Origin of the sequence: Pseudarthrobacter sp. NIBRBAC000502771 (genome assembly GCF_006517215.1) — a bacterium.
Classification (GTDB): Bacteria; Actinomycetota; Actinomycetes; order Actinomycetales; family Micrococcaceae; genus Arthrobacter; species Arthrobacter niigatensis.
Genome location: NZ_CP041187.1, coordinates 456278 through 508677, shown reverse-complemented (window position 1 = coordinate 508677; position 52400 = coordinate 456278). Strand labels below are relative to the sequence as shown.

General features: G+C 65.0%; 70 protein-coding genes, 1 tRNA gene, 1 pseudogene and 1 riboswitch (2 of these 73 running past the window's edge). Of the genes and pseudogenes, 11 read left to right on the top strand and 61 right to left on the bottom strand.

Annotation, left to right across the window (positions count from 1 at the left end; all coding sequences use genetic code 11):
- The 3 genes from NIBR502771_RS02405 to NIBR502771_RS02395 all read left to right on the top strand — a co-directional run.
- Nucleotides 1-240, top strand: the 3' portion of a protein-coding gene (locus NIBR502771_RS02405; protein WP_210411303.1) for a TrmH family RNA methyltransferase. It extends 417 nt beyond the left edge of the window; only the last 240 of its 657 coding nucleotides appear in the window; its start codon lies off the left edge, out of view; it ends in the stop codon at nt 238-240.
- Between the two features lie 122 nt (nt 241-362).
- Complete coding sequence (fbaA, locus tag NIBR502771_RS02400; RefSeq protein WP_141158310.1) at nt 363-1382, top strand: class II fructose-bisphosphate aldolase; 1020 nt, start codon at nt 363-365, stop codon at nt 1380-1382.
- A complete protein-coding gene (locus NIBR502771_RS02395; protein WP_141158309.1) occupies nt 1383-1805 on the top strand; it encodes a DUF3151 domain-containing protein in 423 nt (140 codons plus the stop codon).
- Between the two features lie 74 nt (nt 1806-1879).
- Here NIBR502771_RS02395 and NIBR502771_RS02390 read toward each other — a convergent pair whose 3' ends face one another.
- Complete coding sequence (locus NIBR502771_RS02390) at nt 1880-2509, bottom strand: uracil-DNA glycosylase (RefSeq protein WP_141158308.1); 630 nt, start codon at nt 2507-2509, stop codon at nt 1880-1882.
- A gap of 200 nt (nt 2510-2709) precedes the next feature.
- Entirely contained in the window at nt 2710-3918 is a 1209-nt protein-coding gene (locus NIBR502771_RS02385) for a cobalamin-independent methionine synthase II family protein (protein WP_141158307.1), read from the bottom strand.
- Nucleotides 3919-3931: 13 nt separating this feature from the next.
- A riboswitch (SAM riboswitch) is annotated at nt 3932-4037 on the bottom strand.
- 228 nt (nt 4038-4265) lie between these two features.
- On the opposite strand from NIBR502771_RS02385, the gene NIBR502771_RS02380 reads away from it, so the two are divergent.
- The 5 genes from NIBR502771_RS02380 to NIBR502771_RS02360 all read left to right on the top strand — a co-directional run bounded on the left by NIBR502771_RS02380 (nt 4266) and on the right by NIBR502771_RS02360 (nt 9207).
- Nucleotides 4266-5330, top strand: a complete 1065-nt coding sequence (locus NIBR502771_RS02380) for a M14 family zinc carboxypeptidase (RefSeq protein ID WP_141158306.1) — start codon at nt 4266-4268, stop codon at nt 5328-5330.
- A 235-nt stretch (nt 5331-5565) separates the two neighbouring features.
- On the top strand, nt 5566-6855 hold the full coding sequence (locus tag NIBR502771_RS02375; protein ID WP_141158305.1) for an adenylosuccinate synthase: 1290 nt from the start codon (nt 5566-5568) through the stop codon (nt 6853-6855).
- A gap of 221 nt (nt 6856-7076) precedes the next feature.
- The gene (locus tag NIBR502771_RS02370; protein ID WP_141158304.1) at nt 7077-7448 is read left to right on the top strand and encodes a DUF1508 domain-containing protein; all 372 of its coding nucleotides are present in this window, start codon (nt 7077-7079) and stop codon (nt 7446-7448) included.
- Nucleotides 7449-7723: 275 nt separating this feature from the next.
- Nucleotides 7724-8275: an RNA polymerase sigma factor gene (locus NIBR502771_RS02365; RefSeq protein ID WP_141158303.1), complete on the top strand. Its 552-nt coding sequence runs from the start codon at nt 7724-7726 to the stop codon at nt 8273-8275.
- Entirely contained in the window at nt 8272-9207 is a 936-nt protein-coding gene (locus NIBR502771_RS02360; protein ID WP_141158302.1) for a hypothetical protein, read from the top strand. Before NIBR502771_RS02365 ends, NIBR502771_RS02360 begins: the two co-directional genes overlap by 4 nt.
- 60 nt (nt 9208-9267) lie before the next feature.
- Here NIBR502771_RS02360 and NIBR502771_RS02355 read toward each other — a convergent pair whose 3' ends face one another.
- The 4 genes from NIBR502771_RS02355 to acs are packed head-to-tail and all read right to left on the bottom strand — an operon-like array spanning nt 9268 to nt 14253.
- Entirely contained in the window at nt 9268-9762 is a 495-nt protein-coding gene (locus tag NIBR502771_RS02355; protein WP_141158301.1) for a CoA-binding protein, read from the bottom strand.
- Nucleotides 9759-11111, bottom strand: coding sequence for an O-acetylhomoserine aminocarboxypropyltransferase/cysteine synthase family protein (locus tag NIBR502771_RS02350; RefSeq protein ID WP_141158300.1), 1353 nt, complete (start codon nt 11109-11111; stop codon nt 9759-9761). Before NIBR502771_RS02350 ends, NIBR502771_RS02355 begins: the two co-directional genes overlap by 4 nt.
- On the bottom strand, nt 11111-12304 hold the full coding sequence (gene sfnG, locus NIBR502771_RS02345; protein ID WP_141158299.1) for a dimethylsulfone monooxygenase SfnG: 1194 nt from the start codon (nt 12302-12304) through the stop codon (nt 11111-11113). The genes NIBR502771_RS02350 and sfnG overlap by 1 nt, the downstream gene beginning before the upstream one ends.
- Complete coding sequence (gene acs, locus NIBR502771_RS02340) at nt 12301-14253, bottom strand: acetate--CoA ligase (RefSeq protein ID WP_141158298.1); 1953 nt, start codon at nt 14251-14253, stop codon at nt 12301-12303. Before acs ends, sfnG begins: the two co-directional genes overlap by 4 nt.
- Nucleotides 14254-14570: 317 nt before the next feature.
- Here acs and NIBR502771_RS02335 point away from each other — a divergent pair, with 317 nt between their 5' ends.
- Nucleotides 14571-14996, top strand: a complete 426-nt coding sequence (locus NIBR502771_RS02335; protein ID WP_141158297.1) for a CoA-binding protein — start codon at nt 14571-14573, stop codon at nt 14994-14996.
- Here the strand turns inward: NIBR502771_RS02335 and NIBR502771_RS02330 are convergent.
- Nucleotides 14993-16033 (bottom strand): isopenicillin N synthase family oxygenase, encoded by a 1041-nt coding sequence (locus NIBR502771_RS02330; protein ID WP_141158296.1) that lies wholly within the window; start codon nt 16031-16033, stop codon nt 14993-14995. The two genes, NIBR502771_RS02335 and NIBR502771_RS02330, sit on opposite strands and share 4 nt — an antisense overlap.
- Nucleotides 16034-16078: 45 nt before the next feature.
- Here NIBR502771_RS02330 and NIBR502771_RS02325 point away from each other — a divergent pair.
- Nucleotides 16079-16357 (top strand): annotated as a pseudogene (locus tag NIBR502771_RS02325) (MmcQ/YjbR family DNA-binding protein); the annotation flags it as partial.
- A gap of 194 nt (nt 16358-16551) precedes the next feature.
- Here NIBR502771_RS02325 and NIBR502771_RS02320 read toward each other — a convergent pair.
- Entirely contained in the window at nt 16552-16869 is a 318-nt protein-coding gene (locus tag NIBR502771_RS02320) for a hypothetical protein (RefSeq protein WP_141158295.1), read from the bottom strand.
- 102 nt (nt 16870-16971) lie between these two features.
- On the opposite strand from NIBR502771_RS02320, the gene NIBR502771_RS02315 reads away from it, so the two are divergent.
- Nucleotides 16972-17235, top strand: a complete 264-nt coding sequence (locus tag NIBR502771_RS02315) for a hypothetical protein (protein ID WP_141158294.1) — start codon at nt 16972-16974, stop codon at nt 17233-17235.
- On the opposite strand, the gene NIBR502771_RS02310 is transcribed toward NIBR502771_RS02315, so the two are convergent.
- From NIBR502771_RS02310 to NIBR502771_RS20630, 53 genes are all read right to left on the bottom strand, one after another.
- Nucleotides 17188-18603, bottom strand: coding sequence for a hypothetical protein (locus tag NIBR502771_RS02310; RefSeq protein ID WP_141158293.1), 1416 nt, complete (start codon nt 18601-18603; stop codon nt 17188-17190). The two genes, NIBR502771_RS02315 and NIBR502771_RS02310, sit on opposite strands and share 48 nt — an antisense overlap.
- A gap of 109 nt (nt 18604-18712) precedes the next feature.
- On the bottom strand, nt 18713-20290 hold the full coding sequence (locus NIBR502771_RS02305; protein ID WP_141158292.1) for a sialidase family protein: 1578 nt from the start codon (nt 20288-20290) through the stop codon (nt 18713-18715).
- 8 nt (nt 20291-20298) lie between these two features.
- A complete protein-coding gene (locus NIBR502771_RS02300) occupies nt 20299-20805 on the bottom strand; it encodes a hypothetical protein (RefSeq protein ID WP_141158291.1) in 507 nt (168 codons plus the stop codon).
- Between the two features lie 15 nt (nt 20806-20820).
- Nucleotides 20821-21207, bottom strand: a complete 387-nt coding sequence (locus tag NIBR502771_RS02295) for a hypothetical protein (RefSeq protein WP_141158290.1) — start codon at nt 21205-21207, stop codon at nt 20821-20823.
- Between the two features lie 8 nt (nt 21208-21215).
- Nucleotides 21216-22235, bottom strand: a complete 1020-nt coding sequence (locus NIBR502771_RS02290; RefSeq protein ID WP_141158289.1) for a hypothetical protein — start codon at nt 22233-22235, stop codon at nt 21216-21218.
- A complete protein-coding gene (locus NIBR502771_RS02285; protein WP_141158288.1) occupies nt 22228-22617 on the bottom strand; it encodes a hypothetical protein in 390 nt (129 codons plus the stop codon). The genes NIBR502771_RS02290 and NIBR502771_RS02285 overlap by 8 nt, the downstream gene beginning before the upstream one ends.
- Complete coding sequence (locus NIBR502771_RS02280; RefSeq protein WP_168225712.1) at nt 22617-23252, bottom strand: hypothetical protein; 636 nt, start codon at nt 23250-23252, stop codon at nt 22617-22619. The genes NIBR502771_RS02285 and NIBR502771_RS02280 overlap by 1 nt, the downstream gene beginning before the upstream one ends.
- The gene (locus tag NIBR502771_RS02275) at nt 23252-24214 is read right to left on the bottom strand and encodes a hypothetical protein (protein ID WP_141158286.1); all 963 of its coding nucleotides are present in this window, start codon (nt 24212-24214) and stop codon (nt 23252-23254) included. The genes NIBR502771_RS02280 and NIBR502771_RS02275 overlap by 1 nt, the downstream gene beginning before the upstream one ends.
- A complete protein-coding gene (locus NIBR502771_RS02270; protein ID WP_141158285.1) occupies nt 24211-25371 on the bottom strand; it encodes a hypothetical protein in 1161 nt (386 codons plus the stop codon). Before NIBR502771_RS02270 ends, NIBR502771_RS02275 begins: the two co-directional genes overlap by 4 nt.
- A gap of 9 nt (nt 25372-25380) precedes the next feature.
- Entirely contained in the window at nt 25381-26235 is an 855-nt protein-coding gene (locus NIBR502771_RS02265) for a hypothetical protein (RefSeq protein ID WP_141158284.1), read from the bottom strand.
- Nucleotides 26232-28889, bottom strand: a complete 2658-nt coding sequence (locus NIBR502771_RS02260; protein WP_141158283.1) for a hypothetical protein — start codon at nt 28887-28889, stop codon at nt 26232-26234. Before NIBR502771_RS02260 ends, NIBR502771_RS02265 begins: the two co-directional genes overlap by 4 nt.
- A 161-nt stretch (nt 28890-29050) precedes the next feature.
- On the bottom strand, nt 29051-29506 hold the full coding sequence (locus tag NIBR502771_RS02255) for a hypothetical protein (protein WP_141158282.1): 456 nt from the start codon (nt 29504-29506) through the stop codon (nt 29051-29053).
- 83 nt (nt 29507-29589) lie between these two features.
- Nucleotides 29590-30291, bottom strand: a complete 702-nt coding sequence (locus tag NIBR502771_RS02250; protein ID WP_141158281.1) for a phage tail tube protein — start codon at nt 30289-30291, stop codon at nt 29590-29592.
- 95 nt (nt 30292-30386) lie between these two features.
- On the bottom strand, nt 30387-30608 hold the full coding sequence (locus tag NIBR502771_RS02245; RefSeq protein WP_141158280.1) for a hypothetical protein: 222 nt from the start codon (nt 30606-30608) through the stop codon (nt 30387-30389).
- 10 nt (nt 30609-30618) lie between these two features.
- Nucleotides 30619-31092, bottom strand: coding sequence for a minor capsid protein (locus NIBR502771_RS02240; protein ID WP_141158279.1), 474 nt, complete (start codon nt 31090-31092; stop codon nt 30619-30621).
- 19 nt (nt 31093-31111) lie between these two features.
- Entirely contained in the window at nt 31112-31447 is a 336-nt protein-coding gene (locus NIBR502771_RS02235) for an HK97 gp10 family phage protein (protein WP_141158278.1), read from the bottom strand.
- A gap of 244 nt (nt 31448-31691) precedes the next feature.
- On the bottom strand, nt 31692-32009 hold the full coding sequence (locus NIBR502771_RS02230; protein WP_141158277.1) for a hypothetical protein: 318 nt from the start codon (nt 32007-32009) through the stop codon (nt 31692-31694).
- Nucleotides 32006-32458 carry a hypothetical protein gene (locus NIBR502771_RS02225; protein ID WP_141158276.1) on the bottom strand — a complete coding sequence of 151 codons (453 nt, stop codon included), beginning with the start codon at nt 32456-32458 and terminating at the stop codon, nt 32006-32008. Before NIBR502771_RS02225 ends, NIBR502771_RS02230 begins: the two co-directional genes overlap by 4 nt.
- Nucleotides 32459-32516: 58 nt before the next feature.
- Nucleotides 32517-32891: a hypothetical protein gene (locus tag NIBR502771_RS02220; RefSeq protein ID WP_210411301.1), complete on the bottom strand. Its 375-nt coding sequence runs from the start codon at nt 32889-32891 to the stop codon at nt 32517-32519.
- Entirely contained in the window at nt 32888-33250 is a 363-nt protein-coding gene (locus NIBR502771_RS02215) for a hypothetical protein (protein WP_141158275.1), read from the bottom strand. Before NIBR502771_RS02215 ends, NIBR502771_RS02220 begins: the two co-directional genes overlap by 4 nt.
- An 18-nt stretch (nt 33251-33268) precedes the next feature.
- Nucleotides 33269-34117: a P22 coat protein - protein 5 domain protein gene (locus NIBR502771_RS02210; protein ID WP_141158274.1), complete on the bottom strand. Its 849-nt coding sequence runs from the start codon at nt 34115-34117 to the stop codon at nt 33269-33271.
- Between the two features lie 27 nt (nt 34118-34144).
- Nucleotides 34145-34801 (bottom strand): hypothetical protein, encoded by a 657-nt coding sequence (locus tag NIBR502771_RS02205; protein ID WP_141158273.1) that lies wholly within the window; start codon nt 34799-34801, stop codon nt 34145-34147.
- On the bottom strand, nt 34798-35304 hold the full coding sequence (locus tag NIBR502771_RS02200; RefSeq protein WP_141158272.1) for a hypothetical protein: 507 nt from the start codon (nt 35302-35304) through the stop codon (nt 34798-34800). Before NIBR502771_RS02200 ends, NIBR502771_RS02205 begins: the two co-directional genes overlap by 4 nt.
- Nucleotides 35304-35603, bottom strand: coding sequence for a DUF6527 family protein (locus NIBR502771_RS02195; protein ID WP_141158271.1), 300 nt, complete (start codon nt 35601-35603; stop codon nt 35304-35306). Before NIBR502771_RS02195 ends, NIBR502771_RS02200 begins: the two co-directional genes overlap by 1 nt.
- 9 nt (nt 35604-35612) lie before the next feature.
- On the bottom strand, nt 35613-36731 hold the full coding sequence (locus NIBR502771_RS02190; RefSeq protein ID WP_141158270.1) for a phage minor capsid protein: 1119 nt from the start codon (nt 36729-36731) through the stop codon (nt 35613-35615).
- A gap of 19 nt (nt 36732-36750) precedes the next feature.
- On the bottom strand, nt 36751-38418 hold the full coding sequence (locus tag NIBR502771_RS02185) for a phage portal protein (protein ID WP_141158269.1): 1668 nt from the start codon (nt 38416-38418) through the stop codon (nt 36751-36753).
- A 16-nt stretch (nt 38419-38434) separates the two neighbouring features.
- The gene (locus NIBR502771_RS02180; protein ID WP_141158268.1) at nt 38435-38695 is read right to left on the bottom strand and encodes a DUF6275 family protein; all 261 of its coding nucleotides are present in this window, start codon (nt 38693-38695) and stop codon (nt 38435-38437) included.
- Nucleotides 38696-38721: 26 nt separating this feature from the next.
- Nucleotides 38722-39990 carry a PBSX family phage terminase large subunit gene (locus tag NIBR502771_RS02175; RefSeq protein ID WP_141158267.1) on the bottom strand — a complete coding sequence of 423 codons (1269 nt, stop codon included), beginning with the start codon at nt 39988-39990 and terminating at the stop codon, nt 38722-38724.
- Nucleotides 39987-40487, bottom strand: a complete 501-nt coding sequence (locus NIBR502771_RS02170) for a hypothetical protein (protein ID WP_141158266.1) — start codon at nt 40485-40487, stop codon at nt 39987-39989. The genes NIBR502771_RS02175 and NIBR502771_RS02170 overlap by 4 nt, the downstream gene beginning before the upstream one ends.
- A gap of 278 nt (nt 40488-40765) precedes the next feature.
- Nucleotides 40766-40837, bottom strand: a tRNA-Asn gene (locus NIBR502771_RS02165).
- Nucleotides 40838-41164: 327 nt separating this feature from the next.
- Nucleotides 41165-41962, bottom strand: coding sequence for a hypothetical protein (locus tag NIBR502771_RS02160; protein ID WP_141158265.1), 798 nt, complete (start codon nt 41960-41962; stop codon nt 41165-41167).
- Between the two features lie 118 nt (nt 41963-42080).
- Nucleotides 42081-42224 carry a hypothetical protein gene (locus NIBR502771_RS20645; RefSeq protein ID WP_168225711.1) on the bottom strand — a complete coding sequence of 48 codons (144 nt, stop codon included), beginning with the start codon at nt 42222-42224 and terminating at the stop codon, nt 42081-42083.
- Nucleotides 42225-42285: 61 nt separating this feature from the next.
- Nucleotides 42286-42651: a hypothetical protein gene (locus NIBR502771_RS02155; RefSeq protein WP_141158264.1), complete on the bottom strand. Its 366-nt coding sequence runs from the start codon at nt 42649-42651 to the stop codon at nt 42286-42288.
- Nucleotides 42648-42893, bottom strand: a complete 246-nt coding sequence (locus tag NIBR502771_RS02150; protein WP_141158263.1) for a hypothetical protein — start codon at nt 42891-42893, stop codon at nt 42648-42650. The genes NIBR502771_RS02155 and NIBR502771_RS02150 overlap by 4 nt, the downstream gene beginning before the upstream one ends.
- A complete protein-coding gene (locus NIBR502771_RS02145) occupies nt 42886-43197 on the bottom strand; it encodes a hypothetical protein (protein ID WP_141158262.1) in 312 nt (103 codons plus the stop codon). The genes NIBR502771_RS02150 and NIBR502771_RS02145 overlap by 8 nt, the downstream gene beginning before the upstream one ends.
- Nucleotides 43194-43697 (bottom strand): hypothetical protein, encoded by a 504-nt coding sequence (locus NIBR502771_RS02140; protein ID WP_210411299.1) that lies wholly within the window; start codon nt 43695-43697, stop codon nt 43194-43196. The genes NIBR502771_RS02145 and NIBR502771_RS02140 overlap by 4 nt, the downstream gene beginning before the upstream one ends.
- The gene (locus tag NIBR502771_RS20640; protein WP_168225710.1) at nt 43694-43867 is read right to left on the bottom strand and encodes a hypothetical protein; all 174 of its coding nucleotides are present in this window, start codon (nt 43865-43867) and stop codon (nt 43694-43696) included. Before NIBR502771_RS20640 ends, NIBR502771_RS02140 begins: the two co-directional genes overlap by 4 nt.
- A complete protein-coding gene (locus NIBR502771_RS21095; RefSeq protein ID WP_256371466.1) occupies nt 43860-43988 on the bottom strand; it encodes a hypothetical protein in 129 nt (42 codons plus the stop codon). Before NIBR502771_RS21095 ends, NIBR502771_RS20640 begins: the two co-directional genes overlap by 8 nt.
- Nucleotides 43985-44164, bottom strand: coding sequence for a hypothetical protein (locus NIBR502771_RS02135; protein ID WP_141158261.1), 180 nt, complete (start codon nt 44162-44164; stop codon nt 43985-43987). Before NIBR502771_RS02135 ends, NIBR502771_RS21095 begins: the two co-directional genes overlap by 4 nt.
- A 117-nt stretch (nt 44165-44281) precedes the next feature.
- Entirely contained in the window at nt 44282-44644 is a 363-nt protein-coding gene (locus NIBR502771_RS02130) for a hypothetical protein (RefSeq protein WP_141158260.1), read from the bottom strand.
- Nucleotides 44644-45981 (bottom strand): replicative DNA helicase, encoded by a 1338-nt coding sequence (locus NIBR502771_RS02125; RefSeq protein WP_141158259.1) that lies wholly within the window; start codon nt 45979-45981, stop codon nt 44644-44646. Before NIBR502771_RS02125 ends, NIBR502771_RS02130 begins: the two co-directional genes overlap by 1 nt.
- Nucleotides 45978-46706 carry a hypothetical protein gene (locus tag NIBR502771_RS02120; protein WP_141158258.1) on the bottom strand — a complete coding sequence of 243 codons (729 nt, stop codon included), beginning with the start codon at nt 46704-46706 and terminating at the stop codon, nt 45978-45980. Before NIBR502771_RS02120 ends, NIBR502771_RS02125 begins: the two co-directional genes overlap by 4 nt.
- Complete coding sequence (locus tag NIBR502771_RS02115; RefSeq protein WP_141158257.1) at nt 46706-47161, bottom strand: hypothetical protein; 456 nt, start codon at nt 47159-47161, stop codon at nt 46706-46708. The genes NIBR502771_RS02120 and NIBR502771_RS02115 overlap by 1 nt, the downstream gene beginning before the upstream one ends.
- 178 nt (nt 47162-47339) lie before the next feature.
- The gene (locus tag NIBR502771_RS02110) at nt 47340-47699 is read right to left on the bottom strand and encodes a hypothetical protein (protein WP_141158256.1); all 360 of its coding nucleotides are present in this window, start codon (nt 47697-47699) and stop codon (nt 47340-47342) included.
- Nucleotides 47699-47917, bottom strand: coding sequence for a helix-turn-helix domain-containing protein (locus NIBR502771_RS02105; RefSeq protein ID WP_141158255.1), 219 nt, complete (start codon nt 47915-47917; stop codon nt 47699-47701). The genes NIBR502771_RS02110 and NIBR502771_RS02105 overlap by 1 nt, the downstream gene beginning before the upstream one ends.
- Nucleotides 47914-48834 carry a hypothetical protein gene (locus NIBR502771_RS02100; RefSeq protein ID WP_141158254.1) on the bottom strand — a complete coding sequence of 307 codons (921 nt, stop codon included), beginning with the start codon at nt 48832-48834 and terminating at the stop codon, nt 47914-47916. The genes NIBR502771_RS02105 and NIBR502771_RS02100 overlap by 4 nt, the downstream gene beginning before the upstream one ends.
- The gene (locus NIBR502771_RS02095) at nt 48831-49073 is read right to left on the bottom strand and encodes a hypothetical protein (protein WP_141158253.1); all 243 of its coding nucleotides are present in this window, start codon (nt 49071-49073) and stop codon (nt 48831-48833) included. The genes NIBR502771_RS02100 and NIBR502771_RS02095 overlap by 4 nt, the downstream gene beginning before the upstream one ends.
- 258 nt (nt 49074-49331) lie before the next feature.
- Nucleotides 49332-49793 (bottom strand): single-stranded DNA-binding protein, encoded by a 462-nt coding sequence (locus tag NIBR502771_RS02090; RefSeq protein WP_141158252.1) that lies wholly within the window; start codon nt 49791-49793, stop codon nt 49332-49334.
- A gap of 155 nt (nt 49794-49948) precedes the next feature.
- On the bottom strand, nt 49949-50290 hold the full coding sequence (locus NIBR502771_RS02085; protein WP_141158251.1) for a hypothetical protein: 342 nt from the start codon (nt 50288-50290) through the stop codon (nt 49949-49951).
- Complete coding sequence (locus NIBR502771_RS02080) at nt 50287-51087, bottom strand: recombinase RecT (protein WP_141158250.1); 801 nt, start codon at nt 51085-51087, stop codon at nt 50287-50289. The genes NIBR502771_RS02085 and NIBR502771_RS02080 overlap by 4 nt, the downstream gene beginning before the upstream one ends.
- Nucleotides 51080-52021, bottom strand: a complete 942-nt coding sequence (locus NIBR502771_RS02075; protein WP_141158249.1) for a YqaJ viral recombinase family protein — start codon at nt 52019-52021, stop codon at nt 51080-51082. Before NIBR502771_RS02075 ends, NIBR502771_RS02080 begins: the two co-directional genes overlap by 8 nt.
- Nucleotides 52018-52191, bottom strand: coding sequence for a hypothetical protein (locus NIBR502771_RS20635; protein WP_168225709.1), 174 nt, complete (start codon nt 52189-52191; stop codon nt 52018-52020). The genes NIBR502771_RS02075 and NIBR502771_RS20635 overlap by 4 nt, the downstream gene beginning before the upstream one ends.
- Before the next feature lie 103 nt (nt 52192-52294).
- Nucleotides 52295-52400 carry the 3' portion of a hypothetical protein gene (locus NIBR502771_RS20630; protein WP_168225708.1) on the bottom strand. It continues 38 nt past the right edge of the window, so the window shows 106 of its 144 coding nt (coding positions 39-144); its start codon lies off the right edge, out of view — the gene reads right to left on this strand; its stop codon occupies nt 52295-52297.

The window sequence follows — 52400 nt, the reverse complement described above, 5'->3', positions numbered from 1 at the left end:
ATCATCGGCATCGACATTTTCCCGGACTCTGTGCCCCTGGAGACCTACGAGCTGCCGCGCGACTGCGTGCTGGTGTTCGGGCAGGAGGGCCCGGGCCTGACCCCGGAAGTCCATCAGGCCGCTGCCGCCACCCTTTCCATCGAGCAGTTCGGCTCCACCCGTTCGATCAACGCCGCGTCCGCCGCGGCCATCGCCATGCACGCCTGGATCCGCCGGCACGTCTTCAACCAGCACGTGTGAGTATTACCAACCCGTGACCCGAAACACCCGGGCCGCGGGGGAATGGCTAGGATGGTGCCAAGCCGTAAGCGGTCTACTTGAGGGTCATCCACCCACAGACGAAACTCAGCAGAGGAGCCAGCATGCCCATTGCAACCCCAGAGATCTACGCCGAGATGATCGACCGCGCGAAGGCGGGCGGATTTGCCTTCCCCGCCGTCAACGTCACGTCCTCGCAGACGCTGAACGCAGCGCTCCGCGGCTTCGCCGAGGCAGAGTCCGACGGCATCGTGCAGGTTTCCACCGGCGGTGCCGCCTACTGGTCCGGCGCCTCCACCAAGGACATGGTGGCCGGTTCCCTGGGCTTCGCTGCCTTCGCCCGCGAAGTGGCCAAGAACTACGGTGTGAACATCGCCCTGCACACGGACCACTGCCCAAAAGACAAGCTGGACGGCTTTGTCCTGCCGCTGCTGGAAGCCTCCGAGGCTGAGGTCAAGGCCGGCCGGAACCCGCTGTTCAACTCCCACATGTGGGACGGTTCCGCCGAGACCCTGCAGGAGAACCTGAAGATCGCCCGCGACCTGCTGGCCCGCACCGCCGCAGCCAAGATGATCCTCGAGGTGGAGATCGGCACCGTCGGCGGCGAGGAAGACGGCGTGGAGAACGCCATCAACGACAAGCTCTACACCACGGTCGAGGACGCCCTCGCCACCATCGACGCCCTGGGCGCCGGTGAAAACGGCCGCTACATCACCGCCCTGACCTTCGGCAACGTGCACGGCGTCTACAAGCCCGGCGGCGTCAAGCTGCGCCCGGAGATCCTCAAGGACATCCAGGCCCAGGTGGGTGCCAAGATCGGCAAGGACAATCCGTTCGACCTCGTGTTCCACGGCGGCTCCGGCTCCTCCGACCAGGAAATCGCCGACGCCGTTTCCTACGGCGTGATCAAGATGAACATCGACACCGACACCCAGTACGCCTACACGCGTCCGGTAGCGGACCACATGTTCAAGAACTACGACGGCGTCCTGAAGGTCGACGGCGAAGTGGGCAACAAGAAGACCTACGACCCCCGCGTCTGGGGCGCCTCCGCCGAAGCCGGCCTGGCAGCCCGCGTGGTGGAAGCCACCAAGCAGCTCGGTTCGGCCGGAAAGACCTTCTAGATGTCGGACGAGTTCCGCCGCAACCTGATGGGGCCGGAGCCCACGCTCCTGCCTGCCGAAACCGAGGTGAACGGGCAGCTGGAGGCCGGGCACGAGGCCCTGGACCTGGTGGAAAGGCACCCCACGTCCTCACTCTTGTGGGCGATCCTGGCTGAGGAAGCGTGGGCCGAGGGGCGCACCATCGACTCCTACGCCTACGCCCGGGTGGGCTACCACCGCGGACTGGACGCGCTTCGCCGCAACGGGTGGCGCGGCGTAGGCCCCATCCCGTGGGAGCACGAGCCGAACCGTGGATTCCTGCGTGCCCTCTACTCCCTGGGCCGGGCGTCCTCCGCCATCGGCGAGGCCGACGAGCCGGAGCGGATCGAAAAGTTCCTCAACGACTCGGACCCCACAGCGAAGGCAGCCATCGAGGCGAAGTAGCAAGCTTGGATTAAAGCGCGACGACGGGTGGTTACCTTTCCTGGAAAGGTAACCACCCGTCGTCGTTCGTTCGTTTATGGCTTGGCGATGCCTGTGCGGGCCATGGCATCGGCGTAGGCCGCGCGCATGTCCTCGAGGTATTCCTCCTGGCGCGCCGGGGAACCGGCGAAGGCGCGGCCGCTCAGCGACCGGACCTTGTAGGTCTTCAGGCCGCGGCGCCAGAGCAGGGGCACCTCCGTCTTCAGCAGGAGGTTGGCCAGGCGGTTGGCTTCAGTGCCGTGCGCAACGATCACGGAGGCGCGGGGGACCAGGGCGAGGAACTTCAGCAGCGGCTTCAGGCCGGCCTGGATCTGGTCCGGAGTGAACTTGCCGTTGACTTCGCCGGGGACGTGCCAGGGGTGGACGTTCCACGGCATCACGAACTCGGGGCGCAACCCCAGCTTCCACTGGAGCCCCAGCATTCGGGTCGCGGCGTCCTGGTCCCCGGCAGTGATGAACCCGGACGGGTCCGCCTCGCCGATGTTGGAGAACAGGCTGATGATGCGGCATTCCTCAACGTCGTGCATCGGGTCCACATAGGGCACCACGGTTCCGGGCTTGGCCTCCTGCAGGGAATCACACAGTTCATTGACGGCGGCAACGCTGGGTTCGTAGCGGCGGCTCATGAGCTGTTCGTGGAATGTTTCTGGGGCCAGGGCTGTCATGAAGTGCTGGTTCTCCTGCGGGGATTGATATTGCTTCCACCGGTGAAAATGGGCGCGCGGCGGCGCGGATCATCAACGGCGGTTAGTTGGGGTGGGCCGATTCCTGGTCGGCCTCTGCCAGTTTACCAAGCCCGGGGAAACGAAACGCCGGCCGCCCCTTCCGGTGATGGAAGGCACAGCCGGCGCAGCGGTACGACGGACTACCAGAGGCGGCTGGTGGCGCGGCGAGCACCCTCGCCGAGGGCCTCCAGCTTGGCGAAGGCGATCTGTGGGTGCACCCTGCCGCCCAGGCCGCAGTCGGTGGAGGCAATGACATTTTCGCGGCCCACGACGTCGGCAAAGCGGACAATGCGGTCAGCCACCAGGTCGGGGTGTTCCACCACGTTGGTGGCATGCGACACGACGCCCGGGATGATGACCTTGCCCTCGGGGAGCTTGGTGTCCTCCCATACACGCCATTCGTGTTCGTGGCGGACGTTGGCTGCCTCGAAGGAGTATGCGCCCGCGTTGACCTGCAGCACCGAGCCGATGATGTCGGCGAAAGGGATGTCCGTGGTGTGCGGGCCGTGCCAGGAACCCCAGCAGACATGCAGCCGGATCTGTTCCTGGGGCAGGTCCCGGAGGGCCCAGTTGGTGGCCTCGACGCGCAGCTGGATGAACTTCAGGTAGTCCTCCAGGCTGGGCTCGGGATTGATCTGGTCCCAGCTCTCGGCCAGGGACGGATCGTCGAGCTGCACGGTGAGGCCGGCGTCGACGATGGCCTTGTATTCCTCCCGCATGGCATCGGCACAGGCGTAGACAAGTTCCTCATCGGACTTGTAGTACTCGTTTGCCACGCGGGCGCACGAGCCGGGAGAGAGGGATGCCACGAAGCCGTCCGACAACCCGGCGGCGGCGAGGCCGGTCTTCAGGTTCTTGATGTCCGATGCCACCAGGTCCTGGCCCGTGTAGGTCAGGGGTCCGGCGATCTTGGGCTGGGTCACGCTCTTGCGGTGGGACAGGATGCCCGAGGACGGGTCGTTGTAGGCCTCGTTGAACGCCTGCCGGTCGCGCCTGTCGGGGAAGGAGGTCAGGACAATGTTGCCGGGGGAGGAGCGGTGCACCTGGGCATCGGCCCAGCGGTCCACATTGGTTGGCTCCAGGCCGCCCAGCCGTGCGAAGGAGTAGTTCCACCAGGCGCCATAGTCCACGGAGTTGGCCATCGTGTGCCCGTATTCGCCGTCGTTGGGAATGTCGATCCCGAGGTCCTTCTGGCGCCGGACCACGTCCACCACGGAGGTTTCCAGGAGGTCCAGGAATTCAGGGGTGACGCCGTCGGTTTCCTTGGCGGCATTGGCCGCGATGAGTTCCGGGGTGCGGGGCAACGATCCGGCGTGGGTGACGCGGATGTGGTCGGTGTTCAGGGGCATGCTGGAATCTTCCTTTCCATCGGTCCTGGCAGTAGCACCTTCGGTCCGGCAGGAATCCTGCTGGACCGTGGTTGCTGCGGCGTCATCGAGCCAGGTCTCTCGGCCGCTCCGGATGGTTCACTCTCACTAAATCGGGAGACCCACCTTGGGGCAAGTCCGTGCCGCTTTATGTCGCGGCCCGCTGCCCGGCTGCTTCCCTGCCCTTGCCCGGCGGGCAGCAGCATACTTACAGACTTTGTTCAGCTTGTTGACAGGTTTCGTTAAGCTTGGTTGGCTGAGGTCACATGCCACCGCCGCAACGGAGCTGGCCGGTGGCGCCCCGATGCACTCGAAAGAGGTAACGCACTGTGAAGAAATCCCTGGCAAATTTCAGGACCCTCGCCGCCTCCGGAGCCCTGGCGCTGGCCGTCGTCGCAGGTCCCGCCCCGCTGGCACACGCTGTGGGCGAAGGCCCCAATTACGACGGCAACGGCCAGATCACCACCTCCAAGCTCGCCACGTACGAACAGATGGTCTCGTTCCTGAAGGACCAGGACGCCCGCCAGCCGGCAATGGAGCTGGAGGTCATCGGGCAAACGGTCAAGGGGCGCGACATCCACCTGGTCAAGTACATTTCGGACCCCGCCAAGCCCACCATTCTGTACCTGACCCAGCAGCACGGCAACGAGCAGCTCACCACCGAGGGCGCCATGGAGTTCATCAAGCACCTGGGGGCCGGTAAATCCGCTGACATCCTCAAAGGCGTGAACATCCTGGTGGTGCCCATGCTCAATGCGGACGGGGCCATGGGGGACGTGAACTTCTCCCTGGAAAACTACCTTGCCAAGGGGGACCGCAACCTCACCCGCTACAACGCCGAGGGCGTGGACCTGAACCGCGACCATGTGGCCAAGGTCCAGCCGGAGACCCAGGCGCTGCACAACAACGTCATGCGCAAGTACCGGATCGACTACATGATCGACCTGCACCACCAGGGCACCCGGGCCGAGCGTGACGGCAAGCTGGTATCCGGCTCCATCCTATACCCCACCACCCCCAACGCCGACCCCGCCGTCGTCGAAAAATCAAAGCAGCTTGGCGCCGTGGTCTTCAACAACGTCGACTCCACCGGCTGGGGACACCTGGGCAAGTACCAGGGCGGCAGCGCCGAAACCATCAGCCGAAACGGCATCTCCGTGGAGTACGGCATCGCCACCCTGCTCTTCGAGATGCGCGGCATGTCGGACCACTACCTGGACGGCTATGCTCTCGGGCAGCGCAGCAACGGCTACCTGATCAAGCAGACTGTCACCACGCTGACCTCCACGGCCGCAGCCATCGCGGACGGGTCCATTGCCGACGCCGACACCTCCTTCTGGAACACACTCGCCGAACAGACGTCCCGCCCCGCCGGGGAGGCTGAGGACGAATAGGCGGCACCGCCCGCCGCGGCCTTTTGGCAGAAACGGCCGCGGCGGGCCACAACAGTGGACGAAGTGCCCTATCGGCTAAACTTGGGTGGTAAGAGCCCCGGAACTCTTGCTTCGCTGCGCCGTGCTGCGGCTGTGCGAAGGCCGGTCTGTTCGGGGCATTCTCATGAACGGCGCTGCATCGGCCTGCCACCTGGTGGCCGGGCCCGGGCAGCCCGAACGAATGGGGGAGGATCCCATGCCAGCAATTGTGATCGTAGGAGCCCAGTGGGGCGACGAAGGAAAAGGCAAGGCCACCGACCTGCTGGGCGGCCGTGTTGACTACGTCGTCAAGCCCAACGGCGGCAACAACGCCGGGCACACCGTCGTCGTAGGCGGTGAAAAGTACGAACTCAAGCTTCTGCCGGCCGGCATTCTCAGCCCCAACGCCGTTCCCATCATCGGCAACGGCTGCGTGGTGAACCTGGAGGCCCTCTTCCAGGAAATCGACGGACTCCAGGCGCGTGGCGCCGACACCTCAAAGCTGCGGGTCTCCGCCAACGCCCACCTGGTGGCGCCGTACCACCAGGTGCTGGACAAGGTAACCGAACGCTTCCTGGGCAGCCGGGCCATTGGCACCACCGGCCGCGGCATCGGCCCTGCCTACATGGACAAGGTTGCCCGGCTGGGCATCCGCGTCCAGGATGTCTTTGACGAATCGATCCTCCGCCAGAAGGTGGAAGGCTCGCTGCGGCAGAAGAACGAACTCCTGGTCAAGGTCTACAACCGCCGCGGTGTGGTGGTGGACGAGATCGTGGAGTACTTCCTGTCCTTCGCCGAGCGGCTCCGCCCGCTGGTCATCGACAGCACCCTGGTCCTGAACTCCGCGCTGGATGAGGGCAAGGTAGTCCTGATGGAGGGCGGCCAGGCAACCTTCCTGGACGTGGACCACGGCACCTACCCGTTCGTGACCTCCTCCAACCCCACCGCCGGCGGCGCCTCCGTGGGCTCCGGCATCGGCCCTACCCGGATCTCCCGCTCCATCGGCATCATCAAGGCCTACACCACCCGCGTTGGTGCCGGCCCATTCCCCACGGAACTCTTCGATGAGATGGGCATGTACCTGCAGAAGACCGGCGGCGAATTCGGCGTCAACACCGGACGCCCGCGCCGCTGCGGCTGGTACGACGCCGTCCTGGCGCGGCACGCTTCACGCGTGAACGGCTTCACAGATTACTTCGTGACCAAGCTGGACGTGCTCACCGGCATCGAGCAGATTCCGGTATGTGTCGCCTACGACGTGGACGGTGTCCGGCACGACGAAATGCCCATGACGCAGACCGAGTTCCACCACGCGAAGCCCATCTTCGAGTACTTCGACGGCTGGACCGAGGACATCACCGGAGCCCGGACGCTGGCAGACCTGCCGGAGAACGCGCGCAACTACGTGCTGGCCCTGGAAAAGCTTTCCGGAACCCGGTTCTCCGCCATCGGCGTTGGCCCGGACCGGGACCAGACCATCGTGGTGAACGACCTCATCAAGGACTAGATTTTGTGGGCCCACGCCCGCGGGGTTCCCTGGCCGCGTTTGCGGGGCTGGGGAGTGGGTGGGGACTACGACGGCGGCAGGCCACCTTCGCAGGTGGCCTGCCGCTTCTTTTTGGCAGCCGGAAAGCGAATTTACACAGGCTTAACGCGCACGGTCTTGTGAGGCTTCCGGTGCCGCCGCCAGACTCGTCTGTACCACCTGGTGCCCAAGGAAGGATCGTCATGGCCGGAAAATTTGAAGCATTCATCGACGCTGATTCGTTCTTCAGGTTCCGGCTCCTGGCTCCGGACGGGGCCGTGATCGCCGTCTCGGGCCCGTTCGAGGACAAAGCCGCCGTGGTGGCCGGGATAGCCGCGGTTCGCGAATGTGCCGGAACCGGCCTGGTAACCGATCTCTGTCCCGCCGGGGCCGTCTCCCGTTCCGCGCCTGTACCCGCTGCAGCTGCTGCCGCCATCCCGGTGGAGCTGCCCGCCGCCGTCGTACCTGTATGCAGCGAGGAGCGCACGCCCGCCCTGGCGCACGCCTTCGTGCCGGCAGCGGCACCCCGCCGGCACGCCATTGTGCCCCGGTGGACCAGGACAGCTACCCGCTGAAAATGATTTCCAACTTTTTTTGAAGAAGGCGTAACCCTCCGGGCGGCCGGAGCGATTACCTCTATGAAGCGCCGGTCTGGAACCTGTCCCCCATCACGTTCCAGACCGGCTCTTTTGTCTTTCCGCAAGGGTGGCTGCCAGGCTGCGCCCGTCGCTGGCCGCGGGCCGTGGCGCTTCTGGCTGCGCGGTTACTGGAGGGTAGACTAGGCGCAGCGTTCCGGATGTACTGAACGCTTGCCTTGCCACCGCCCTTCTTGACGGAAAGCACCACGTCAGTGACCGATGCACAGACAGACGAGGCTCCGGACCGGCCAGAGTCCGGGACCGCTGCCTTCAGCCTGGTCTATAAGGCGTATGCATCACAGGTTCTGGGCTATCTCACGGCCCGGGGAGTCGAGGATCCGGAGGCCGCCATGCAGGAAGTGTTCCTGTCCGTGTTGCCACGGCTCGGTACCGTGCGCGGAGGGGAGTCCGGGCTGCGGACCTTCATCTTCTCTGTTGCCCACGCCCGGATGGTGGATGACCACCGCCGCCAGAGCCGTACTCCGGCCAAGCTGCCCTTCGAGCCCGAGCTGGACCGGCGCGAGGACATGTCGGCGGAGAAGGAAGCACTGCAGCGCATCGCACCCCGGGAAGTCCTCAGGATGTTGGACGGGCTGCCCCAGGACCAGCGGGACGTCCTGTCGCTGCGCCTCGTGGGTGGCCTCACGGTGGAACAGACGGCGGAGACCATGGAAAAGAGCGCTGGTTCGGTCAAGCAGCTTCAGCGGCGCGCATTGCTGAAACTCCGGGAACTTGCCGCAGTGAAGGAGTACCTCGCGCCATGACGCCTGCCCCGGATGACCTTGCCGCCCTCGTCGATGACATGCTGCTGGATGTCGGCTTCGAACAGGACGCGGACCTTCGCGGCGCCCTCCATTCGCTGGGTGCCCTCGCGTCCATTCCCACGCCCGAGCCCACCGGGGAGCTCGCTGCACTGCTCACGGCTGGCGGGCCGGCCCGGGGGGAGGCCCCCGTACCTGCCGGCGCACTCGATGCCGCAGGCAGGCAGCCTGGAGAACGCGAAGCTGACCAGGACGATGGACCGCCCGCCGATGAGCTGGCGCGCCGCCGCCGTCGCAGGCACCGCCCCACCACGCTGGGGCTGGTGCTGGTGGCCGGCATGGGGCTGGGAGTTGGCGGGGTAGCCGCCAGCTCAGCACCTCCCGGGAACAGCCCCGTGGAGCAGCTGCTGGCGGATTTGTCGCCTTGGAACAGTTCGGTGAGCGAGCCGTCGGCCGCCGGCTACGGCTACCGTGCTCCCAGGGTGGCTTCCGATGGGGAACTTGCCGCCGCCGGCCCGGAGGCCGCAGCGGGCGGGGCCACCGACGCGGCCAACCTCGCCTCCCGCCTCCTGCCGGACCAGGCCGGAACTTCCCGGCACACAGGGCATGCGCACACTGGCACGCCGCTCTGCGCCGGTCCCGTCAATCACGAAGCAGCCGGCAGGATGTGTCTGCCTGCGGGGGCAGGGCCGGCCACGCAGGGCAACGGAGCTGGCCGCGGCACGGAGAACCAAGGAACTGCGGCGGAAGAGCCGGCAGGACCGGCCGCCGCGAACCAGGGGAAGGCGGGCACACCCGCGCCGGATAATGCGCCCGCAGCGGCGGGTGCGGCCGGCGGGCCAGCGAAACCCACTGCCGGAGTGGTCCAGGGCCAGGCAGGTTCCCAGGGCACGGGGCAGGGAAACGGCCCCCGGCCCACGTCTCCGGCGAAATAGCCGAAAGACGGCAACAGCGGGCCCGTTAAACGGACCCGCTGTTGTTTTCTTCAGCGGCGGTCAGGCGATGACCTGGCGTTTGGAGGAAATCACGCCGGTATCGAAACCGGCCAGGTGGAGGCCGCCGTGGAAGCGCGCGTGCTCGATCTTCACGCAGCGGTCCATCACCACGTTGAGCCCTGCGGCTTCCGCGCCTGCCGCGACGCCTTCATGCCAGGAGCCCAGCTGCAGCCAGAGTGTTTTGGCGCCGGCGGCCACTGCCTCGTCAAGGACGCCGGGAAGGTCGTCGTGCTTGCGGAACACGTCAACGATGTCCGGGCTTTCCGGCAGGTCCGCCAGGGATGCAAACGTGGGCTGGCCCAGGATCTCCTTCACCACCGGGTTCACGAAGTACACCTTGTAGCGGGTGGAGGAGAGCAGGTACGTGGCCACGAAGTAGCTGGCCCGCGACGGTTTGTCGGAAGCCCCGACAATGGCGATGGATTTCGCCTGCCGGAGCAACGCCAGCCGCTCCGGTGCTGACGGGCCGGACCAGGTGCGTTCGGCGGTGCTCATGCGTTTGCTCCGATCGTGCAGGCGTCTGCGGGTTCTTCGACCACAATGGCGTCCCGGGCCGCGGCGTTGGAGGCTTCGGCGAGTGCCTGGTCCAGGTCCCACAGGATGTCCTCGATGTCCTCAAGGCCCACCGAGATGCGGACCAGGTCCTCCGGCACGCCCGCGGATTCCAGCTGTGCCGCACTGAGCTGCTGGTGGGTGGTGGAGCCGGGGTGGATCACCAGGGTGCGGGAGTCACCCACGTTGGCCAGGTGGGAAGCCAGCTGCAGGGATTCGATGAACTTCTGCCCCGCGGCGCGCCCACCCTTCACCCCGAAGGAGAAGACTGATCCGGGGCCCAGCGGCAGGTACTTCTTGGCCCGCTCGAAGTGCGGGTGGGAGGGCAGGCCGGAGTAGTTGACATAGGCCACCCGGTCATCGTTTGCCAGCCACTCGGCCACGGCCCGCGCGTTCTTCAGGTGCTCGTCGAGCCGCTGCGGCAGTGTCTCAACGCCTTGGAGCAGCTGGAACGCGGACTGCGGCGACAGCGCCGGGCCGATGTCGCGCAGCTGCTCGCTGCGCAGCTTGGTGAGGAAGCCGTACTCGCCGAAGTTGCCCCACCAGGAGACGTTGCCGTAGGAAGCCACGGGCTCGGTCATGGTGGGGAACTTGCCGTTGCCCCAGTTGAAGCGGCCGCTTTCAACCACCACGCCGCCCAGGGTGGTGCCGTGGCCGCCCAGGAACTTCGTGGCGGAATGGATCACGATGTCGGCGCCGTGTTCGATGGGCCGCACCAGGTACGGCGTGCTCAAGGTGGCGTCGACCACCAGGGGGATGCCGGCGTCGCGTGCCACCTTGGCCAGCCCCGCCAGGTCCTGGACCTCCGACGACGGGTTGGCCACCACCTCCACAAAGATGGCCTTGGTGTTGTCCCGGACCGCCGCGGCGTAGTCTGCAGGGTCGGTCCCGGTGACGAAGGTGGTGTCGACGCCGAACCGGCGAAGGGTGACATCGAGCTGGGTCACGGTGCCGCCATACAGCTGGGAGGCTGCCACGATGTGGTCGCCGGCCTGGGTGAGGGCGGCGAACGTGATGAACTCAGCGGCCATGCCCGAGGACGTGGCCACTGCCCCGATGCCGCCTTCGAGGGATGCGATGCGCTCCTCGAACGCCGCGACGGTGGGGTTGCCGATGCGGGAGTAGATGTTGCCGTACTTCTGGAGGGCGAACAGGTTGGCGGCGTCGTTGGTGTCCTTGAAGACGAAGGACGTGGTCTGGTAGATGGGTACGGCGCGGGCGCCGTGCTCGGCGTCGGGGGTGCCCCCGGCGTGCAGGGCGCGGGTGCGGAAACCGAAGGCGCGTTCAGCCATTAGACAGCCACCGCTTCGGCGGCAACCGGGGTTCCGGACAGGTCCAGTTCCGTACCGTTCTTCCGGGCCAGGTCGGCCTCCAGTTCGCGCACGATCGGGAGGATGTCGCGTCCGAACGCCGCCACCTCCTCCTGGAAGTGCAGGTAGCCGGTGAGGAAAAGGTTCACGCCGATCTTCTTGTATGCGACAACCCGTTCAGCGATCTGCTCGGGGGTGCCGATGAGCTGGGTCTTGAACCCGTCGTTGTACTGGACCAGGTCCTCGAAGGTGGAGTCAGCCCACATGCCCTTGCCGTCCTTGGTGGAGGCGCCGGCTTCCTGCACGGCGTCGCGGAAGCCCTGGACGGCGGGTTTGTGCGCTTTTTCCACGATCTCGCGCAGGGTGTCCCGGGCTTCCTTTTCGGAGTCGCGGGCGATGACGAACCCGTTGAGGCCGAACCGGGGAGCGGCCAGCGGGCCTCCGGCGCCGCGGCCGGTTTCGCCGGCAGCGGCCACCACTCCGGCGATGTTGTCCTTGAAACCCTCGAGGTCTTTGCCGTTGGAGAAGTACCAGTCCGCCACGCGGCCCGCGGTGGCCTGGGCCGCCGTCGAGTTTCCGCCGAAAAAGATCTCCGGGTGGGCGCGGCCCGGGACGTCCACAGGGGCGGGGTTCAGGGTGAAATCGGTGATGTTGTAGTACTTGCCGGACTGGCTGTATTCCTTTTCGGTCCACAACCCGCGCAGGACGTTGATGAATTCCTCGGTGCGGACGTAGCGCTCGTCGTGCTCCAGCCACTCCAGGCCGAAGTTGGTGAACTCGCTCTTCAGCCAGCCGGAGACGATGTTCACGGCGGCGCGGCCGTTGGAGATGTGGTCGGCAGTGATGATGTACTTCGCCAGCACGCCGGGGTGCCACATTCCCGGGTGGACTGCGGCGATGACCTTCAGGCGCTCCGTGGCGGCCAGCAGTGCGAGGCTGAACGAGGTGGCCTCGTGCTGCTTGTCCGCGCCGTAGGAGGCGGCGTACCGGGTTTGGGTCAGGGCGTATTCGAAGCCGGATTCCTCGGCGATGCGCGCCAGCTTCTTGTTGTAGTCGAAGTCCCAGCCGGTGCGCTGCTCGATGGTGGATACCACCAGGCCGCCGGAAACGTTGGGCACCCAGTAGGCGAACTTGAGGGGCTCGGAGAGACGTGCGACGTTGCTGATGTCTGTCATGATTCTTCCTTCGTTAGGGCCCGCTGGCGCAGGACGTCCTGGATGCCGGCGATGGCCGGTTCGTTCTGGAGTGAGGTGGTGTCGCCCAGGGTTGTTCCTTCGAACAGTTGGGTGAGCAGCCGGCGCATGATTTTGCCGCTGCGGGTCTTGGGAACGTCGGGAACCACGACGACGTCGCGCGGCTTGGCGATGGGGCCGATCTCCTTGGCGACGTGGTTCCGGAGCTCGTCGAGGCAGTCGGCCGGGGCCCCGGCCTTCAGGACGACGAAGGCAACCACGGCGTGGCCGGTCTTCGGATCCGCTACCGGGCAGACTCCGGCCTCCACGACGTCCGGGTGCGATACCAGGGCGGATTCGATCTCGATGGTGGAGAGCAGGTGTCCGGAGACGTTCAGGGTGTCATCCACGCGGCCCAGGATCCAAATGTCACCGTCGGCATCGTACTTGGCGCCGTCGCCGGCCAGGAACCAGCCCCGGTCCGCGTACTTGCTCCAGTAGGAATCGAAGTAGCGCCGTGGGTTACCCCAGACGGTGCGGGCAATGGCGGGCCCGGGGGAGTCAACCACGATGTTTCCCTGGACGCCCGGCGCAACGGTATTGCCGCCGTCGTCCACGATCCTGGTGCTGACCCCCGGCAGCGGGCGTGCGGCGCAGCCGGGCTTGAAACTTGTGTCCGTAGGCGCGGGGGAGAGGATGGTGGCGCCGGTTTCGGACTGCCACCACGTGTCCACCACGGGTGCGGTGCCGGCGCCCACGTTCTCCCGCAGCCAGCGCCAGGCCTCCGGGTTGACCGCTTCGCCCACGGTGCCGAGCAGGCGGATGGAGGACAGGTCGTAGGTGTCCGGCACGCCGTCCGGGAACCAGCCCATAAGGGACCTGACCAGGGTGGGCGCGGTGTAGTACTGCGTCACGCCGTAGCGCTCGATGATTTCGAAATGCCGGCCCGGGTGGGGCGTGTTCGGGGTGCCCTCGAAGATGACCTGCGTAGCGCCGTTGGACAGCGGTCCGTAGATCTCGTAGGTGTGCGCCGTAACCCAGGCGAGATCGGCCGTGCACCAGTGCACGTCGCGGTCCCGGAGCGCGGGGTCCGGGTTGCTGAACAGGTGCTCGAAACTCCACGACGCCTGCGTCAGGTAGCCGCCGGAGGTGTGCACCAGGCCCTTGGGCTTCCCGGTGGTCCCGGACGTGTACATGATGAACAGCGGCGTCTCGGCGTCGAACGCCTCCGGTTCGTGGACGTCCGCGGAGTTCCCGACGGCGTCATGCCACCAGACGTCGCGGCCTTCCGTCATGGGCACGGTTGTGAGCTGGCCGGCAGGGGTGGTGCGGTTGACCACCAGGACGTGTTCGATGGCATTGTCCCCGGCGACGGCTGCGTCCGCGTTGTCCTTCACGGGAACGGCCACGCCGCGGCGGAACTGGCCGTCCGTGGTGACCAGGAGCTTGGCGCCCGTGTCCTCCACCCGGAACTTCAGCGCTTCGGCGGAAAAACCACCAAACACCAGGGAGTGGATGGCGCCGATCCGGGCCACGGCGAGCGTGATGATGACGGTCTCCGGGATGACCGGGAGGTAGATGACCACGCGGTCGCCTTTGGTGATGCCCAGGGCCAGGAGGGCATTGGAGGCCTTGGCCACCTCTCGTTGGAGTTCGGCGTACGTGATGGATCTTCGGTCGCCCGGCTCGCCTTCGAAGTGGAGGGCCACCTTGTTTCCGCGGCCGGCCGCGACGTGGCGGTCCACGCAGTTGGCTGCCACGTTGAGCCGTCCGCCTTCAAACCAGGTGATTTCCGGTCCGCGGCCGGCTTCAGGGTCCGCCGGATTCCAGCGGTGCGCCGTGTGCCACGGGGTATCCCAGTCCAGGCGCAGCGCCTGCTGTTCCCAGAAGGCAACGTTGTCCGGGTGCACTCCCGCGTTCAGGTGCATCGTTTCGGTGGTGCTCACGCCCATCGTTTCACTCCATCGGTCCTGGCGGTAGCACCCTGTGGAGGCAGCCCTCCGGGAGCGGTCAGCTCCAGGTACCCGCGGCTGCGGTCTTTGCTATCGCCGCGGCATTGGGGCCGTCCGGCGACCAGGATTGCTGCGGCGTCATCGACCCAGGTCTCTCGGCCGCTCGGGATGGTCAAAGACCACTACACTCCAGTGAATCGGCAAGAGCAAACCCTTGCGTCCGCCGCGTAATATTCGTTCATGACCTCCACTAGTGCCGTGAATCATTCTCTTATTCGACGCGCTGTGACTTCGGGTAGGGAGCGTAGTCTGAACCCATGGGCCACACGAACGATCCTGCAGTCATTGAACGGCTTATGCGAACCAAGGGCCGATGGGCCATTGTGGGCCTGACCACCAATGAGTGGCGCTCAGCCTATGATGTTTCGCTGTTGATCCGCGACCGGCTGGGCATGGACATCATCCCCGTCAACCTGCCAGGGGATCCGGTCCACGGCGAACCGGGGTACCGCACCCTGGCGGACATTCCGGCGGAAAAGCGGCCCATCGACGTCGTGGATTGCTTTGTGAATTCACAGAAGGTGGGCAGCGTGGTTGACCAGGCCATTGCTGTGGGTGCCAAGGCTGTGTGGCTGCAACTGGGCGTCATTGACGAAGCGGCGGCGGAGCGCGCCAAGGCGGCCGGCCTAGATGTGGTGATGAACGCCTGCCCCGCCCAGGTTGCCTGGAAATATGGGCTTTAGGGCTCCCCCGGCTGCTTCAGCAATTCCGGATAATGCCGTTCGGTGACGTCCGGGTGCGCGCGCATGCGCCCCTTAAGCATGTTCAGGCCGAAGGATGCCAGCAGCGGGTTGGCGGGATCGTCCGTGATGCCGCGGGCCGCCGCTTTCAGTTCAGGCGCCAGGGGAACGGGCTCGATGACAGCGTCCAGCCGTGGCGACCAGAAGAACGGCACCGAGTAGCGGTCCACGCCCGGCGGTGGGGCCTGGACACGGTGGATGGTGGCCGCCAGGTAACCCTCGGTGGCCACTTCCAGCATCTCACCCAGGTTCACCACCAGCGCACCCGGCAGGGGCTCCACCGGCAGCCATTCGCTGGTACCGGGCGGCAGGACCTCAAGGCCGCCTACGCCGTCCTGCAGCAGGAGCGTCACGAACCCGTAATCGGCGTGGGAGCCGACGCCCTGGTCGCCGGCTTCTTCCACGACACCACCCACGTAGTGCACCAGCTTGCCCATCCACGCCGGGGTGTCCCGGAAGGGTTCATCAAAGTAGTCCTCCGGCAACTGGAGCGAAACCGCGATGGCCCGCAGCAGTTCCATCCCTACCTCTGACATGAGGTCAGCCCATTCCATGGCGGCGGGCTTGAGCGGGGGGAACGCTTCGCCGGGCCAGAGGTTCGGCCCCTGCAGCAGCCAGTAGGGCTGGTCCTCCGGGAAGTCCGGCACCGGGTCGCGCTCGGGGGAGTAGTCGATCTGCTCCCGCGCGTCCGCCCGGCCCTGGGTCACTTCGGTGCCCATGCGGGTGTAGCCGCGGAAGTGCGGGGACAGGCGGTTGTCCAGCTTCATCCGCTCGGCAAGGGGAAGGTTGAAGAACTGCCGCACAAGGCCCAGCAACTCTTCAGCCTGGCCGGGTCGCCCGCCGTAGCCGGTGATTTGGAAGAAGCCCACGTCATGGGTGGCATGCCGCAGCTGCTCGATGAATTCCGGGCTGAAGGATCCGTAGGGCTGCCGTGCGGAACTCAGATCCAGAACAGGAATGGCTCCCTGGTCGCGTGACATCCTCGCAGACTAGCACCGTACCCGCCTGCTTTATAGGCTTCCTTCATGGACCCCAACGCGCTGCGGACAATCTGCCTTTCGTTTCCCGGCGCCTACGAGGATTTTCCGTTCGGACCGGAAACGTCTGTCTTCAAAGTGCGGTCCCGCATCGCCGGGGGCGCCCGCCACGAGGCGAAGCTGTTTGCCCTGTCATCCATGGACGAGGACGACTTCTACGTGAACCTGAAGTGCGAACCGGCCCTTGCCGTGCAGCTGCGGGCAGTGCATCCGGCGATTACCGGCGCGTGGCACATGAACAAGACCCACTGGAACGGTAAGAATCTAACGCTTTGTTCCTAAGTCTACGCTACCGAGTTACCAAGCCCCGCCGATCTGGTTTAGCCCCGGATTGGCGGGGTTTTTTCATGCCCGGGCCTTGGATCCAGCGGCCGGAACAGTAGGGATGTTCCGTAGGGAATAGTGTGGAACTTACAGTCAGGTTCTTTCGCCCGGGGTGGCCGAACCTCCCTGAAACCTCCCTAGCCGAACTGGACGAACCTGCCCCGCCACTCACCCTCACCCGGGCGGCGCACATCCGCCGCCGGCACCCAGCACGTAATGTGCTGGAATGTGTCGTCCGTCCAGGCGACGTTCACCCAGTCCTGGTTGTAGTGGGTCGCGTAGCCGTGGACCTCGACCGTCCCGCCGCCAGCGAGGGGAACCTGGGCGATGACCTTGGGCTCTCCGCCGTAGACGAACCTGCGGACGCGCCCAGGGATGATCTCCGGCCGCGGGTCGGCGTGCTCGTACTCCGCCCCGTCCTGCACGAACCTGGTCTGATCATCGAAGAGTCCCACGCCCCCACTTAACCACCGAAAGCGCCCCACCCTCCGAAGAGAATGGGGCGCAATTTCAGTTGGGGAACTTAACCGGTCTTATTGACCCCTACAATGGGTGCCATGGGGGATGTTCTCGTGAAGCACGTATTGCCGTATGCCGCAGCCTTCGTGGCAATCACCTTGCTGGTGCTGCTGATGCCCTGGAGCATGGGCGGCGACAAGTGGAGCACGAGCGAGCTTTGCAGCGAGTACCAGCGCATCACGGCTTCCGGCCCGGCGAGCGTCAGCGACTTGGCCGACATAGCGAAGCACGCTCCCGGCGAAATGGCTGAGAAGCTACTCGACCCTGAGGGAGCCGGCGGGTACATGAACCGGACCTGCTGACTCGGCTTCCTCCAGTCGGTCTTTCCGTTCCGCCCTGGCGAACGCCCAAGCCAGGGCACACGCCAGCAGCAGGTAGCCGAGGACTTCGTACAGCGAGCCCCTAAGTACGATGAACAGCAGTGCGGCCATCGGCAATTCGATCAGGATTCCGAACACGGAATGCCCGGTCGAGCGTGTGCGGGCAAGCAGGACGCCGAGCACCGCAAACGCGATGATCACCCCGGGTAGCGCCCCGATCAAGTGGGCCTCCGCCCACAGCGGCATTGACACGTTGGTGTACGTCATGTGGGTGCTCTGGGCGACTACAGGACCTGAAGCGTGACCTTCAACCCCGCGAGCAAGGAAAGGTATCCAGCGGAAGAACGGCGCGATCAGCAGATCGCCGGTTGAAGGCAGCCCGGCAGGGAGGTTGCCATTGACGCTCACTTCCCTGGTTAGCATCTCGAAAGCGTCATAGTCGAAGTCGGTCAGCGTATCGGCAGGGTCGCTGATGGCCAGTTGCGTAGCACCTGTCCCGTCACCTCTGAGGAGGTCGAGTGTCGGGAAGATAGTTACGAACGCGAGGATCATCCCACCCGGGAGCCCGCGCCGCTGGTTCGCTGTCAGGAGCGCCCCCACGACGGCGACCAGGAAGCTTCCGGTAAGGAACCGGGAGCCGATGAACGGATTGGTTGCCAGGAAGGACGCAGCTACGGACAGCCCGATCAACGGGATTGGGAGATTCATGCCACGCTTGCGGAGAATTATTGCCATGGCCGGGATGATGATGGCCCCAGCGTTGGAAATGAAGTACATGGAACCGAATCCGGGAGTTCCGGCCCTAGCCAGAAGCATCGATTGGAAGGTTGCCCGTCCAGCAAACATTGAGGAACCCATGAGTGCAGCGAACATTGCCACGACGAATACGTGGATGACCATAGTGGAGATGACCGCACGCTTGAAGTGTCGGCCGTCCCACTTCGCTTCAACTTGGATAACTTCCTGGGGCTTCGATCTGGCTGCGGTGAGGAAGTAGAAAGCGATGGTGACTGCATGCGCGATGAGGATGAGTTGCTGCGCCTCCACGATGTCGGTTACCGCCAGTGTCCCGCGCCAAGGGAATTGGCCTCTACTGATTTGGTAGGTCGATGCCAGTCCGAGGAAGATCAGGGACCATACCCAGAACATCGACCATGCGAGGCTGTGCCGGTTGGATACTACCGAATGGAGTAGCATGACGGCCGGAATTATGATCAGTAGGGCCGCCTGCGTTAGCACGGCGTTGTCCGTTAGGAAGTCCGTTGTCCGGAGTGCATTCAGTGCGGGAATGGCCAGCCAGCCGAGGAATAGCGCGTAGACGAATCCTAGGAATGCGCGTCTCAACATCATTTACTTGCTTTCCCCCGAGGCTAGGCGTCAAGAGTGCCAACCCACGGAGGGCACTGCCTTGGGTATCCTAGCGCAGTCCGCCCGGAGACTGCGCTAGGATACCGCCCCGCTATGCGGCCCGCCGCACCCGCACTCCAACGATGCCAATGTTGTTCGCGTAGGTATCGGCAGCGTCAGCGCCCAAGCGGGTCGGCTTTACCCGCAGGAACTCACCGACACGCGCCACGCCTGTCGCCATCGGCGTGTTCGTGAGGATGTACTGGTTACCCGTCGTGACCGTGGCAGTGGCCCCTGCGGCGGCGGTGAACGTGGCGCCAGCGTTGCACTGCTCGTGGTCATGACGGAACACCACGTCTGCGGTGGTCCCGCCGAGGTAGTTCACCCACAGCACGTCGATGTCGAACGACTTCCACGAGGTAGGGATACGGAACACGAAAGCGCACTGATCCGCAGCAGAGGCTCCGAGGGTCCAGATCGGCCAGCCGAGAACCTGACTTGCAGCCGAGGCCCCGCCCACGGAGCCGCCCTCACCAGCGCCCTTGAAGAGTGTCCCTTCCGGGTCGCTGAAGTCATCTCCTGCCGGCGAGATCCCGTAGCCATCCGCAAGGTAAGCAAGCGTCACGGTCGAACTCGTTGAGCTTGCCTCGATGGCATAGGTAACGGCAATCAGGCCGGGCGCCACTTCGATGGGCTGGGCGTACGTTCCCTGGCTGGCCGGTGCAGCCCCGAGCTGCGTCAGGGTTGACCACGTCAGGCCGTTGTCCCACGAAGCGCGGAACCGGACCGGATAGGGCGCGGTGGCTTGGTCGCGGGTAACCAGCAGCAGACCGCCGGACGCGAGACGGACCCACGCCGGGCGCCCACCGTCCCCGGCTACTACTGAGGCCTCAGCGGACCAGGTTGCGCCGTTGTCCGTGCTGACCGTCCGGTAGATCGCGGGACTCGTGCCGTCTGAGTTCGCTACCCGGATCAGGCACATGAGTGTCAGGCCATCGGGCAGCGTCCCGATGACCGGTTCCATGTAGTTGCGGGACTCGGCTTGCCCCTCAGCAACTGTTACCTCTCCGGACCATGAGGCTCCCTGGTTGGTGGAGCGCATGAGCCGGATGTGCTGGAACGTAGCCGAGGTACGCCCGTAGGCCGCTACCAGCCAGTCACCGTTCGGTGCAACGACCATGCGCCCAGAGGACCCGATCAGAGTGTCCCAGGTGAATGGCACCTTGGAAAGCTGCGTGAAGGTCGCGCCGTTGTCTGAACTGATGCCCACGAACACGCCCGCGATGGTGTTGGCTGAGCCGTCGTGCTTGAAGTACTGCATGATGATCCGGCCATCAGCCAGTTTCGTGAGCATCGGGTCGCGCAAGTCAAGCGCATCGGTTAGAACGGTGTATTCGGCCCCGAGTGGCTTCAGGTCGGTGCTGTACTTCCGGGCCTTGATAACCCCGGCGGGCGCGGGGGTGGGGTTGTGCTGCGGGGCGGAACGCCACACGGCCAGGAGGTTTCCGTCGTCGCAGATGATGAGGCCGGGGAAGGCGTTGTGTCCGCTCCCGCTGACGGTGGTGGATATTGTCCCGCCGCGCAGGTTCCCGGTCTTCTTGCTGCCGGCGAGGGCCAGGGCTGCGACGGCAGCGGCTGGCTTGCTCGCAACCTCGAAGGAATCGAGGCGCTTACCGGTTTTGTCTCTCATGTACCCCACTACGGAGTCACCACCCTAATGTTGTCGATGTCAGTGCCGTCTGCCGTCAGAGTGATCTCCACATGCTTGCCGGTCACGGGTGTCCCGTCGAAGTTTTTGAACGTGACATAAGTGGCAGAAAGTGCCGTTGAGAACGCGCTCGTGGGGGAGTTGGCGAGGGCGGCCATGGACGCGTCATCAGCCACGCCGGGGGGGCCCTGCACACCCTGCGGGCCGACCGGCCCGGCGATCGGGTCCGACGTCGTCAACACCGTGGCGAACGATGAACCGGCCTGCTTCCACACGCACTTCACCCGGCCGTCCAGGCTGAAGTCCGGGAGGAAGCCCAGCGCGTCGGACGAGATCGTGGTGACCACAGCCCCGCCAATAACCAGCGTCATGTTCAGCGGGGTGGTGAACCCGGTGTCCCCGATGTCGTACACGCTTCCCGTCGCGGACCGTGCAATGGACGGGGGAGTGGTATTGAAGTTCGCGGTGGGAAGTCTGGAGAACGTGTAAGCGACCACAGGGGGCTCCTGGAACTAGTTGGGGAGGATGGGTGCGACCTCAGCCGGCGCCGGCACCACAGGGGCCATGTCGGGGAGGGCGTCGATCTTCGCGGCGGTCGCGGTGAACGTGGTGGCCGCGGCAGGTTCGGCAGCGGTAGCGGGGGCGTTCACAACAACGGCGGCAGCGGCCGGGGCAGGGGGCTCAGTGGGGACCGGCTGGGTGACCCGCAGCGGGTCATTCTTCAAGTACCCAGCCACCGCAGTCACCACAGCGATCGTGAGCCCGTACGCGAGCCCTGACCACTTCCCCAGCCCGTCGAACAGATCCGGGGTGATCAGGGTGATCACGGAGAGCAGCAGGGCGGAGATGACACCGGCCAGGCCGGCGGCCGTGACCTTCGGGGAGATGGGGGTTTTCATGGTGGTCCTTACTTGGTGATCGTGGTTTTGATGCCGACGTTGGTGACGATGGCGTTCACGACCGCGTCAGCGATCGCGGCGGGGTCGCTGGCAACCATGGCGGTCCCTCCTGCGGCCGTGGGCTTCGCGTTGATCGCGGCGAGGATCCCGGCGAGGTTCGTCACGGTCCCGTCCGGGAGTGTGAACTTCTGGTTCAGGACCGCCGCCGGCAGTGCGGTGCGGGTGGCGTTGTGGTTGAAGTCTGTGAAGCCCATGACCGTCTTGCCGGTGGTCTTCTGGCCTGTCTCAGCGCCGGTAACCGGGTCGCGGTAGGGCAGCGGTACGTCCCACACGGCTCCAGGGATGAAGGCCCTGGTGACATCGTGCATGGGCTGGATGACCTCAGCCACGCGGCCGGCGATCCAGTCAACTTCTTCTTTAGTCAGGGGCACGTCTTCCTCCAAGGGGGTGATCGATTGGCTTTGGAGCGTGATACCGCCCCGTTTCAGGTCAGGCATGGGGCCGGGGTCTGTGTGGGTGTCGCCCGGGGAGTGGCAGTGCCCGTAATGCCCGGCGTTGGCATTCCAGATCGCCGCGTCCCGGTTGTTCCCCTGCCACTGCGGGGCACCCATCGGCCAAACCAGCGGCACGCCGAGGGACTCACCCCAAGCCAGCAGGTCAGCGAACCCGACCAGCGGCGTGTCAGCGACCGTGTCATACCGGACCCCGTCAACCACGCAGCCGGGGGTGAAGAACACCTCTACCTGGATGCAGGCGGCACCGTCCTGGTTGTTGTACTTCAGCGCCCGCCCACCGACCGATGCTGGGTAGTACTGCTCCATGTACCCGGTGAACGGGTTCCACATGATGTGCGGGCAGTACTTCATCCGGGCCAGGTAATCGGCTACGGCACTGAACGCTGGCTGTGAGCCGTCCGGCTTCAGCTGGTCCCAGGTGATGTGCCAGACGAAACGGGGAGGCAAGGAAGTATCAAGGGTCACTCCACCGGGCTGTGGGCGCTGCAGCGCCCCGGGCATCCACTCACTCATGCGGTGCCACCCCTGTCACGTTGATCGTGGTCTTCGGTGCGGACAGGTGCGCGTCCAGCTTCTCTCCGAGCGCGGCGGTCGCCTTCTCCGTCCGGACCACCGCGTCCTTCACCGAGGAACCGTTATTGAACTCCACCTCATGCTTGATGATGGCGAGCTGGTCATTCTGGTGGGCGAGGGTTTCTGCCTGGGTGCGCTGCCCGATGGTCAGGGCGCTGATCTCCACCGCCATCTCCGGGAGCTTCTCCAACGCCCCGCCGATGGCCACGGCGCGCTTCAGCAGCGGCCAGCCCTTCACGAATGCCAGGGGCAGGCCGATGATCGCGGCGATCGCGGTGGCCGCGGCGCCGACGTTGACGATGAGCTGCAGTGTGGGATCCATCAGGCACCACTCGTCTGGTAGTTGATGCTGATCTCCATGTAGTCGCCGTTGCCGGCCGGGTAGCTGGCACCGCCGGGAGTCTGCACGGGGATCTGCGTGGTCCATACGGACGCGGTGGTGGATGAGCCTGCGAACACCATCAGGGGCCGGAGGATGCCGCCGGTGGTGACATGGAAGCCGGTGCCCAGGTTCGCGTTCTCATTACCGCCGATCGGCAGGCCTGTGGGCAGTGGGCAGTACACGGCCCCGGTGCCCATGGTCGCGGCGGACCCGAACTTAGCCCGGGACCGGACCGTGACCCGGTCCCCGTCCACCCAGTACGTGCCGGTCAAGGACCCGCCCGTGCCGAAGTCCGTCACACCGGTCCAGATCGGCGTATACGTGGTCCCGAACCCGGCCCGCCACACTGTGCCGTTCCACGTCTCCAGACGGTTCTTATCCGTCCGCCACACCACGGTGGGGACCGGCAGAACCCCGCCGGGGGCGGTGGCCGCCAGCCCGTCACGTTCCGTCGCGGACGCCACCGGGATGACGACGTTAGCCGAATCAAGGGCGGCCCCGATGTCCGGGGTCAGGCTCCACGGGTCCACCCCCGCCGGGGTTTTCGTCTTATTCCAACGCGTCACACCAGTCATTACCGGCTCCAATCGATGAGTAGTTGCCCGGAGGCAGGGTCTGCTGGTTTGCCGACGAAACTCAGGTACGGGTCACCGGAGATGGAAATACCGCCACCAGCGATGAGGGTGGCGGCGATGGTTGTGGGCAGGTCTATGAACCCGTCCCCGGGGCCGGGGTTCCACCCGGCCGGGATCGTCACATCAGTGGGGCCACTGACCCGCGTCACGTCCCCTCCCGGGCGTAACGCGGAGGTGTGTGCGTACAGGTGCAGGGTCAGGGCGCTGTTGTAGTCGCCCACGGTGCGGCGCTGCGGGACCCGGAACCGGACCCGTTTGATCGTCGCCCCAGCGAGCTCCGCCATGGACGTGCCGTAGAACCATGCCCCGGTGACCACGTTCGTGGTCCCGTACACGGTGCCCTGGGTCACGATGCCTCCGTAGGGGCGGATCGAATCCCACCCGCCGCCGGACCAGTATGTGGCCGAGTCAACGGCCGGGGCGGGGAACGTCCCCGAAGACGCCGGGGCCGGTGGTGGCGTGGTCCCGGACGGTGTGGTCCCGGTCGGGGCGGCAGGCGCCGGGGTGACCCCGACCTTGCCGATCGCGGTCACATCCTTGCCCTGCCAGAACAGGCGCACCCGGTCCCCCACGGTAGGGGTGTAGGCGGCCAGGAACGTCGCCGTGTAGTCGGCGCCCGCGGCGGTGACGGTGATCGTGTCAGACCCGCCCGGCACGGTCGTGACCGTGCCCTCCCGGGGACCGTCCGGGCCGACCCGGCCCACGACGACGTTCTGCGCCGGGGCGTCAGCCTTGACGATCTGCGCGATGAACACCGGCTCCCCCGGGGCCGCGTACACCCCGGAGGGCCACGCCGCCGGCTGCGGCAGACCACCGATCCGCACATTCGGGTAGGTGTCAGCGTAGCCGGGGACGAGTTTCACCCCGTCGAACGGGTCCGGGACCTGCTCCGCGAGGTTCACGCCGCACCCCTCACGGACAGGCCCACAGCCTGCACATCGGCCAGTGCGCAGTTCACGGTCAACTGCATCGGGTCAACCCCGGTTGCGGAGCCCTTCAACTGCACCGCGGTGACCAAACCGTCCAGCGGGTACGCTGCCCCGTTGATGGTCGGTTGCGCGACCCGCACCCAATCCCCGATCTGAATCCCCGGGTGCGGTTTGCACAGCACCGTCAACGGCAGCGTCTTCAACACGGCCGTGTTGTTCAGGTAGGTGTTCGCGTCAGCTTCCACACCTTCCTGGGTGGTGGCGATTGCGTTGTGCCGGGCGATCTTCCGCCCGAACGGCCCATCCCAGCGCAGCGGCCCGGCCGTGACCGTCGCCAGTGCCCGGATCTCCACGGACGGGTCGTTGGAGGTGGACACCACCCCGTTGATCAGGTCCGCCCGGGTCTGCCGCCGGTTCAACGACACCAGCGCCCCGCCGTCCCCGCCCTGGATCGTCCAGACCGGCGCGGACTGGGTCAGCGGGTACACCTCCAGGGAGCCGTTCCCTGTCATCCGGTACCGGCAGTTGATCACCCGGACCAGGTCCTGCACGGCGGCCAGCCGGTCATCCTTGTACACGATGGTGGACGGGACCCCCGCGTCCGTGACCCCATCGGCCACGATCACCGGGCAGATCCCCGTCAGCAGCCGCCGCACCTCTGACAGGACCGTCGCCCCTGTGGGCGGGGCTTCCGGGGCGATGAACCCCGAATCCTGCACCAACAGGGTCAGGTCGGAGAGCCCGACAGGGATCGACGCGCCGCCGGACACCCACGTCAGCTTGGACCCGACCAGCCGCCACTGCTCCGTTGGCTGGTTGTCCGCGACGGTGAACCAGCCAAGGTCCACGGCCTCATCCCCGCACCGGAACGTCAGCAGCAGCCGGGACCCGGCGGCGGAGAGCGGTTCATCGAACCCCCACGGGGCGAGCCGGCCCGTGGGATCCGCCACGGTCACGGACGCCTGCCCTTGGATCAGGGTGTTGTCCGCCCCGTTCCAGGTGGCCGACCAGGTGGAGATCGGTAGCTCCGGTTCCCGGAGGATCCCGTCGTACCATGCTGCGGCGGTGACCCTGGCGTCCGGGGCCGACCCCGCGATGGCGTCCAGCATTGTCGAGGAAATCGGCCTCATGCGTTCCTCCTAGAGTGTGCTGAAGATGAGCGGGTTTTTCTGCCAGTCCAGGTACGTTGTCGCCGCGGCCTTCGCCTGAACCTGGTCGTACGTGTAGCCGGCCAGCAGTTGCTGGACCTGGTCGTAGGTGACGGACCCGGACACGGCAGCTTTCAGGACCGCCGCGACCACGTCCCCGGTCACCGACCAGTAGCGTTGATGCTCACCCGGGAGGTGGGTCGTGAACGGGACTTGGACGACGTCGCCCACCAGGTACGCGACGGCCGGGACCCCGACCATCTGGGGGAGCGGCCGGACGAGCAGGATCGGTGTCTCATCGATCAGTGTTTCCATGACCGCGGCGTCCGCTTCGGTGATCGTCCGGATCTGGTAGGCGACCCCCGATGAGGCTTGGCGTTGACCGCCGAACACGGTGGGCTCCGGGGCGCCCAGCACCTGCATGGTGCCGGCGTTCGCCTTGTACGTGAACTGCTTCAGGGACTTGTGGTCCAGTACGGCGGTCCCGACACTGTCCCGGGCGAGTCCGAAGCGGAGGGACTTCTCTGGCTGAAGCGGGTCCTGCAACCAGGCGTAGGCGCTGGGCAGGGTGACCGTCGCGGAGGTGACGGTCACCCCGTTGACCAACAGCGTGTAGGTGATGGGCCGGTTCGTGGGGGCGGCCCAGTCCATGTCCACGACGGAGTCAACGAACTGCCGTGCCCGCCACCCGGGGACCGTGACGGTCCGGCCCTCACACAACCGTTGCAGGGTGAACACCGTGGTGGATGTCACCCCGGAAACGGTGACCCTCACGGCGGGGGGTGTGCCGTCCACGGGTTCGAGTTCCAGGGTGATGGATCCGCTGGTGGCAATAACAACGGTCATCGGCGCATCCCTCCGATCTGGCGGGCTACGCCGTCAAGTTCCTGGTGGACAATCTGGACAAACCGCGAATCGACCGCTTCACCGCCGATCATGACCATGACATTCACCGGTCCGCTGTTCTGTTCCGGCCAGGACCCGGTCCGGTTCGCTTGGAGCAGGTTTCCTAGCCCCAGGGAGTCCACCGAGGACCGTTTCATGACAACCTCACCGGGGGTGAGCATTGCCGGGACCGTGTCCGTCCCCGAGGGACGGAATGGCACCCCGCCGCCGCCGGCCCGGTACAGGACCTCACCGCCGTCAGCGCGCTGGGCTGGGTTCAGCGCGGTCATGGACGGGTCATCCGGTGATCCGCCGCCGCGAACTTGGGTGGTGATCGCGGTGATCTCCACCGTCCGGCGCCGGGTCAGCGCCTGCAGGGCGGCTTCCGCCGCCGACGTGTCCACGTCCAGTTTCGTGGGCGGCACGCTCTTGGGGACCTGCAACAGCTTGTCGATGTACTGCTCCACAGCCGTCTTGTCCACACCGTGCGCCACCGCGTTGTCGATGATCTGCTGCCGCATGGCCGCCATCTGGCCCTTAGCCTCAGCGGTTGAGTTCGACAGCCCGCCGTTGGCCTCCACCACGGCCATGAGCTGTGACACCTGGGTGTTCAACTGGCCGCGGAGGGCGACCGACGCGGCCGACATGTCGTTGATGCTGGAGGTGGTGAACGTGATCTGCTTGCCGGTCTTGTCCACGTGCGTGCCCATGTTCGCCAGCGACGAGTCGAAAGCGTTCTGCGCCTGGGCGGCGGAGATGGCCTTGCCGTTGAGCCCGTCAAGGGTCATCTTCAGCAGCCCGGCAGCGTCGTTCTCCAACTGCATTTTCAGGGTCGCGTCGGCGGTGGACTGGGCGTTCTTGTCCTGGGCGTCCTTGGCCGCCTGCAGGGCCTGCACCGTGGTGCCGAACGCGGTGGCCTGCATGCCCAGAGCGGACGTCTGCCCCTGCACGGCTTCCGTGGTCGGGCGCAGCATCTCGTTCAGGAGCTTCTGCTTATCAAGCTGCTCCTGCACGGCCCCGGACGCGCCAAGGACACTGTTCCGCATCAGGTCAACGTCCGCGGAGAGCCGCTTGTTCTGCTCCGACGCGTACGCCCCACCCGAGGTCCAGTCGATGATCTTCTTGGACGCATCATCGGTGACGTTTTTCACGGCCTCGATGGCGGTCTTGTTGCCGATCGCGGCCTGCTGCACGGTCATCAGGGACAGCCCGAGGCGCTGCGCGGCTTCGGCGGCCCCGGTGTCCACGAGTTCCTTGGCTACCTGGGCCTTGACGTGGTCGCCAATGGCCAGGTTGTCGTCTTTCAGGGCCTGGGTGTAGTCGCGGAGCGCCTCAGTGCCTTTGGAGGTGCCGAGCGCGGAGGTGGCCGCCATGACGCCGATCCCGGCGATCGCGGCGGTGAGGATACCGACCACGGGGACGGCGAGGTTCGCCATCACCCCCGTGTACCCGATGGCCTCAGCCACGGCGATGATCAGGGTGGACACGCCAGGGGCGAACGCCATCCGCAGGGCAGGGCCGAGCAGGGTCGCGGTCGTCACGAGCCCGGCGAGGACCGGCAGGGGAAGAGCGTTCAGCCCGTCCGTGAGCCCGTTCAGCAGGGTGAGCATGACCGGGCCCAGCGGGGCGAACGCAGAGAGGATGTGGCCGCCCGTGATGACCAGGTTCTCCAGCAGGTGCATCACCGAGGGCAGGTTGTCCATGGAGTAGACAATGAAGTCGTTGAACCCGGACGTGCCGTTGAAGGAGAACAGCCAGGTGACAAACTTGCCCAGCTCCGCTTCACCCATCTGCAGCAGCGGGTTCATGGTCCGCAGCCCGTCCAGCACGCCACGGAGTGCTGTGCCACCCATCTGGCCCAGCGCGATGGACCCCTGCCCGATCATTTGGGTGAGGAACGGCATCCGGGAGTTGATGTCCCCCACCATGTCGTTGAAGGATGCCAGCATGGCGTTCGCGCTGGTGCCGGCGAGGGCGTTCAGGTCGCCCTTGATGCCCTGCAGCCCGACCGCGTAGGTGTTCCCTACACTGTCGCCCACCTCCATGGCGTCCTTGATGCCCTTGAACGCCAGCACACCGGAGAGGCCCATGACGCCGAACCCGACAGCGAGGCCGGTGGCGGCCCCGGCGATGGGGGCGGCGGCGGCAAGGATGCCCGGGGCGAGGGCTAGGAGGACCTGCAGCCCGGACACCCGGTCACGGTTGGCGTGGACCCCGGCCTTCGTGGACTCGGTGTTCTTGTCCTGCTCCTCCGTGTCCCGTGCGAGCAGCCCGGCGTGCTTGGCCTGGGCGTCGGACTCCGCGTTCGTGGCCCGGGTCAGGGCCAGCCGTGCCGACGCGGCCTGGGCAGAGTCCTCACCGTACTTCTTGGTGACGACGTCCAGCTTTTCCTGGGCGATCGTGGAGCGCTGGAACGCGATGTCCAGGTCCCGCTCCGCCTTCTGGACGGCCTCCAGCTTCGCCAGGGCCGGGCCGACATTGGCGTCAACCTTGACGGTGGGCTCCAGGGCACCGACTTCCTTGGCCTCCGCTTTCGCTTCGGTCATGCCCCGCTTGAAGTCGGAATCATCAACGGTCAGTTTCGCGTCGATGCTGCCCGTGGTCGTCGTACCCATGCCTCACCCTTCCGGTGGTTGCTCTGTTACTGGTTGGGTGGCCCGCCACAGCCGGGACTGGTCGGTCGCCAGGAGCCCGGCGACCAGGTCCGTAAACTCGTGCCAGGTCACCGGGTCGCGGTGGAGCCGGATGCCGTACAGGTGGGCGAAGTCAGCGACGATCAGGACCCAGTGGGAGAGGATGCCTTCCCACGTGAGGCCCGAGCCCTCTTCGGTTTCGTAGTAGTCCCAGAGCCCGGTGGCGGGGTCGTACTCTCCGCGGCCGGTGGGGTCGTTGGGGCCTGTGTGAGGATCTTCGTCAGCTCCTCCAGCACCGCTTTTGGGACGCCGTTCTCCCAGACCTGTTCGGCGGCTTCACGGCCCTGCTGGTAGTCAGCGATCCCGGCCCAGAGGGCCCGGTCGATCACGGCGAGGGGGACACCGTCGTCCAGCATCTGCTGGCGGGCGTCACCGAGGATGATGGTGGTCAGGTCGGCCAGGGAGAGGTCTTCGCCGCCGTGCGCTGCGGCGTGCATCCGGAGCCCGTCCTGCAGGCTGATGATGGGGAGGGTGTAGTGCTTGCCGCGGGCCGGGATGACCAGGGGCCCAACGATTTCTTCGTACGGTCGCAATGCCATGTGAGTGTCCTTGCTGTGAGTGGGGTGTGAGTGGGGGTGGGGCCCGGCCGGCGCACTCACAACGCCGGCCGGGCCGGTCTTAGCTACGCACCACGTGTGTAGGCATACGCGGTGGAAGCGCCGGCGGCGTTGGTGACGGTGATGTTCGCCGCACCAGCGGTACCGGCGGGCATGACCGCCTCAATGAGGGAGTCGCTGATGACATCCCAGGTGGTGGCGTTCGTGGCACCAAACTTGACCCCGGTGGTGGAGACGGTGCCGGTGAAGTTCGCACCCTGGATCCGGACCAGGCCACCCACGGCGACACCGGACGGGGTGGCGGTAGTGATCACGGGGACGGCGGCGGCGTTGTACGGGTTGGCGATGTCGGAGAGGACACCGTCGCCCTTGAACGTTGCGGTGACTTCCTCAACGTCGGCCACACCGGTCTTGGACTGGTTCCACTCGATCAGGGCCCGGCCCGACTTGGCCCCGGCGGCGCCGTTGCGGTCGTAGTAGCGGATGTACACGCGGGCGGCGTCACCGAACTGGAACTGTGCGGCGCGGACGAGCTCCTGGCCCGGGTCGAACACCCCGGCCGTGGTCGGCCGGTTCGCCTTGATCGTGACACCCCAGCCGGTGAGGGTCTTCTCGAACGAGTCGAACCCGGCGTTGTCATAGGTGGCGGTGGACTGGGTGGTGGAGTTCTCCTGCGGGGAGAAGTCCTGGATGCCCTTGAACGGGACCCAGGTGGTGCCGTCGTTCGAAACATCAACTTTAAAACGGCGCGCCAGAGAAACTGACATGGTTGCCTCCTACGGGGCTTTTGTGGGCATGAAAAAGCCCCGCAGAGGTCTACGGGGCTAGAAGGGGTGGGCTATTCAGTTATGGGCGTTGGGGGTTACTTCCGGGCGGGCTCCGGGGCTTTCCGGACCGTGCGGGCCGCCAGCAGGTCGATGGCGGTGGCGAGCCGGTACACGCCCACGATCACCTGGTACGCGCCGATGAGGGCGAGGACCAGGCCGACCCACAGCATGATCCCGCCGAACACGGCCACGACACCGCCGATCACGCCGAGGGCAAGGCCGGAGGTGAGGTTGATCGCGGAAGGCTGTGGTGTCATGCGGGTCAGTCTAGTCCCAACCACCGTCCGGGCGGTTGGTTGTGGGTGCATAATCCAAATCGATATAGAAATGATCCACACGTTCCCAGCGGCGGGAGGCGTCCTGCCCCATGGGGACGGACGAGTTCCGCAGACACTGGATGATGTGAACGGACCCGAAGGTCTGGTCCTTCAACCCGTGGAGCAGGTCGAACACGGCGTCCCCAAGGTCATCCACGTCCAAAGGGTCGCCGGCCACGCCCCGGCACCGTGCCTGGACGAGGACCATGCCCATGGGAATCATGACCTGGTCCGTCATCGGCACCGCGGTCAGGACGATGGCCCGGTCCGGGGCGGACGGCATCGACTTGAACACGATCGCCGTCTCATTCGGTGCGTACCCCCCGGTGAGGCGGTACACGCCGATCCCGGAGTCAGCGATCATCCGCGCCAAGCCGGTGAGGAGGTCGCGGGCTGTGGAAGACGCGCCAACAGTGACGGGCATCGGTTCCCCTTTCGTGGGGTCAGTCTAGGACGGCGCGTAATTCGGTGGCAACGATCTCCAGGATCTTTGGGGTTTCTTGCACCAGCGGCTGCTCCAGGTAGAGGGCCTGGCCTTCCTCGTGACGGAGGTCCAGGACATAGTGCTGATATCTGGCGTAGGGCCCCGGGTAGTATACCTTCGCCCCGTTGGGGATGGGTTCCACGGAGGCGGAGGCCCGCAGGTCGCCCGTCTCGATCGGGGTCTTGGACACGGCGACTTGCCGGAGGTGTTCCATCGCTTTGAACGTAGCGCCGGGGAGCGCTTCGCGGACGGCGTCGGTGATCTCGTCAAGGTGGATGCTGAAGCTCTCACCCATCAGTACATGTCCCAACGTGCACCATGCTTGGCTCTGCTGGGAGCCGGGTCGTCGCCTTTAGCTAGCGCAGTCTTAGTGCGGCGACGCTGGCTTCGGTGCCACCGATTAGCGAACTCGTGGATCCCTGACCATACGCCACCGGTCCTATGCCACGGCGTTCCGTTGGCATGCTGTATACGAGCCGGCGCAGTCTTGTCTGTCTTGCCCATAGCATCTCCTCATATCGGCGGCTCAACCGTTCAGTTTACTTCAGGTAGATAGCGGCGTGGTCCGGGAGGCCGAGGCCGGGGGCGTCGTTGGTGTTCTGGGCGATCACGTACGCGGTGCGGTCCCCGGTGTTGACTTTGGAGTCGGGGGTGAACCGTGCCCCGTCCGCCACCGCACAGTAGAACGTGGAGTTGGAGACAACCTGCTGCCCGTCCGTGGCCCGAACCAGCTGGATCTTGCCCTCCAAGAACCCGTTGACTGTGGCGGGGGTGTTGTAGGTGTCCCCGAACGCACCCGCCCCGGTGTGGGTTTCCACGGACACGGTGTGGACGTAGAAGTCCTCGATGCCGCTCACCCGTACATCCAGACATTGGAGTCCATCAGGTTGTTCTCCACCAGCTTCCGGACCGCCGCCGGGACCAGGGTGGTGAGCGCAGCGGCCCGTGCCTGCGCGGCCGTGCCGGCGTCGGCGTAGGTCAGGTGCGCGGTACCGATGCTCTTCTGTGAGGCGACGGCCGCGACCTGCACCCCGCCCAGCAGCGGGTCGATCCCAAGCGCGGCCCACGCGGCGGCCTGGATGCACGTGGCGTCGTTCAGCACCTTAGCCACGGCCGGGTCGGTGGGGAGGCCCGTGGCGGGGTCGGTGGCGTAGTAGGAGGACCCGGACGCGGACAGCACCAGCGATGTGGCTTCCCGCAGCAGGACGGCGGCGTTGTCCGGTGCCGGTTTCTGTGTCCAGGCGGCGAGGTCCGCGGGCTGGGCGAGGGAGTCCGGGACGATGATGTTGCCGAACAGACCGGCCATGGTGCCTCCAAAGAGTTGAGGGGGTGGGCCGCACGTGGTGTGCGGCCCACCGTTGTGCCTATTCGGCGGGGGTACCTTCGGGGGTGCCTTCCGGCGCTGCGCCTTCGGAACCGTCCGGGTTGCCTTCGGGTTCCTGGCCGGCGCCGAAACGCTCAATCAGGTCAGCCTTCGTCAACGCCTCAGCCTCATCCGGCTTCAGGCCCTGCACCACAGCCCAGCCCACCCATTCCGCCTTCACAGCGTTCAGGGCCGGGCGGGACTCCGGCAGGGCCGGGACACCCTCCGGCCGGTCACCCTCCACAAAGGGGGTGCCGTCCGGCTGAACCCGCCGCAGGTGACCCTTGGCGAGCTTGTCAGCGATCGTCTCATGCAAGGGCAGGGACAGTTCGAAAATGCCCCCGCCCTCACCGAGGATGTGGACCGTGTCCGTCATCGGCGGTTCGTCCGGAACGCGGTGACGTTACCGGTGAACCCGGCCTGCAGGTCCAGGCTCACGGAGCCGTCGTTCTGCAGGAACCGGGCGGACTCCGCGGGGGAGATCCACACGGTCGCGCCGGCACCAACCGAGACGGTCAGGTCGCCCTGCCCGGACGATTCAGCGAGCGGGAACGTACCGGCCCGCAGGATCGCGTTCAACGCCCCGGCGGTGGTGTTCTTCACCCGGATCGCCAGGACTTCCGGGCGGGTACCGGTGATGGTGTGCCCGTTGGTCGGGTCGGCGGTGGTGCCTGCCGGGTCCGCCACACTGGCGGCGGTCGTCAGGTCTGTCAGGGGTACAGCGGTGCGTGCCATGGTTCAAGGCCCTTTCGGTTAGGAGATGGTGACCAGTGCGCTGGCCAGGAAGTCGGGGCGCACAAGCTTGCCGCCGTACAGGACCAGGCCCTTGACCGCGTCGGAGAACGAGTCCTGCGGGCGGTACGCCTCCACCTTGTTGATCTGCTCAGCGAAGGTGTACGCGGCGTTCGTGCCGGCGATGGTCACGTACTCCGAACCCGAGGTGTTCGGTGCGTTGTTCGTGACCATGATGTCGAACCCGGCGGCCCGGCCAACGTGACCGTTGCGCAGACCCTCACTGGTGCCGGACTCGTTGACCTTCACGAACCGGGCATCACGGAGCAGGGCGCCGTGCGCTTCGGGGCGGACGTTGATCCAGCGGCCCTCAGTGGGGACGTTGGCGAGGTCCAGTTTGATCTTCAGCGGGACCAGGACCTTGTCGTAGAAGTCGGACGGGGTGTTCGCCGCGACCGTGATGGAACCGGCCTGGTTGGCGGTCTGGATGCCCGTGTACATGCTGTTGGCAATGTACTGGTCGATGACGTCAGCGAACCCGTAGGCTGCTTCGTTCATCGACTGGGGGATGACGTTGCCCTTGGCCTGGCGGGCGTCCACGTCGTCCACCGCGAAGGCGAAGAACTTGGACTGGTCCACGACCAGGGTGCGCTGGGAGTCGTTGACCTGCTCCGGGGTGATCTTCGTGCTGTTGGGCACGTAGTTGGAGATGGTCGGGCGGCCGATCGAGGTGATGCGGACCGTGTCGCCCGCGGCCGAGATCTCACCCTCGTAGTCGCGGTTGATGCAGTTGCCGTAGATCAGGTTCTTGCGGGTGGCGACCAGGAGGTTGGCGGACCAAATCTCCGGGCGGAAGTTCAAAATCGACACGATGGTGTCCTTTCAAAGAGGGGAGTTTTACCCGAGGAGATTGCGAAGCAGGCCCTTCGCTTGGGCCTCCACGATCTGCTCTGGTGTCATGGTTTTGAGCTGCTGCTCAGTGATTTGGCCTTGTTCCCCGGTCCCGCCGGAGAGTTCAACGCCGCTCGCTGCTGCCGCCCGGGCTGCTTTGAGTGATTGGTTTGCGGTGACCGCTGCCTTGATGGCGTCGGCTACCGCGTCCCCGTCAGTGGGGTCCAGCCCCTTGACGGAAGTCATGAATGAGTTGGAGTCCAGGAGTTTGGCGGGGTCGGCTCCGTGGGCGCTGGCTGCCTTGTAGATGGCGAGTTCCCGTGCCCGGTCGGCGGCTTCCTGCTGCGCTGTGGTGAGCTGGGAGGCGAGGGCGGCGGGGTCGGGTTTGGCGTCGTCCGGGGCGTCCGGGTTGAGGGCCTTCAGGATCGAGTCCAGGGTCTTCTTCGCTACCCGTTCGTCGCCGTCCGCTTTGCGGAGGTCGTTGATGAGCTTCTGGGCTCCCGGGGGGAGGGATTCGACCTTGCCGTCCCAGTCCACGGCCTGGGTTGCTTCCTGCCCGGCCGGTTCCGTGCCCTGGGTTTCGGTGGCGGCGGTTTCGGTCGCCGCTGTCTCCGTACCAGCGGCTTCCGTGCCGGTCACTTCGGTTCCTGATGCTTCGCTCATTGCTGTACTCCTGTGAGTGAGTGGGTTTCAAGCCAGCCCAGCGACTCGAACAAGCGTTCGAAGTCGCCCGGGGTGACGAGTTCGGGGATGTCCGGGAACAGGTGGAACCCGGCCAAGGTGTAGATGTCATCGGAGAGCTGCGAACAGTTCTCGTTCGGGCGCCGTGCGAGCCATTGGGCGACCCAGCCGTCCACCTTCCGGCCGGTGATGCGCTGCCAGAGGAGGGGCCCGTAGATGGCGTAGTTGTAGGGGCGGCCTTCGTAGTCGGCGGCGGCGTCCCGGATGAGGTCCTGCTGTGCGGTGGTGAGCCCGAACCGGGACCAGACCAGCGACGGGTAGTCGGTGATGGGCCGGTAGCGTGCCCCGCCCGGCTCAGCCGAGATGCATACCGTCTCTGACACGGCGACCACGACGTGGTGGGTGTGGGAGCGGGTAGCCCATTCGATGCACTTGCCGACCCAGCCGGTGGAGTGTCGGCGCAACCCGATCTGACCAGTCAGCATCAGGCGCACCAGTCAGGCAGCGGAGGCAGCGGAACCGTCTGGCCGGCCAGTTGGTGGGTGGAGTCGCCAAGGAACTGGATGTGCCCGTTGGTGACGAACGAGTGGCACCGTGGGGCCATGGTGACGTTCTCAGGGGCTGTCAGTGCAGGAAAGTCCAGATCCTCGTTGATGAGCTTCTGCCGCTCGTACACCAACACGGAGGGCTGGATTGTCAGGGTAGGGCCCACCCCAGTGACCTGCCAGTCATCGCTGACCATGTGGAGGTCATCGCAGCCCGGGCACCAGAACTTTGTCATCATGATGGTCTCCTAGGTGTTGGCGGCGTTGAGTTGTTCCCGGTGCCGGCGCCGCAACAACCCGGTCCGGGCGGTGAACTCCCGGATCCGCGCCTGCCCCTCCCGGACCTCCCGCATAGCGCGGGCCTTATCCAACGGGGTGAGCGCCGCTGCCGCCTGGAGCTTGGAAGCCCGCACGGCGCGTTCGAGGTGGCGGAGGGTTTGGGTGTTGCGGTAGTTCAGTTCATCCAGCGCCGTCCATTGATTCGTGCGGAGCAGGGTGACGCCGGGCAGGTACGCGGTGAGGGTGTGCTTGCAGTTCGGGTGGAACAGGCCAGCGGCGGTGGCTTCCTCGATCGTGGCCGCCACCTGGAAGGTGACCGTCCCGTCACGTGCGGCGTGGGGTTCGGTGACCTCACCCGCGCCCCGGTCCGCCAGGACCTTGCCCTCCCACGGGGCACACAGCCCGCAAGGTCGGCCGGTCGTGGAGATCGTGAAGTAGTCGATCCCGGCCAGGGTCAGCCGGTCACGATGCGAGGCGTTGTACGCCCGCTGCGTGGCAGTCCGCACCGCCATCTCCACATAAGACGTCAGGTTCCACTCCCTGCCTGCTTTGTCGGTGAAGCCGGTGACGCCGCGGGAGACGAGTTGCCGCCACGCCTGCGCCTGCGCCTCACCCGGTGTCGCCTTGGGCCGGAGGATCTGCTCCGCCGCCGCCGCAACCGTCGCGGCACGGTAGGCGTCATCCGCGAACCGGGCAATCCGTGACGACGCCGCGGTGAGCCGGTGTTCGAGGTCCTGGCCCATGAGCCGTGCACTGTTGATGTCGTGCGGGAGCAGCGGCAGGACGTCCCCGGCGGTGAGGCGGGAGAGTTCCCGTGCTGCGGAGGTGTTGCCGTTCCGTGCCGCCGTGTCGGTGACTTGTGCGGCCATGGCCCGTGCCCGTGACCTCACCATGGCGGTCGTCCGTTCAGCCTCACGGCGGAGGTCCGCGTACAGGCTACTCATGGCGGCGGGGCCGGCGGCGAGTGCCGCCCGCACCAGGTCAGCGGACCGGGCAATCAGCCCCTGCTCCGCGTCGGTGTAGACGACGAGTACCGCCGCGGCTACGGCATCGACCGTGACGGGCAGACTGTCCTGTTCCTGCTCCATCACGACCCCCTTACATGAATTAGCCGCCTATGCCGTGCTGTGGCTTCTGCTTCAGTTCGGCGTGGAGCTTCTCGTTCTGCTTCCCGAGCCCGCCACCACCCTGGGACACCGGGGGGATATCCGTGCCGCCCATGAACATCGGGTCCGGCAGCGCACTGGCTGCCTTCTGCTCCCGGATGAGTTTGATCTCTTCCTGGATCTGTTCCTCATCCCAGTCCGGGTGCAGCATCCCCACGATCACCTCATCCGAGGCCGCATCAGCGGCACGGAGCGCCTGGATCGTCTGGGACAGGGTCAGCATGGACTCCTGCACGCCTTCAGCGATGGCGCAGTCAATGTCCACACCGTCCGGGGCCGTGTTGTTGTGGAACAGGGCACGGTCCACACTCAGGAGCTTGGCGAGGACGTCCTGCAACGCGGGACGCCAGAGCCGCCACTTCCTGTCACGGGTCAGCAGGGAACGCTGCTGCTTCGCCTCCACCTCAGTGGCCGTCTTGGTGGGCCCGCCGCCCTCGTAGATCCCGAAGGTCTCCGCGGAGTACCCGGCCATCTGCAGGATGTTCATCGTCAGGTGGGAGGCGGTGTCCTGGTGTTCCGCGACCCGGATGTTGAACTGGACCTGCTCGATCTGGTCAGAGAGCTTCATGTCCCCACCACCGAGCATGTTCATGGACGCGTAGGCTTCCTGCTCCGCGTTGAACGCACTGCCCTGACCGGGGCCCACGTTGTTGAGGAGGGCTTTAGCGACCATGATGCGGGCCTTGCCGAGGCGGACGTCACGCATCCACGACGTCATGGTCTCATCCAGGGCGTCCATCAACTGCTCGACCCCGTCAAGGTCGGACCGGCCGAGGTTGCGGCCGAGCTGGTGGGTGCGCCACCGCCGGTTGGGGGTCTGGTTCGGCACGTACACCACACACAGCCTGTCGGACTCGGAGGAGATCATCCCGAACGCGTCCACCAGTGTGGCGAGGGGCGCGGTGGCGGGCTGCTCCGTCAACGGGATGGGGTGGCCGAGCTTGTCCTCCTCGCCCTCATACAGGCCGTGGAGGATCACCCCGGTCCCGTCCGCCAACGTTTCGTGGCGTTCAAGGTGGCGGTAGACGCGTTTCCCGTCACGGGCGACGACCTGCCAGAACGTGACCGCCGTCATCTTCCCCCAGGAGAACTCCGGGATGGCCTGGTCTGCGTCTACGTGGGTGAGGAACGGCTCATCCCGGGTGGACTGGTCCCATGCGACACGGAGGTACACGCCACCAAGGGCCGCGCACACCTCAGCGGCGGAGACGAGTTCGGCGTGGAAGTGGTCATCACACAGCGCGTCCAGCCGGTCCTGTGCGTCCTTGTTCTCCGAGGTGATGGTGATCGTGTCCGAGAACAGCAGGTCAGCGGAGGCTTGGCAGAGTTCCGCCGCGATCGGGACGTGCAGCTTCACCCTGCGGTCGGGACCACGGGAGGCTTCGCCCCAGAACCAGCGGGTCAGGGCACGGCCGACCGTGGCACGGAACCCGCCATGATCGGACGCGAAGAAACCGGTAGCGGACGGGTCGGACCCGGTCGCGCCACCGTACACGGACGAGAGTTGGTCGGTGTCGCCGGAGTACCAGGCGGACCACACCCCCATGGAGGGGAGGATACCGGTGAGTTGGGTGGGGGGCCATGACTGGCTGGTGCTGGGCAGAGCCACTACGGCCTCCTACAGGTTAGGTGCGGTCAGGGATGCAGACGTTGCTGAGCTTCTTGTAGGTGTCCACGTAGGCCTCCTGCTTGGCCCCGTTGTAGGTGACCTCCCAGTAAGCGCCGTCCCACACATCGGTGCTGACCAGCGCCTTCCAGTTGCCCAGGGCCTTACAGAACCAAACCACGTACAGTTCGTTGGGGATGAACTGGTGATGCGGGTACTCCACGGTGATTACGGCGTCCTTGGCCTTGCGGAGGAACTGGTCTGCGTCTTGCTCGCTCATGGCTTACTTCCTTTGGGTTGTGAGTGTTAGGCGGCGAGTTCTCCCCGCCACAATGATTCAGTCGTCACCACCGCATACCGGCCCGCATCCATCGAGTCGTCAGCACGCTTCACCGGCTCATCCACGCCACGCTCCGTAGCCTTCGGATCCCACACATAGTCCGTGACCTCATTCGTCCAGCCCGTGCACCGGTCCGTGAAGACCAACTGCCCGCGCTGCAGGAGGGAGGAGACGATGCCGATGCCGTAGGTGACGTCTTTCCTAGCGCCTTGGGTGGCGAGGCCGTCCACGTAGAGTTCCTGCCGGAAGTCGGCGGCGGCCGTGTCAACGACCACCCACTCAGGGGTGAGCGCGGTCTGTTCGGGGTGGTGTGGTTGCTTCAGCCAGTCCCGGACGGTCTTGGACTGCTGCGAGGGTGACTTCCGCAGACTGTTCACCGCGACGTCGATGCGGAGCTCATCCATCATGTACAGGCGCCGGTCGTAACCAAGCCCCAGCAGCATGACGGAGGTGGCGTGCTGCGTACCGTAGTCGATCGACGCGCACAGGACCCGCTTGATAGGCGGCAGGCGGTCCCAGGGGATCACGTGCCGGGTCGGGTCCCACATGTCGTAGACCGCACCCTCAGCGTTCGTCCACAACCCCCGGATCATCCGGTCATAAAACACCCCGGTGTAGGAGGCTTTCATGTCCGCGATGTACGCCGGCCCCGGATCACCACCCTCAAAGTATTGGGGGTTGTCGTCCATGGTGAAGTGGAAGACCACCATGTTCTTCGCCGCAGCCTGGAGGATCCAGTCGAGCCGGAGCCAGTGACGGGTGCTGCCCGGGTTGGTGGTCGCGAGGCAGCGGGCGCCGGCCACACGGAGCCGGGAGATCAGCATCTCCCAGAACCCGGGCGGCAACAGTGTCGCCTCATCCACGTACGCGAGTTCGACGGTGGAGCCGCGGATCTTCTCCTCAGACCGTGAGTCGTTCGCACCCACCAGGTGCACCTCACGGCCGAGGATCCAAGCCGTCCCGGAGCCCTTGGTGTGGATGATCTGCTTGGACAGCTCACCGAAGAGCCGGTCATCCATGAGGGGGGCGAGGATGTTCCGCTCAATCGTCTGCAGCGTCTTACCCACGATGATGACCAGACCCGTACCCCGGGTAGCCCGGACGGCGAAGAGGAACGCGAACAGCGAAGCGATCGTCTTACCCGCACTGACCGCACCGACCCAGAGGGCGATCTTCGCCGAAGCGGACTCCACCACCGATGAGACTTGCTTGAACGACAGGGGCGGGGGCGTCACTGCCCCGCCTCATACACCGTCCGGAAACCCTGCATCAACCGATCCACCACAGAATCAGCCGCAGTAGCACCATCACTGGCCGACTTGTCGTAATCCTCCAACCGCGTAACCGACGTCACCGCCGTAGACACCGCCGAAATGATGTTCTTCTTATCCGTAAACGTCGGCTCCGCCAGCACATGTTCCTCGTACGTGTTGTCCTTGCCGCCAAACGCATGCACCAGCGCCGGCTGCCACAACTGGGCCCGGAGCTTATGCGCATCATCCAACAGCAGGACCGCCAGTTCGGCACGGCGACGCTTCGCATACGCAGACGCAGCCTCAGTCCCCGCATGCGCGATAGACACCGAAACCGTTTCGACACCCGTTTCTTTGGCCCATCGTGTGACGGTGCCTTTGGGGATGCCGAGTTTCTTCTCTACGGCTGTGGGTCCGTCTGTGTGGTAGAGGGCGAGTGCTTCGTCTCGTTGCTCTTGGGTGTACTTGGCGGCTGGCACACGCTCTCACCGCCTCAGTCTGCTTTGATGTAGCCGTCCGGGTTACCCCAGTACGTGGGCCCGTAGTAGGTGCCTTGGTCGTTGTCTACTTTCGCCCCGCATTTACCGCAGGTCAGCCACACACAGTTGGGGCTGGTGCAGTGGAGTCGGGCGTCACGCATGGACGCTGTACACGCTGGGCAAGCGTCGATGCGGTTCCCCCTTTGATTGGAAGATCTACTTGCGCGCCGCGGTGACCCTTTGGGGTTTGCTTGTGTGTCGGCCGTGCGTTCGATCAGCTGGCTACCGTGGATTCGAACCACGAACCGGCGCATTAACAGTGCGCTGCTCTGCCGTTGAGCTAGTAACCATTGCACCCAACAGCGGCCACGTTGTCTCGACGTGACTTGATGGGCGTTGCCCGGTGGAAGTCGGGCGTTGTGCCAGGCCCCGCCGTGGTGCACCGTGGCGGGGTCCAGCGTTGCCATCCTCGTAACCCCGGGATAGCGCAGGGAGATCAGTTTTGCGAGTGGCTGAACATCTCGGCACGCAAGGCCGCCGTTGCCTGCTCTGCTTCCGCGAGATAAATGGGGAAGCCCCGCCGTTACTGGGGGCCGGCGGGGCTTCAAGGATCACGAATAATGGGGTCTCAGCCAATAATCGCAACACTAAAAACATAATACCCAATAAATGGGAACTTAGCTAGCTTTTCTTCCCATGTCGTCAAGATTATTTGGAGCGACTTTCCGACCGGATGGAGTCTGCCAGTAGGCGTGCATGACAGCGGCCGCCGTGTACAGGTTCCCCTCTACCGGCACGAGCTGGCCTTTCTTGACCCACCACTCCACCCGTGTCATCGGAAGTGTGGCGTGCTTGCCCTGTTTGAGTGCCCGGAGGATCTGGGGGAGTGGCGCCCGAACATGCCAGGCGTCCGCAAGGAGTTGCTGCTGGCGGTCGTGGATGTCCACCGTCGCCCCGCAGGTCCGGCAGCGGGCGTGGGTTTGGCCCACAATGGCTGTGACCTCGTCCGGGCAGCGTTCGCCGTTGATGACGGTTGGGCATCTGCCGGCGCTGATCTTGTCTGCCGCCCGGTCTGTTGCCCGGCGTGCGGCTTCCATGGCTTCGCCCAGTTCGTCCAGGAGTTCGTACGCCCATTCGGCCAGCCGTACCTTCTCGATACGGGAGAACAGGTATGACGCGACGTCTTCGGTCTTGACCAGAATGAGGTACGTCCGGCCTTCCAGTTGGATGGCCCAGCCGGTGAGGACTTCGCGGAGTTGCTCGTACTTGTCCAGGGCGTCAAGGCTGAGTGGGGGCTTGGACCCTGATGGGCCTCCGCCGCCGACACTCTGGGCTCCTTTGTCCTGTCGGGCGATGGAGACCCGCAGGTTCGCTATGACGTTGTCCACTTCGGCTAGGTCTTGTTCTATCCGGGTGGTGTGGTCGTGGCAGAGTTTGACGTTCGTTTCCCCAGTGCACGCGCCGCAGTCGCTCATACCACAATGATACCGGAACTTCCTAAGAGTTCCCTAGTTTTGGGGGTGTCGTGGCCGGTGTTTTGCTGGTCCCGTTCGGCCTGTTGCCGGGCGCGGATCTCCCGCTCGATGTGTTCGATCAGGCCGCACATTGTTCCTCCTTGTGGGTGCAGGTGGCGCTGGTGGCGAGTGCTTTGAGTTTGCCGAAGTCGATGCGGCCGGCGCCCCATTGGAGTTCGAGTTCGAACGCGAGTTTCATGAGTGCTTCTTGGGCTTCACACATTGGGGCTCCTTTGCCGGCGTGGGTACTGGTTGGCGGTAGTCAGGTTGACGGACGGAGCGGCTCATGAGTCACCACGCAGGGCAGCGGCACGGGCGCGAAGCCATTCTTGGCTATTGGTGGCGTTGTCGTAGGCCTCGACCGCTGCGTTCTCTTCGTCGTTGCAGGACTCCTCGGGGTAGCTGCTGAGTCTTTCGAGGCCGTCCATGTCGTTGGCTGCTTCTTCGAGTGCTTCGGCTTTGGCGTCGGCCACCAACCCAAACCCCGCAGCAGACAGGGCGTCTGAAACGTGACGGTTGTGGGAGGCTCGGCTGTACGCGCCCTTGCTCAGGAACCCACAGGAGCATCGCGTGTAGCCTTCGCCCCGAATCACAGGGCTGTTCTCCATCTCGTGCTCGGCCAGCACTTCGGCCATGGTCTTCGCGGTCATTCTGGTGCCTCCCACGGTGTGGCGGTGACTTCTCGACGGACAATTCGGGCGGTGTTGACGAACGTGAACTGCCGCCTAACTTCGAGGTCTTGCTCGGCGTCCTCCCGGGTGCGGAACTGGAAGACCTTTGTCAGCAGTCTGTCCGGAGCGATTCTGAGGCGGGCCGTGATTTCGACGCCCCATTCGGTCGTGGTCGTAGACTCGTTGCTCTCCACGTCGTGGGCGCGCACGTACTCAGCCACGTCCGTCTCCCTTCGCAGCAGACACAGCGGCGCGGATCAGTCGTGCGCCTTCCAGGTAACCGATGCTTCGGCCTTCGTTCCGGTTGGAGTAAATGGAGCCGTTGTAGCCCTTCGCTTCGATTGCCGCGCCGCGTGTTGCGAGGTCACCGGCAACAGCTTCCACCCGTTCGAGTGCTTCGTGTGCTTTCCGTAGCTCAGCCAGCAGGTAGGTGCGGTCTTCGTCTGTGATGTTCCGTACCGGCCACTCGGCGGCACGTGCGGCGCGGGTTTCGATTTCGCCCACACGCGGGTCCGGGGCCGTCATGGCTTGCTCCTTTCAATGGCTTCCACCCACTGGACGGCAACAGCTGCGACCTGGATAAGCTCGGCCTTCAGTTTGATGTGGTCCGCTTCGGCCAAAGCTTCGAACACCTCTTCCAGCAGAATGTCCTTCCACGTCACGCTGCCGCGCCTGGCATTTTTGTCGGTGGCCAGCTTGGCGACCGCTGCGAGCTCAACGGCTTCGTCTTCGCCCAGTTCCGCGTAAGTGAGCGAGTCCATCTCTCCCAGAGGGTAGGTTTCCGGGCCCGTCCCGTTTTGGTGGTTCTGTTCGCCCCATTTAGCGGTCTGCTGGATTCGCTCATTGGCGACTTCCAGAAGCGCCTTGCTTCCCGCGAAGGTTTCGTACTTTCGGTAGCCAGCGGCGATAATCGCGGCGGCAGTTCGGGCCGCGTACACGTCGTTAGGCCCGCATGATACCGGGCCCCCATCGAAGGCTTCAGGGCTCTTGATGATGTCGGTCAGTTCGTCGCGTTCGGTGCTCATGCTGCCTTCCTAGGCTTTGCGGGTTGGTGGACTTGCAGCCGGCCGAAGTACTCGACGCGGGGTTCCCATTCGCGGGGCCGGTATGTGGCCTTCTCGTCCTCCGTCAAATCCCGGTAGTGGCGTGCAGCGGGCTCCCACGAACGGGACTGGAATTCTTCCTGCTCAGTCATCAGAGTCTTCCTCCCGGTTCACCAGCGCTTGGAGGACCCCGACGAGTTCACGCAGGACCCGGAAGTTGTCCGGGGTTTCCGGGACGGAGAGGGCCAAGGACAGGGCCATGGTGGGGGTCATGACGCCTCCCTCAGTTCCCAAGCGACAGACTCCCGGAGGTCCTGCTTGACCAGGGCGGGCAGCTGCGCCCACCGCTCCGGGGTGTAGCCGTGGTGCGCGGCGATGAGTTTGTCCTGCGGGGAGACGGGCGTTTCGGCCCGGTGTTGGGGCCGGCGGCGGCGGAAGTAGCGGAGCATTGGGAGACCTTTCGTGCTGGCCGCCCCGGGGGTTTGCTCACCCGGGGCGGCTCTTTTGGTTATACGAACAGTCTACCCCTTTGTTCCCCAAAGTTACATACTTTTGGGGAAGAAAACTCAAGAAAGTTCCGTAACCGTCAACACCAACGCGGCAGGCCCCTTACCCCCATGCCGCATATCCGGGCCCTCCACATGCGCGTGGTCGTCGTCCACCAGGAACCCGGCCTCCACGAGCCCATCAACCGCGGCCTTGACCGTGGGCCACAGGTTGTTTGGGTCATACCTCCCGCCCCGTGGTTTCCACACGTGCGCGAAGATATGAACCCGCCCCGTGAACGGCTCCCACCCCAGGGAATGGATCTTCTCCGAGGCCGCGGCACGCCACGCGGCGGTCAGCTTCGCCTGCTGCATCCGGTGCAACCGCTGGTTCGAATTGATCCATGCGGCCGGGGCCTCCAGCGCCAGTGTGCAGACCCGCATCAGAAGCCCACAACGCTCGACAGTGCGGGCCGCTCCTGAGCCTGCCTGAACGCCGGGTACTCACGGTCCTCCACAGGCGAGACGTGTTCCTCAACGGCCTTGGAATAGTGTCCGCAGAACTTCAGCTTGAACGAACCAGTCACGCCGGAACGGTTCTTCGCCACCCGCACATAAAGATCCCCCGGCTGGTTCATCAAATCCCGGTGTAGCAGAAGCACCACATCCGCGTCCTGCTCAATCGCCCCGGAATCCCGAAGGTCCGACATCACCGGTTCCTTGTCCGCCCGCTGTTCAGACCCGCGGTTCAACTGCGCGAGAACAATCACTGGGACGTCCATCTCCTTGGAGAGAACCTTGAGTTGCCGTGACATGTCAGCGATGAACTGGTGGCGTTCGCCCCGATACCCGAACGGGGTGGACATTAGTCCGATGTAGTCAATGACAATGGCCTTCAGTGGGCTCTTGCGGTTCACCGACCGGGCGTGGCGTTTGATGTCCGTGATGGACAGGCTTGGGTTGTCATTCACGTACAGCGGCATCCGGTGGAAGTCCGGTTCAGACGCGATGATCTTATTCGTGTCCCGGGCCAGCAGTGCGTCGTCCCGCAGCCTTTGGTAGGGGATGTGGAGTTCGGACGCCAGGAGCCGCTTATTCAGGTCATCTTTGGTCATTTCCATGGAGTAGAACGCGACAGCCCCGTGACGAGCGATGCCCTGCGCGAGCTGCAAACCAATCACGGTTTTCCCGACAGCAGGCCGGGCGCCGACCACGTACATGGCCCCACCGCGGACCCCGGCAATGGCGTGGTTCACCGAAGACCACGGGGTGGGGATGAACGGGGCCTTGTCGGCTTCCATTGACCGGAGGGTTTCGTAGATGCTCTCACTGAATGACACGACTTTCTCCCCGGCGGCCCGGGAAACCCCGTCAACAGCCTTCCGCGCCTGCTCCACAAGCTCGTCTTCATCCCCGGGCTGCTCAGCCAGGTCGGCTACCTTCAGGCCCGCAGAAGCGATCCTGCGGCGCACAGCCTCCCGCGCCACGATCCGGGCGTACTCGGGACCGTTACGGTAGCTGTGGGCCGCGTCCCCACACTTGGGCAGGTAGTCGTTGCCGACTGCCCGCAGCGTCTCCCCGTCACGTTTCAAAGCCTCGAACACGGTGGCGTAGTCAGCCGGCTCATTCCGGGCGTACAGGTCCACGATGGCACGGAAGATATTCCCGTTGGCCGGCCGGTAGAAGTCGCCCGGTTCCAGGATGTCCATGACATCCGGGATGGACTTGTTGTGCAGCATCATCGCGCCAAGGACGCTCATCTCGTGTTCTGCGTTGTTCACTGGTCAAGTCCTAACGTCCATCCGGGCTGCCCGGTATGTTCTGGGAGTTCATCGGCCCACCGGCCGGCGTTGAGCCATGTTGCCGGGAGGGCGAGGTACTGGCGGTCTTTGTCCCTGGTGGCAGCCGCGTAGCGGTCCACGCCTTCAAGGAGTGCAGGGAGGTCAACGGTCTTCCGGGCTTTAGCGAAAGCTTTCCGGGCCGCTTCCTTGGCTTCCTTCTTCGGATACCGGGAGTACCACTGGTCGAACTCGTCCGGCGTGCTGGACAAGTCTTTTTTCCTTCCCCCTTCCCTTTCCCTTTCCGTACGGAGTCCTACAGAATCCTCTGTACTGATCAGTGAAGGCTCTGTAATTTGAGGGGCACGAACCGCTTGTTTCCGGGGATTTTCTCCCGCCGGGATCAGTTCAATGGATGAATATTTGGACTGCGAAGGGTTAGACACCTTCTGGTGCTTGGACCATTTGGCTACGTGCAGGACTTGTCCAAATTCGGAGTCGAACAACTCGACGGCGCCAATGGAAATAAGACTCTGTATTCCTCTAGAGACCTCTAGAGAATCCCCCGGGAAGATCTGCATCTTGATCCGCTTGGGCGAGTACGGCATGTAGCCCTCGTCATCAGCGAAGTTCCAGAGACCGATGAACAGCAACCGTTCCCAGGTCTCCAGCTCCACGAGTTTCTCGTCCGTCCAGAAGTCCGGCTTGATATTTCGTATCCGCGCCATCAGAGTGTGGCCTCTTTGCGTGGACCCTCCATGAGTGCCGCTGCCCGCTCCCGCGGGATGCACAGCGCCGCCGCTACCGCGCTATCTGACAGGCCATACTCGGCGCACAGGTGCAGCCGCTGGTCAAGGTCGCTGGCGGCCGTGATGTCCTCCCAGAACAGGTCATGCGCTTCACCGTGGCCGCTGAATCCTGAGTCGGCAAACTCTGACCACGTTTTCTTGCTGGCGGTGTCTTTGATGTACTGGCGGACCCAGCCCTCGGTATGCCCGAGCACTTCCCCGATTTCACGGTGGGACAGGCCGGCGTTGCGGGCCATCTGGACGTACCGCGCCATTTGCAAGCGCTGATCAAGCTCTTGGACGCGTGCGCGGCGCAGCGCATACTGCGCATGTTCCTTCGCGTTGAGGCTTGTCGGTGCTGGCCCTGCGAGGAGTTCAAGGGTTACGATATTCATGGATTCACTTTCATTCTCAACGGGTGGGTGGATATGGGCCGGAAGCTGCGAACTTCCGGCCCTTTTCGTTGGGCTTTACGCTCTCTCGATTGTACCTAAGAGTTCCCAAGTATTACCTAGTTTTGGGGCGTGTCGGTACGCGGAGTTACCAAGAGTTGGTATGTGGGGTTTGCCTGGCTCAGGCAGCGTTACTCGCGTAGTAGGCTGCCCGGTATTCGGCCCGCGCCGCCTGGCACGGATCACACACCGGAACGCCATGACGGATGTGGCGTGAATAGCCGGCGATCGTCCCGCATTTGTCGTCCTGGAACTCGCGCACCACCAGGCCTGCGCCATGCCGTGCCTTGAGCTCCCGGCGGTACTCATCGGCCCCGTCGCGGCACGGTTGGCAGGGCGGCATGATCCCGTGGTTTTGGTGCTGCTTGTAGCCGGCGTTCGTCCCACACTTGGTGGGGTCGAAAGGGGCCCGCCCGGTTACGGAAACTTCATCCACTGGCTCGTCAGCGTCGCGGATGGTCCCGCGGTACACGTAGCCCATCAGAAACCACCACCCAAAACCTCGGCGGCCTTACGCTGCAGCCAGCGCTGCTCCCCGCCCTGCACGAAAGTCCAGCGCTGGCCCGGGAAGTACTTTCGCAGCGTCTCCCGGGCAATACCCGTCGTCCGTTGCACTTCCCGCTGGGACGCGCCATCCTCGAACAGCCTGCGGGCACGGTCAAGATCCTCCGGCGTCACCGGCGCCTTACTACGACTCACGCCGCCACCTCCAGCGAACGGAGGTTCTTCATAGTCCGGACGACGTCGCCGCGCCCGTACCGGTGGCACAGCCGCTCCAACGCGCCCATGTTCTTGAAGCCCAGACGTGACAGGATCTCCGACTGGCCGGCTCCGGTCCGGATCAGGAACTCAATGTCCGCGATCCGCTCCTCGCCGTGGACAAGGGGAGTTTCCTCGAACACTGCCGGCATGGTGGCAGGGTCATCAATGGTCTCGTCATCCCAGGCCAGCGGAGGAAGCCAGCCGTGCTCCTTCGCGTAATTCCGCGACCGTGCCGCGCTGATCCGTTCCCGCCACTCGTCGCCGGTCTGCGGCTGGTTCCAGAGTTCCTCGTAAAGCGCCTTGACCTTCCGCGCTGTTTCGGCCTGCACCATGGCGGATTTGATAGTGCGGTTGAAGTTCCCCGGTGCCATGCCCAGACGTTCCCCGATCTTGGACTGTGACCAGCCGATCGTGACCAGCGCCTGAATCCGCCGGCGGGTTCCGGTCGCATCCACGCTGACCGTCTTTCCCAGGTTGCCGAGGTTCGGCTTCACAGCCAGAACCCCCTTTGCTACGTGCTTCTCCGTGCGGGCCCGCGGTGGCATGTTCCGGGTCTGGTCGCCGTAAAGGATTTTGCCAAGTGTCGCGTTCGATACCCCGGCGAGGGCGGCGATGCGCTTGAGGCCGATGCCGTAGGCCATCAGCTTGACGATGTGTTCCCTGACCGGCTGGGCGTCCACGCGGCCACTGTCGTAGCGTCCGTAAGCCTGCAGCCGGGAACGTTCAGCCTGCACCTTCCGGGATGCTTCCGTGCACTCCGGGCAGCGGCACTTGTCCACCACATAGGCGGTGCGTGTTCCGTGCTGGTGGTTGGCCTGCTTGCACTGGCAGTCGCGCTTGACCCGGGCGTTCATGCCGCCCTCCCGTTGATGAGGATGTGGGCGGTGGAACGGTCGCGGCCCATAGCGTCTCCGGTGCGCTGGTAGGTGGCGCCGGCATCGATGGCTTGGCGGCCTACTTCTTTGCGGAGTTCGGCCAGTTCGGCGAGGTGTTTGGCTTGTGCGTCGTACGCTTCGGAGACCCTAGCCAACAGGTTTAGTAAAACGTCTGGATTAGTTGTTGCGTTGGACTCAGGCGTAGTTGTATTCTTCATACAGAACCATTTCCTCCCAGTGAATGGTTGCCCGTCTCGATGTTGACGCAACGAGGCGGGCCTCTTTTGTTTTGTTTGCTGGTAGTAACATTCTACGCGATTGTTCCCCAGTTTGCCTAAGCAACACGGCAAAAATTACCCGTGTCGGCCAACTTTTGTACTCAGTGTTCCCCACTCCGACTACTTGGGTGAGGAACTTCCCGGGCACAGCAAAAGGGGCCAGGAACGAGTAGTCCCTGACCCCTCAGAAAGTGCCGGCTAGAACGGGGCTTCCCCGTCATTACCCCAACCGCCGCCAGTGGATGCCGCAGCGGTCTGCTGCCCGCCCCACTCGCCGCCGCCGTTGTTGCCGCTGCGCTGGGTGCGGTTCACCTTCGCATTCGCATACCGCAAGCTGGGCCCGATCTCGTCAACCTCCAACTCGATCACGGTCCGCTTCTCGCCCTCCTTCGTCTCGTACGACCTTGACTTCAGCCGGCCCGTGACGATGACGCGCATGCCCTTGGTCAGGGACTCGGCCACGTTCTCCGCCGCCTCCTTCCAGACAGCGGCCCGCAGGAAAAGCGTCTCGCCGTCCTTCCACTCGTTGCTGTTACGGTCGAACGTGCGGGGCGTCGACGCAAGGGTGAAGTTCGCAACGGCTGAACCGGACGGGGTGAACCGGAGTTCGGGGTCAGATACCAGATTTCCGATGACGGTAATGGTGGTTTCGCCGGCCATGTTTACTTGCCTCCAAGTGCAGAGAGGACAGCGCGGTCGGCAATGCAACGGCGGCACCCCACGGCGTCCGTCTCCCGATCGTGGTCAAACGGACCGTCGTAGGTGTCGCTGGGCAGATTGCTCACGATGTGCTTGGTCAGTGTTTCCATGTTTGTTTACGCTGCTTTCTTCTGTGTGATTACTCGGTGATAGGTGTTGTCGATCAGGTTCCAGGTGCCCGAGGCGAGGTCGTAGAACGGGGTTTCCTCCGGGGATTCCCAGCGGGAGATTTTCCAGCCGTACTCCCGGGCCGCGGACGCCCACTTGCTGTCGGACTCGATCAGCCCGTTGACCAGTGAGCACATGACAAGGATGTTCGCTGGACGGTCCAGAACCTTGGATCCACCCATGCCGCGCCCGGCCCGGTGCTGCGGGACGAACGTATCCTCCCGGCCAACACAGCCACAGACGCAGTGGAGATCGCGGGCAAGGTACAGGGCGAACTGGCGGCCGTTCATGCGGTCGGTTCTTCCAGGGGCTCGTCCTCTGCCTTGGAAACCACCAAGTCGTGCACGCCCGCGATGTGTTCCACCTTGTGTTCGTCAGCTTCAAGAGCTTTGCCGAGCTCCGTGGACTTCGGCAGGTACGGGGCCAGCGCACGGATGCCGGACTTCCGGGCCATCTCTTCCTCATTGGTCGCCCACGGAGTTTTCTCCCAGCGGTCCGGCCGCCGGGCGATGACCTTCTCCTTGGGCAGGTAGGCCCACACTGTGCCGGCGCCCTTGATCTTGGCTAGAGCAATGACGCCCGTCCACTCCCGCGTCTCCTCGTAGTCGGCGGGGGCCCAGTCAAAGAACCGTCCGCGTTCGCTGTTGGCGCCGTGGTCGAACTTGTCACCCTTGCGGACCAGGAGGGATTCGATCTTCTCAATACGGCCGGACCGGTACGCCAATTCGATATACCCCTGGTACCCAATGATTGGGAGGCATGTCCAGACCTCGACCCAGTTGTCGCCGTCCTTTTTCGAGACCATGCGGGGAGTGAGGTGGAAGTGACCGAGGGCGGGGCCGATCTCCAGTTTGAGCTGCGCAGCCAGCATGATCCCGCCCAGCAGCGAAGCGGGGGTGGCCTGCTGGAGCTGTGGGGATGCCGACACGCTACTGATGGCAGCGCGGACGAAAGCGGCGGAGTTCATGGCGCCAGCCAGCTGCGTTTCGATGGCTGCCTGCTGTGCCTGGATGAGGTCGCGGGCGGTGGGGTTCTTGCGCTGCTCAACGGCCTTGGCGGCGGTTGCTTCTGCGAGCTGGCTAGTCATTGTCCTTGGCCTTCTTCCGGAGGAATGTACGTGTGGGGGCCCCGGTCTTCAGGTACTTCGGGTACAGGTCGGGGTGGTCTGCTTGGAATGCTTTGTCATCGAACTTGGTGCTGCCCTTGCGAGGCCTCCACGTGAAGAGGGTTTCGCCGCGGTAGGTGAGCTCGACGGCATCTTTCATGGCGATCTGCAGCTGAAGCTTGATGGCGTCCAGTTTGGTGTTCAGTTCCGTGGCTTCTGCCTGCATCAGCCCGTACGTGCCCCAGAGCTCGTACAGGGCCTCTCCGCCCTCAACCTTGATGCCGGTGTCGCCGGACCAGAGGGAGGCTGCATCGTCTAGGGTGATGGGCTCCGGCGGTACCTGTGCGAGGATATGGTTCTCCCAAAAGTCCCGCGTCAGCCGTACCAGCTGCTCATGGAACTCCCGGTCCGCTGGCACGGTGTAGAACTCCGGTGTGTTGCCGCCATGAAGGACCACGAGGTAGCCGTACGGGGCCCCCATGATGAGGATCTGCTGCTGGATCTGGATCTGGTAGTTCAGCGGGATGCCCTCCTTCCAGGTGTCCGCCATGAAGGCGTCGGAGGACTTGATCTCCAGGGGAACCACGACGTCGCCCGCGTTCACGAGCCGGTCAGGGGTGGCCAGCAGCCAGGGGAACTCCTCGGACCGGATCAGCCCTGGGGAGGGGATGACATCAAGGTTCTTTCGTTCCCTCACCCACTGGGCGATGGGCTCCTCCAGACGGTGGCCCCAGTCCTGCCGGTCCGACATAGCGTCATCGATTGAGTCAGAGAGCTTGTCGAGGTAGACCGAGAGCGGGGTACCCCATTTGGAGAGGCCGAGGACGGCGGCTGCGTCGGAGGCGCCGAGGCCCTGCTTCCTCATCCGGAGCCAATGCGCGGTGTCCGGGGCCGGGTCCAGAACGGTGTACGTCATCGGGTCATCTCCACGTAGGTAGCTGTGATTCCAAGGTCACGGCCGCCGCAAGCGCGGGCGGCCTCTTTAGCGCGGTACTCGTCCTGGCCGTAGGTGCCGATGACTTCCCCGGTCTCGCCGTAAACGATCCACTCCCCTTCGGGGAGGTCGTCTTGTGGTTCCCAGCTCATTGGTCTGTCTCCTTGGTCTGGTCGATGTCGTCGCAGTGGCAGTTACCGGTGCAGGTGTGTTGGTGGCAGTTGGGGCACTCGGCCTGGCCGCGGCAGTAGCAGCTCATCGGTCGCACTCTTCGCAGGTGCCGGGGCGGTGCATGAGGTGGGTGTCGTGGCGGCGGGCCGGGCCGATCGCGGCGGCGGAGAAGCCGGCGAGGACGCAGCAG

Coding starts and splice junctions, on each gene's coding strand:
- NIBR502771_RS02155 (WP_141158264.1), bottom strand. CDS start 42,651: ATGACCGCGAAGACCATGGCCGAAGTGCTGGCCGAGCACGAGATGGAG.
- NIBR502771_RS02260 (WP_141158283.1), bottom strand. CDS start 28,889: ATGGGTACGACGACCACGGGCAGCATCGACGCGAAACTGACCGTTGAT.
- NIBR502771_RS02265 (WP_141158284.1), bottom strand. CDS start 26,235: ATGACCGTTGTTATTGCCACCAGCGGATCCATCACCCTGGAACTCGAA.
- NIBR502771_RS02090 (WP_141158252.1), bottom strand. CDS start 49,793: ATGGCCGGCGAAACCACCATTACCGTCATCGGAAATCTGGTATCTGAC.
- NIBR502771_RS02215 (WP_141158275.1), bottom strand. CDS start 33,250: ATGGCACGCACCGCTGTACCCCTGACAGACCTGACGACCGCCGCCAGT.
- NIBR502771_RS02145 (WP_141158262.1), bottom strand. CDS start 43,197: ATGACGGCCCCGGACCCGCGTGTGGGCGAAATCGAAACCCGCGCCGCA.
- NIBR502771_RS02235 (WP_141158278.1), bottom strand. CDS start 31,447: ATGGGTGAGAGCTTCAGCATCCACCTTGACGAGATCACCGACGCCGTC.
- NIBR502771_RS02310 (WP_141158293.1), bottom strand. CDS start 18,603: ATGATGTTGAGACGCGCATTCCTAGGATTCGTCTACGCGCTATTCCTC.
- NIBR502771_RS02290 (WP_141158289.1), bottom strand. CDS start 22,235: ATGAGTGAGTGGATGCCCGGGGCGCTGCAGCGCCCACAGCCCGGTGGA.
- fbaA (WP_141158310.1), top strand. CDS start 363: ATGCCCATTGCAACCCCAGAGATCTACGCCGAGATGATCGACCGCGCG.
- NIBR502771_RS02110 (WP_141158256.1), bottom strand. CDS start 47,699: ATGGGCTACGTGTACCGCGGGACCATCCGCGACGCTGACGAGCCAGTG.
- NIBR502771_RS21095 (WP_256371466.1), bottom strand. CDS start 43,988: ATGACCCCCACCATGGCCCTGTCCTTGGCCCTCTCCGTCCCGGAAACC.
- NIBR502771_RS02100 (WP_141158254.1), bottom strand. CDS start 48,834: ATGAACGCCCGGGTCAAGCGCGACTGCCAGTGCAAGCAGGCCAACCAC.
- NIBR502771_RS02085 (WP_141158251.1), bottom strand. CDS start 50,290: ATGAACGGCCGCCAGTTCGCCCTGTACCTTGCCCGCGATCTCCACTGC.
- NIBR502771_RS02395 (WP_141158309.1), top strand. CDS start 1,383: ATGTCGGACGAGTTCCGCCGCAACCTGATGGGGCCGGAGCCCACGCTC.
- NIBR502771_RS02335 (WP_141158297.1), top strand. CDS start 14,571: ATGGGCCACACGAACGATCCTGCAGTCATTGAACGGCTTATGCGAACC.
- NIBR502771_RS02115 (WP_141158257.1), bottom strand. CDS start 47,161: ATGAATATCGTAACCCTTGAACTCCTCGCAGGGCCAGCACCGACAAGC.
- NIBR502771_RS02375 (WP_141158305.1), top strand. CDS start 5,566: ATGCCAGCAATTGTGATCGTAGGAGCCCAGTGGGGCGACGAAGGAAAA.
- NIBR502771_RS02390 (WP_141158308.1), bottom strand. CDS start 2,509: ATGACAGCCCTGGCCCCAGAAACATTCCACGAACAGCTCATGAGCCGC.
- NIBR502771_RS02220 (WP_210411301.1), bottom strand. CDS start 32,891: ATGACGGACACGGTCCACATCCTCGGTGAGGGCGGGGGCATTTTCGAA.
- NIBR502771_RS02140 (WP_210411299.1), bottom strand. CDS start 43,697: ATGAGCACCGAACGCGACGAACTGACCGACATCATCAAGAGCCCTGAA.
- NIBR502771_RS02205 (WP_141158273.1), bottom strand. CDS start 34,801: ATGAGCGAAGCATCAGGAACCGAAGTGACCGGCACGGAAGCCGCTGGT.
- NIBR502771_RS02225 (WP_141158276.1), bottom strand. CDS start 32,458: ATGGCCGGTCTGTTCGGCAACATCATCGTCCCGGACTCCCTCGCCCAG.
- NIBR502771_RS02370 (WP_141158304.1), top strand. CDS start 7,077: ATGGCCGGAAAATTTGAAGCATTCATCGACGCTGATTCGTTCTTCAGG.
- NIBR502771_RS02135 (WP_141158261.1), bottom strand. CDS start 44,164: ATGCTCCGCTACTTCCGCCGCCGCCGGCCCCAACACCGGGCCGAAACG.
- NIBR502771_RS02315 (WP_141158294.1), top strand. CDS start 16,972: ATGGGGGATGTTCTCGTGAAGCACGTATTGCCGTATGCCGCAGCCTTC.
- NIBR502771_RS02330 (WP_141158296.1), bottom strand. CDS start 16,033: ATGTCACGCGACCAGGGAGCCATTCCTGTTCTGGATCTGAGTTCCGCA.
- NIBR502771_RS20635 (WP_168225709.1), bottom strand. CDS start 52,191: ATGAGCTGGGAACCACAAGACGACCTCCCCGAAGGGGAGTGGATCGTT.
- NIBR502771_RS02180 (WP_141158268.1), bottom strand. CDS start 38,695: ATGAGCGAGCAAGACGCAGACCAGTTCCTCCGCAAGGCCAAGGACGCC.
- NIBR502771_RS02280 (WP_168225712.1), bottom strand. CDS start 23,252: ATGACTGGTGTGACGCGTTGGAATAAGACGAAAACCCCGGCGGGGGTG.
- NIBR502771_RS02080 (WP_141158250.1), bottom strand. CDS start 51,087: ATGACTAGCCAGCTCGCAGAAGCAACCGCCGCCAAGGCCGTTGAGCAG.
- NIBR502771_RS02355 (WP_141158301.1), bottom strand. CDS start 9,762: ATGAGCACCGCCGAACGCACCTGGTCCGGCCCGTCAGCACCGGAGCGG.
- NIBR502771_RS02360 (WP_141158302.1), top strand. CDS start 8,272: ATGACGCCTGCCCCGGATGACCTTGCCGCCCTCGTCGATGACATGCTG.
- NIBR502771_RS02255 (WP_141158282.1), bottom strand. CDS start 29,506: ATGGCATTGCGACCGTACGAAGAAATCGTTGGGCCCCTGGTCATCCCG.
- NIBR502771_RS02250 (WP_141158281.1), bottom strand. CDS start 30,291: ATGTCAGTTTCTCTGGCGCGCCGTTTTAAAGTTGATGTTTCGAACGAC.
- NIBR502771_RS02200 (WP_141158272.1), bottom strand. CDS start 35,304: ATGCTGACTGGTCAGATCGGGTTGCGCCGACACTCCACCGGCTGGGTC.
- NIBR502771_RS02195 (WP_141158271.1), bottom strand. CDS start 35,603: ATGATGACAAAGTTCTGGTGCCCGGGCTGCGATGACCTCCACATGGTC.
- NIBR502771_RS02305 (WP_141158292.1), bottom strand. CDS start 20,290: ATGAGAGACAAAACCGGTAAGCGCCTCGATTCCTTCGAGGTTGCGAGC.
- NIBR502771_RS02120 (WP_141158258.1), bottom strand. CDS start 46,706: ATGGCGCGGATACGAAATATCAAGCCGGACTTCTGGACGGACGAGAAA.
- NIBR502771_RS02385 (WP_141158307.1), bottom strand. CDS start 3,918: ATGCCCCTGAACACCGACCACATCCGCGTCACCCACGCCGGATCGTTG.
- NIBR502771_RS02285 (WP_141158288.1), bottom strand. CDS start 22,617: ATGGATCCCACACTGCAGCTCATCGTCAACGTCGGCGCCGCGGCCACC.
- NIBR502771_RS02240 (WP_141158279.1), bottom strand. CDS start 31,092: ATGCCCGTCACTGTTGGCGCGTCTTCCACAGCCCGCGACCTCCTCACC.
- NIBR502771_RS02130 (WP_141158260.1), bottom strand. CDS start 44,644: ATGCGGGTCTGCACACTGGCGCTGGAGGCCCCGGCCGCATGGATCAAT.
- NIBR502771_RS02245 (WP_141158280.1), bottom strand. CDS start 30,608: ATGACACCACAGCCTTCCGCGATCAACCTCACCTCCGGCCTTGCCCTC.
- sfnG (WP_141158299.1), bottom strand. CDS start 12,304: ATGACAGACATCAGCAACGTCGCACGTCTCTCCGAGCCCCTCAAGTTC.
- NIBR502771_RS02160 (WP_141158265.1), bottom strand. CDS start 41,962: ATGAGCGACTGCGGCGCGTGCACTGGGGAAACGAACGTCAAACTCTGC.
- NIBR502771_RS02350 (WP_141158300.1), bottom strand. CDS start 11,111: ATGGCTGAACGCGCCTTCGGTTTCCGCACCCGCGCCCTGCACGCCGGG.
- NIBR502771_RS02295 (WP_141158290.1), bottom strand. CDS start 21,207: ATGAAAACCCCCATCTCCCCGAAGGTCACGGCCGCCGGCCTGGCCGGT.
- NIBR502771_RS20640 (WP_168225710.1), bottom strand. CDS start 43,867: ATGACTGAGCAGGAAGAATTCCAGTCCCGTTCGTGGGAGCCCGCTGCA.
- acs (WP_141158298.1), bottom strand. CDS start 14,253: ATGGGCGTGAGCACCACCGAAACGATGCACCTGAACGCGGGAGTGCAC.
- NIBR502771_RS02075 (WP_141158249.1), bottom strand. CDS start 52,021: ATGACGTACACCGTTCTGGACCCGGCCCCGGACACCGCGCATTGGCTC.
- NIBR502771_RS02270 (WP_141158285.1), bottom strand. CDS start 25,371: ATGAGGCCGATTTCCTCGACAATGCTGGACGCCATCGCGGGGTCGGCC.
- NIBR502771_RS20645 (WP_168225711.1), bottom strand. CDS start 42,224: ATGTGTGAAGCCCAAGAAGCACTCATGAAACTCGCGTTCGAACTCGAA.
- NIBR502771_RS02095 (WP_141158253.1), bottom strand. CDS start 49,073: ATGAAGAATACAACTACGCCTGAGTCCAACGCAACAACTAATCCAGAC.
- NIBR502771_RS02190 (WP_141158270.1), bottom strand. CDS start 36,731: ATGGAGCAGGAACAGGACAGTCTGCCCGTCACGGTCGATGCCGTAGCC.